The organism is Streptomyces sp. NPDC094032 (assembly GCF_040303965.1).
Taxonomy (GTDB): domain Bacteria; phylum Actinomycetota; class Actinomycetes; order Streptomycetales; family Streptomycetaceae; genus Streptomyces.
This window is the reverse complement of record NZ_JBEOUE010000016.1, coordinates 1-57,252: the sequence shown is the minus strand read 5'-3', so window position 1 is coordinate 57,252 and position 57,252 is coordinate 1. Positions and strand designations below refer to the sequence as shown.

Here is a 57,252-nt window from a genome sequence, read left to right as displayed (position 1 = left end):
CCGGCCACGCCGACCAACTGGCGAAGCTGGCCGACCTGAAGGACCGCGGCGCGATCACGCCCGAGGAGTACGCGCGGGCGAAGGAGAAGGTGCTGTCCGGCTGAGCAGGCCCCGGCACATGCACGGCGACGGAGAGGATACGCGGCCATGGACGTAGGACCGGTCGAATACGTCGTCATCGCCTTCCCCGGCAACCGCTTCCGCGGCGAGATCGCCCCGGAACTGAGAAACCTCGTGGCGAGCGGCACGGTACGGATCCTCGACCTGACCTTCATCAAGAAGGAGGCCGACGGATCGGTGGCGTACATGGAACTCGACGCACTGGACCCAACGGAGTCCTCGGTCTTCGACGACATAGACGGTGAAATATCCGGCCTGTTCAGCGACCAGGACCTGTCCCTGATCGCCGAAGAACTCCCCCCGGACTCCTCGGCCGCGGTGCTGCTGTGGGAGGACACCTGGGCGGCCGGGATCACGGGCGCGATACGCAGGGCGGGCGGGGAGCTCCTCGCCCACGAGCGCATCCCCGCCGAGGCGGTGGAGCACGCGTTCGAGGACGCCGCCTGACAAGAGGAAGGTGAGCACCATGCTGGGTCGTGGCGTCAGGCGCGCGGGCCGCCCCGGTCTGATCGGGGTCGCGGCCAGAACCGCGGTAGCGGCCGGCACGGCGACCGCGGTCTCCAACCGGGTGGCCCGCCGCCAGGCCGAACGCGCGGCACCCGAACAGCCGCCGGTGGCCCCGGAACCGGCCATGGCGGACCTGACCGACGAAGCGATCAGCAGCCTCGAACGCCTGGGAAAGCTCCACGACCAGGGCGTGCTGTCGGACGAGGAATTCGCCCTGGGAAAGGACCGGATCCTCCGGCGCTAGAAGGAGCAGGCCATGACCGAACAACCGAAGGCGACGAGGACGACCGCCGAGAAATGGGCCTCGGGGGGCACCCTCTTCGGCGGCGTGGTCCTGAGCGTCGTGGGCGTCCTGGACATCTTCCAGGGAATCGCGGCGATAGCGAAGGACGACGTCTACACCCGAGTCGGCGACTACGTCTTCAAGTTCGACCTGACCGCGTGGGGCTGGATCCACCTGATCCTCGGCATCCTCGCCGTCCTGGTAGGCCTGGGCCTCCTGAAAGGCATGAGCTGGGCCCGAGCCGCCGGCATCTTCATCGCCGCCCTCACCATCATCACCAACTTCATGTGGCTGCCCTACACCCCCTGGTGGGCCCTGATCCTGATAGGCGTCTCCACTTTCGTCATCTGGTCCTTGTGCAAGGACTGGGGGCATGAACACGGGTGACGCGGAGAGCTCCGCTGAAACAGGAAGCCCCAGGTCGGAGTGGATCCGACCTGGGGTTTGATCTGAACCGCCTTCGGGATTCGAACCCGAGACGTACGCATGGCATGCATCCACGAGTTCGCTCTGCGGAGGGAGCATCCGCCTGCAGCTCGGAATCCCGTCTCCTCAGACCAGAGACTCACGTCATCGACTTGCGCACACCACACGCTCCAAGCTGACCACCCTCGTGACTCGCACAAGGCTCACGCCCTCGACTGCCGAGTTCGACATGCCTTGGCTGGAACTGATGCTGGGGCGCTGCGGTCCTGCGAAACTGGCGGACCAGCCGATGCGAAGCGTGGAACAATCACCTCCCGCGGGCCGCACCCGAGCGAGATCACCCCATACGCCCTTGGAGACATCCTTGACGACGACCAGCCCCGGGGGGCTCGACGCGCAGCCCACCGCCACGACTTACGAGCTGGGAGACTTGATCCCGCTGGCCTGGGGCGGACGGATCCGCGTCCCTCATTTCCAGCGCGATTTCCGCTGGCAGAGCCAGGATGTGCTGCGTCTGTTCGACAGCATCGTCAAGGGCTACCCCATTGGCAACCTGCTGTTGTGGGTACGTAAGCAACAGGCAGAGGAATTCATGCTGGGCCGACTCCGGCTGACGGCGCCCGCGCACGACGAGTCACTTTGGGTCGTAGACGGTCAACAACGCCTGACGAGTCTAGCCAACGCGTTGAGCACCGACGGGCACCCCTACAAGCCTTTCAACGTCTACTACGACCTGGCTGTGAAGGAGTTCGTGGAGAGCCCACAGTCTCTGGAGCCTCACCACATCGCCCTTCCCGTCCTTTTCGATTTGAAGAAGCTGCTCAGCTGGTTCCGGACCGACGGTTTGACCGCTTCTGAGTACTTCGATGAAGCCGAGCGGGTGGCCACCACACTTCGGCAGTACAAGGTCCCCGCCTACCTTGTGCGCCAGGACGACAGGGCTGTACTCACCGACATCTTCGACCGGATGAACAACTTCGGTCGGAAGCTAAACCGCGGCGAGATCTTCTCCGCACTGTACTCAGGTGAGGAGGAGGGCTCCGACGAGCGTTTGACGCTGGCCAAGATTTCGGACAACGTCGCGGCCCGAACCGGCTTCGGCAGCATCGACATCGGCACCGTCCTCGCGTCGGTCCTGGCGCGCCGCGGCCCGGACCCCATGCGGGACATCCGTGTCGAGTTCTCCGTGACAGGACGCCGCACGCAGTCGGAGTTCCCCGACGAAGACGAGCCCACTGCGTTCTCACAGGGTGAGGAGGCGATGGTTCGGGCGGTCGACTTCCTGATCAAGGAAGCTGGCGTTCCTCATATCTCGCTGCTGCCCTATCGGGCCCTGCTCGTGACCCTTACTCGCTTCTACGCGCACTTCCCGCATCCCCAGCCCAATAACCTCCGGTTGCTTCGGAGGCTGTACTGGCGACTCTCGCTCGTCGGACCCATGGTCTTCAGAGGCAGTTTTACCCAGTTCAGCCGCACGCTGGGCGGGAAAATTCGGCCCGGCGACGAAGAAGGCTCTCTCCGCGCCATGCTGGACACCATCTCGGACGCGAAACCGGTGCTGCCCAGTGCCGATCGCTTCCGCACGAACGAGGCGACGACAAAGATCATCCTGAGCGCCTGGTGGTCCCTGAGCCCACGCTCGCTCACGACGGGAGAAATCCTGGACGCTCAGAGCCTCAATGCTCTGCTGGAGCAGGACAGGACCGCAGCCAACGCCGCCCCGATGATCTACCCTCGGATCAAGGATGCGCGGTCGAGACTGTCCCCTGCCAACCGCCTGTTCCTGCCCACAGGCGTTGATCCGGTGTCCGAGCTCCCAGCAGCCATCGCGAGGCAGCCACTGGACGTCGATGATCAGACCTGGGATGCCGTACTCACCTCGCACCAGCTCGATCGCGACGTCGCCGGGTTGGCCGATCGGGATCGCGACGCCTTCCTGGCAACGCGCCAGGAACGCATCCGCGAGCAGTTGAACGACTTCATCCACCGCATGGCGGAGTGGGCCTATGAGGACACTCCGTCGCTGGACACATTGGACTTGGACGACGAATTCGACGATCTTGAAGAGACCGAAGTCCCTACCGTTCCCGAAGGTTACTGACCCACCGCGTCGAAAGCCGTCACCAGCGAGAAGGACCACTCACCCGATGGGAACCCCATCCGAGATCTACTATGCGGTCATCCTCCACGGACAGCGCATCGGAACGCTGTGCCAGAAGGGCGACTACACGCGCTTCGTGATGAACAACCTCTACCTGGAGGACCCACAGCGACCCGTTCTGGGACTACGGTTCGAGGAGAACCTCAGAGCGCCGTACGCGTCTGCCCTACGGCTCCCCAAGTGGTTCTCCAATCTGCTCCCCGAGGGGCCGCTTCGCGAATGGATCGCCGACGCCCGGGGAGTGTCCCTGGATCGGGAGATGGAGCTTCTGGCGCAGGTCGGGCACGACCTGCCGGGGGCCGTCCAGGTTCTGCGCGCCGAAGGGCCAGAGGACGGCTGGGAGTGGCAGGATCCCTCAGCCCACGGAAAGCGACCTCCAGAGAGAGCTGGAAGCGACTCCCCCTGGCGTTTTTCCCTGGCAGGGGTAGCTCTGAAGTTCTCCATGCTTGCACACGGCGACCGGCTGACCGTTCCGGCTGTCGGGGAGCTTGGCGACTGGCTGGTCAAGTTCCCCGACTACAGACATACGGACGTGCCGCGCAACGAATTCGCGATGATGTCCCTAGCCAGGTCGGTCGGTATCGATGTTCCCGATGTTCGCCTGCTCCATCGCGACCAGCTCGAAGGGCTGCCCACTCGCATGTGGCCGAACTCCGAGGAGTGGGCGTATGCCGTACGGCGCTTCGATCGCGCCGAGGACGGCAGCCGGTCACGGATCCATATTGAGGACTTTGCGCAGGTACGGGACAAATATCCACAGGACAAATACCTGTCGACCTTCGAGACTGTCGCAGCGCTTGCGTATCGAGGTCAGGACATGAGCTCTCTCCGCGAGGCAGCACGCCGGATCGCGTTCTCAGTTGCCATCGGAAACGGCGACGCACACCTGAAGAACTGGTCCCTGATCTACCGCGATGGCCGCACACCCACATTGTCCCCGGTGTACGACTTGGTCTCGACAGTCCCTTATAGCCCTGACGACAAGCCTGAGGATCTAGGGCTGAAGTTCGGCGGCAGCAAGCGATTCAACGGTGTGACGTTCGCTGCCTTCACGCGACTGGAACGCGCATTGGACCAAAAGTTCGGCGCCTTTGGCGCTCATCTTGCGGCTACAGCGGAAGACACGATCCGGGCTGTCCGCGAGCGCTGGCCCGACCACGAAGAGGCTCTCGCAGGCAATCCGTCGCTCCGCAACGACGTGAGCACCTGGATCTCCCGAACAACCGGCCGCCTGCTCGGGGAGCGCTGATCAACGTGGGGTCGCCGAACTAGTCACGGACAGCTCGGGACCGACACCACAGGACCCGCAGGTCCCTATGTGTTGATGAGCCTGGCCGTAGACCCAGCAACACATAGGGATGCCATGTTGAGGCTGTACTCCAGTCCCACTTCCCGCAGTAAAGCAAAAGCCCCAGGTCACGGTGAGTGAGTCCTGGGGCTGATCCGAGCCGCCTTCGGGATTCGAACCCGAGACCTACGCATTACGAGTGCGTTGCTCTGGCCAACTGAGCTAAGGCGGCATGCCGTGCGGTCCCATGGTGGGTGCAGCAGCGTCGCCAAGTCTACACAGTTTCCGGGGGTGCCCTGACCACGGGCGGCGGTGGGGGCTGCGGGGGCTATGAGCAGCGCTTTCCGTTCTTCGGGGGGGTGCCCTCCAGGAGGTAGGTGTTGATCGCCGTGTCGATGCAGTCGCTGCCTCGGCCGTACGCCGTGTGGCCGTCGCCCTCGTAGGTGAGGAGGGTGCCCGAGGAGAGCTGGGCGGCCAGGGAGCGGGCCCACTTGTAGGGGGTGGCCGGGTCGCGGGTGGTGCCGACGACGACGATCGGGGGCGCGCCCGCCGCGGTGATGCGGTGGGGGCGGCCGGTGGCGGGGGTGGGCCAGTAGGCGCAGTTCAGGGCGGCCCAGGCGAGGCCGCGGCCGAAGACCGGCGAGGCCTGCTCGAAGGACGGCACCGCCTTCTCCGCCTCCGCCGGGCCCGCGAAGGCCGGCGGGAGGTCCAGGCAGTTCACCGCGGCGTTCGCCGACATCAGGTTCGCGTACGAGCCGTCCGCCTCCCGCTCGTAGTAGCTGTCCGCCAGCGCGAGCAGCCCCGAGCCCTCGCCGCCCATCGCCCGCGTCAGCGCCTCCCGCAGCTGCGGCCACGCCACCTCGTCGTACATCGCGGCGATCACGCCCGTCGTCGCCAGCGACTCGCCGAGCCGGCGGCTCTCCCCCGTCGGCACCGGCTTCGCGTCCGTCTCGCGGAAGAAGCGCTGGAGCGCGGCGGTGGCCGCCGGCACGGACTCCGTGCCCAGCGGGCAGTCCGGCTTACGGACGCAGTCCGCCGCGAAGGCCTTGAACGCCGTCTCGAAGCCGCCCGTCTGGTCCCGGTTCAGCTCCGCCGCCGACAGCGACGGATCCATCGCCCCGTCCAGGACGAGCCGCCCCGCCTTGCCCGGGAAGAGCTCCGCGTACGTCGCGCCCAGGAACGTCCCGTACGACGCCCCCACGTAGTTCAGCCTCCGGTCGCCGAGCACCTCCCGTACGACGTCCATGTCACGCGCCGCCGCCACCGTCGAGACATGCGGCAGCACCCGGCCCGAGCGCTTCTCGCAGGCCGTCGCGAACTCCTCGTACGCGGCCGTGAGCGCCCGCGTCTCCGCCGCGTCGTCGGGGGTCTGGTCCACCTGCGTGTACGCGTCCATCCGCGGGCCCGTCAGGCACTCCACCGGCTCGCTCCGGGCCACGCCCCTCGGGTCCACGCCCACCAGGTCGTACCTGGCCCGGACCTGCGCCGGGTAGCCGATGCCCGCGAACCCCTGGAGATAGCCCACCGCCGAGCCGCCCGGGCCGCCCGGGTTGACCAGCAGCGAGCCCAGCCGCTTCCCCGGGCCCGTGGCCCTGACCCGCGAGACCGCCAGCTTCACGTCACCCGCCTCGGGCTTCGCGTAGTCCAGCGGCACCAGCACGGTGCCGCACTGGAAGTTCGCCACACCGCAGTCGCGCCAGGCCACCTTCTGCCCGTAGTACTTCCCCAGCGCCGCCGCGCCCGCCGCCCTCGGCGCCGTACCCCCGGAGGCGGACGGCGCGGCGGCGTCGCTGCCGCCCGTACAGCCGGAGAGGATCAGCCCGGCGGCCGCTAGGGCCGTGGCGGAGATGCGGAACAGGCGCCTGGAGTCCATGACCGGAGCGTATCCGGACGAGTACGGACCGTGTCCAATCCCCGGATGTATCCGAAGGTGCCCGGACCCCCGTCAGTCCCGCAGCGCCATCGTCATCGCCTCCACCGCCAGCAGCGGCGCCACGTTCCGGTCCAGGGCCTCGCGGCAGGCGAGCACCGCCTCGATCCGGCGCAGGGTGCGCTCCGGCGTCGTGTCGCGGGCGATCGTCTCCAGCGCGTCCCGTACGTCCTCGTTGGCGAGCGGGCTCGCCGCGCGCAGCTGCACGGCCAGCACATCGCGGTAGAAGCCGGTCAGGTCCGTGAGCGCCAGGTCCAGGCTGTCGCGCTGCGTCCTCGTCCGCCGCCGCTTCTGCCGGTCCTCCAGCTCCTTCATCGCCCCCGCCGTGCCCCGCGGCATCCGGCCGCCCTGCACCGCGCCGAGGGCCGCCTTCAGCTCCTCGGTCTCCTTGACGTCGACCTCCTCCGCGACCTGCTTCGCGTCCTCCGCCGCCGCGTCGACCAGCTCCTGGGCCGCGCGCAGACCACCGCCCACGTCACCCACCCGCAGCGGCAGCCTCAGCACCACCGCGCGGCGGGCGCGGGCCCGCTCGTCGGTGGCGAGCCGCCGGGCCCGGTCGATGTGCCCCTGGGTGGCCCGCGCCGCGGCCTGCGCCACCTCCGGCTCGATGCCGTCCCTGCGGATCAGCAGATCGGCGACCGCCCGCACCGAAGGCGTGCTCAGCGTCAGGTGCCGGCAACGGGAACGGATCGTCGGCAGCACGTCCTCCAGGGACGGCGCGCACAGCATCCAGACCGTACGCGGCGCGGGCTCCTCGACCGCCTTCAGGAGCACGTTGGCCGCGCCCTCGGTCAGCCGGTCCGCGTCCTCGAGCACGATGACCTGCCAGCGCCGGCCCGCCGGCGACAGCTGGGCGCGCCGGACCAGGTCACGCGTCTCCTTCACACCGATGGAGAGCAGATCCGTACGGACCACCTCCACATCGGCGTGGGTGCCGATCAGGGCCGTGTGGCAGCCGTCGCAGAAGCCGCAGCCCGGCGCCCCGCCCAGCGCCCGGTCCGGGCTCACGCACTGCAGCGCCGCCGCGAACGCCCGGGCCGCCGTGTCCCTGCCGGATCCCGGCGGGCCCGTGAACAGCCAGGCGTGCGTCATCTTCGACGCGTCGGGAGCGGGCTCGCCGGCGGCCTGGGCGGTCACGAGCGCGTCGGCGTCCCGCGCGGCGGCCGCGAGCTGCTCCTCCACGCGCGCCTGTCCCACCAGGTCGTCCCATACGGCCATGTCTGCAGCCCCTCCTCAGCCCCTCCTCGCGTACGCCTCCCATTGTGGGGCACGGCACCGACAGTCCCGTCTGCCGTCACACCCGGCCCGCGGCCCGCCCACGGGTCAGCCACAGGCCGGCGCCCGCCCCGAGGGTGACGACGCCCGTGCCGACACTGGCGAGGATCCGGGTGCCCCCGGTGTAGCCGGAGAAGGTGGAGAGGAAGACGTTGGCGACGACGGCGACGGCGAGCAGGAGCCAGAGCAGGGGCCTCATGGGGAACCTCCGAGGGAAGGACGATGGGGAGGGCGGGGAGCCCCCACCCGTACGTCTTCGATGCTCCCCCTCCCCCACCCGCCCCCACAGCGGTACCCGCACCCGGACCCATGGTGGAGCCCGCTCCACCGGCCCGACCCGCCCCCGCCCGTCGCCTAGCCTGATCCCATGCGCGACGAGATCAAGGAAGCGGCGAGGGCGACGCTCCACCTCCTCCTCGGGGCGGCCGTCTCCCTCCTCTGCTACCTGATGATCGGCGTCGTCCTCTTCACCGGCTTCCTCACCCTCACCGCCATCGGCGCCGGCGTGCTCCCGGAGAGCGTCCTGCTGCTGCGCCGCCTCGCCGGCTGGGAGCGCCGCCGCACCGCCGCACGCTCCGGGGCGCCGGTCCCGGAGGCGTACCTGCCGCTCGAAGGCGCCCTCCCCGAGCGGGTGCGCACGGCCGTCGCCGACCCGTCCACCCTCGGGGACCTGCGCTGGATGGTGGCGCAGCTCCTGTACGGCATGGTCCTGATGTACGGCGCGCTCGTGCTGTGGGCCCCGGCCCTGCTCGTCGACGGCGTCTGGGCCGGGGTCGCGGGCCGCCGCCCGGTCCTGCTGCCGCTGATCGGCCGGCTCGCCGACCTGGAGGCCGACTGGTCGCGGAGCCTGCTCACCCCCGGGCCCTCCACCGCCCGGGACGCCGCGCTGGCCGCCCGTATCGAGCAACTGACCGCGACCCGGGCGGGCGCGGTCGCCGCGCACGGCGCGGAACTGCGCCGCATCGAACGCGACCTGCACGACGGCGCCCAGGCCCGGCTCGTGGCGCTCTCCATGCGCATCGGGCTCGCCCGCCGGGCGTACGACTCCGACCCGGCCACCGCCCGCAAGCTGCTCGACGACGCCCAGGACCAGGCCGAGGAGGCGCTGGCCGAACTGCGGCACGTGGTACGGGGCATCCACCCGCCGATCCTCACCGACCGCGGCCTGACCGGCGCCGTCCGCGCCCTCGCGGCGAGCAGCGGCCTGAAGGTCGAGGTGACGGTGACCGGAACGGCCGACTCTCCGGAGCCACCGAACGGCGGCGCGCCCGACACGTCCCGCGCCCGCGACACGTCCCGCGCCCCCGACACCTCCCGCGCCCCCGACACCCCCCGCGCCCCCGCCGCCGTCGAGGCCGCCGCCTACTTCGCCGTCGCCGAGGCCCTCACCAACGCCGCGAAGCACAGCGGCGCCACCCACGCCTCCGTCCTGCTCGCCCGCACCCCCACGGGTCTGCGTGCCGCCGTACGGGACGAGGGGCGCGGCGGCGCCGAGGCCCGCGAGAGCGCGGGTTCCGGGCTGCTCGGGCTGCGGCGCCGGGTCGCCGCGCTCGACGGGACCGTCCGTCTGACCAGCCCCGTCGGGGGCCCGACCCTGATCGAAGTGGAGCTTCCGTGCGTGTGGTGATAGCCGAGGACAACGCCCTCCTCCGGGAGGGGCTCGTCCTCCTGCTGACCTCGGCGGGACACGAGGTGGCGGGGGTGGCGGCGACCGGCCCCGAGATCCTTCCGCTGCTGCTTGAGCAGCGGCCCGACGTCGCCGTCCTCGACGTCCGTCTCCCGCCCGGCTTCCGCGACGAGGGCCTGCGCGCGGCGCTCGCCGCCCGCGCCGAACTCCCGGACCTGCCCGTCCTCGTCCTGTCGCAGTACGTGGAGGAGACCTACGCCGCCGAGCTGCTCGGCGCCGGTGCGCGGGGCGTCGGCTATCTGCTGAAGGACCGGGTCGGCCGGGTGGACGAGTTCCTCGACGCGCTGGACCGGGTGGCCGCGGGCGGGACGGCCCTCGACCCCGAGGTCGTCACCGAACTGATGGCCCGGCGCCGCGACGACCCGCTGGACTCGCTGACCCCGCGCGAACGCGAGTGCCTCGCGCTGATGGCCCAGGGCCACGACAACGCGACGATCGCCCGCTCGATGGTGGTGACCGAGCGGTCCGTCCACAAGCACGTCGGCAACGTCTTCGCGAAACTGGACCTGCCCCCGAGCGACAGCGGCCACCGCCGGGTCCTCGCCGTCCTGGCGTACCTCGACGCGTGACCGGAGGGGGCTGAGGAGCACCCTCCCCGTGTACGTCGTGGGGATCACCGTCCCCGCGATCAGCGCGGCCCGCACCGGCGGCAGGTAGGCCCGCCGGTCAGCGCCCGGCCGAACGCGGCCGGCGGGAGCGCGGCGACGACGCCGCCGCCCGCGCCGAGCAGCTCAGCGGCGCCCTCGGCGCCCCTTGCCCTCGCCGTCCTCGCCGTCGTGCGGGCCGAACAGCTCGTCCGCGAGGGTCGGGAGGTCGTCGAGCGGGGTCTCCTCGGCCCAGTCGGAGCGCCGCTTGGGCTGCCCGTTCTCGTCGAGCTGGGGCAGTTCGCGGGTGCGCTCGTTCGCGCCCTCCGGGGCGGTCCCGGCGCCGTCCCGGAAGAAGTCCTGCGGGACCCGGTCGGCGGGGGCAGCGTCGCTCACGGTCGGCAGCACTGCCGTCCGCTCGGCCTCGCTGTCGCCACCGGCGTCCCGCGTGTCCCGCGTGTCCCGGATCCGGGGCAGCACCGTGGTCTCGTCGTCGAGCCGCACGATGGGCGTGGGGACGGTGACCTCGTTGGGCGAGACGGGCGGCACGGTCGATCCTGCCGCCCCGGCCAGCCGCTCGTCCGGCTTCACGATCGGCGTGGCGACGGTGATCTCGTTCGCCGACTCCTCCACGGACTTCGAGGACTTCGTGGATGTCGCGGACTTCCCGGACTGAGCAGCCTGCCTGGCCTTCGCCGCCTCCGCGGCAGCCGTCGCCTCCGCCTGCTCGGCGGCACGCTTCTCCGCCGCCGCGCGGTCCGCAGCCGCCTTCCGCTGGGCCTCGGCCGCCAGCGCAGCCGCTGCGGCCTCCTCGGCGGCCTTGCGGGCGGAGTCCTCCGCCGCCCTGCGGGCAGCCTCCTCCGCCGCCCTCCGGGCAGTGTCCTCCGCCGCCTTCGCGGCAGCGGCCTCCGCCAAGAGGCGGGCCTCCTCCGCGCGGAGCAGGGCCTGCTCGGCCTTGCGCTGCTTCTCCAGGCGGCGCTCCTCGGCCTCGGCGCGCAGCCGGGCCTCCTCCTCGGCCTGCTTGCGGCGCCGCTCCTCCTCTTCGAGGCGGGCCTTCTCCTCGGCCTCGCGTCGCCTGCGCTCCTCCTCGGCCGCGATCCGGGCCTCCTCGGCACGCTGCCGGGCCTCCTCCGCCTGGCGCTCGGCCTCCAGGCGGCGGGCCTCTTCCTCCTCGGCCTTGCGGCGGGCCTCCTCCTCGGCGCGCAGCTTCGCGAGCTGCTCCTGGCGCTCGCGCTCCAGGCGCTCCTCCTCGGCCTTGCGGGCGGCCTCCTCCTCGGCGCGGCGCCTGGCGTCCTCCTCGGCCTTGCGGCGCGCCTCCTCCTGGGCCTTCACCTCGGCTTCGGAGAGCGGCAGCACGCGGTCGAGCCGGTGGCGTACGACGGTGGTGACGGCCTCCGGCTCCTGGCCGGCGTCGACGACGAGGTAGCGGCCGGGGTCACCGGCGGCGAGGGCCAGGAACCCGGCCCGTACGCGCGCGTGGAACTCCGGCGGCTCGGACTCCAGCCGGTCCGGCGCCTCGGTGAAGCGCTCGCGGGCGGTCTCCGGGGAGACGTCGAGGAGCACGGTGAGGTGCGGGACGAGCCCGCCGGTGGCCCAGCGGTTGATGTGGGCGATCTCGGTCGGCGACAGGTCGCGGCCCGCGCCCTGGTAGGCCACCGAGGAGTCGATGTAGCGGTCGGTGATGACGACGGCGCCGCGTTCCAGGGCGGGCCGGACCAGCGAGTCGACGTGCTCGGCGCGATCGGCTGCGTACAGCAGCGCCTCGGCGCGGTTGGAAAGGCCGGCGCTGGAGACGTCGAGCAGGATCGAGCGGAGCCGCTTGCCGATCGGGGTGGCGCCGGGCTCGCGGGTGACGACGACCTCGTGGCCCTTGGCCCTGATCCACTCGGCGAGCGCCTCGACCTGGGTGGACTTGCCGGCGCCGTCGCCGCCCTCCAGGGCGATGAAGAAGCCGGTCGGCGAGGGCGCCTGGGCCGGGTCGGCGCCGCGCAGCGCGTCGCCGAGGTCGCGGCGGAGCGGGACGCCCGCCCGGTCGTCGGTCTTGGCGAGGACGACGGCGGCGACGGGCAGCAGCAGCGCGCCGGCCAGCATCAGGGTGAAGGCGGCGCCCCCGTGGGCGAAGACGAAGCCGCCGGAGGCGAGCCGGTGCGGTCCGATCGCGGCGGCGACCAGCGGGGCGACGAGCGCGCCCGCGCCGATGGCGACCCGGGCGACGGCCTGGAGGTGCTCGGTGACACGCGGCCTGCGGGCCTCCTCGGTCTCCTGGTCGACGAGGCTGTGCCCGGTGCGGGCGGCGACACCGGCGGCGTACCCGGCGAGGGCGGCCAGCGCCAGCACGGTCGCCGTGTCCGGCACCAGGCCCATCGCGAGCAGCGCGACACCGGTGACGGCGACGGCGAGGGCGAGCAGGCGGCGCCGGGAGAGCACGGTGAGGACCGAGCCGGCCGTACGGATGCCGACGGCGGTGGCGCCGCTGAGCGCGAGGACCAGCAGGGCGTACGTGACGGGCCCGCCGCCCAGGTCGTAGGCGTGCAGCACGGCGACGGCCGCCGCGGCGGCGATGGCGCCCGCGACGGTGCCGCAGGCGAGCACGAAGAGCGGGAGCGCGCCGGTGCGACCCTTGTCGGCGGGGAGCCGCAGGCCCTCCAGGGGCGAGCGGGGCCGCGGGGTCTGGCCGCCGGGCAGCGTGAGCGGGGCCAGGACGGAGAGGGAGGCGGCGAAGAGCCCGGCGGCGACGTACGAGCCGAGGGCCGCCTGGTGCAGCGAGAACCAGTCGATGCCGCTGCCGAGCAGGTTGCCGACGAGGGTCGCGAGAAGCAGGACGCCGGCCGCGGCGGGCACCGTGAGGAACGAGGTGCGCAGGCTGAGCGTGCGCAGCGCGCCCAGGTGGTCCGGGAGCGGCCGGACGGCGGCGCCTTCGATCGGCGGGGCGGGCAGCAGCGCGGGGGCCGCGCCCTCCTTGGCGATCGTCCACAGGCGTTCGGCCGCTCCGGTGACGAAGACGGTGCCGAGCAGGAACCAGAGCGCCTTGTCGGGGGTCCAGTCGATCCACAGCGGGGCGACGACGAGCAGCGCGAGCCGCAGTCCGTCGGCGCCGATCATGGTCCAGCGGCGGTCGAGCGGGCCGTCGGGCGAGGTCAGCGCGGTGAGCGGGCCGAGCAGGACGGCGCCGAAGAGGATCGCGGCGAGGATCCGCGTACCGATGACGGCGGCCACGGCGAACGCCGCGCCCCGGTAGCCCCCGCCGAGGGCCCCGTCGGCCACGGCCGCCTGGAGCCCGAGCACGATGAGGACGAGGAGGGCGAGCGCGTCGCCCGTGCCACCGATCGCCTGGGCGCTCCACAGGCGCCGCAGCGGCTGATGGCGCAGCAGGGCCCGTACGGCACGCTCTCGGGAATCGGCGACGAGTGCGGCGTCGGTGTCTGGCTGCTCTGCTCGCGTCATCCGTCCACCCTATCCGGACGCTCTTGCTCCCCGCGGCCTTCGCCCGAACAAACGGACGGGGAGGGCGGGGGCCACGGCCCCTGCCCTCCCCGTCATGTCAGGAGAGTCACTCCGAGCAGAGTCACTCCGACCGGAATCACTCCGACTCCGCGGCCGCCGTCTTCTTCGCCGCCGCGGTCTTCGCCGCCGTCGCCGTCTTGGCCGTCGTCGTCTTCTTGGCCGTCGTCGTCTTCTTGGCCGCCGTCTTCTTCGCCGCGGCCGTCTTGGTCGCGGTGGTCTTCTTCGCGGCCGTCTTCTTCGCCGTGGCCTTCTTCGCGGGCGCCTTCTTGGCCGCCTTCTTCGCCGGGCCCTTGGCCCGCTTCTCGGCCAGCAGCTCGTAGCCGCGCTCGGGCGTGATCTCCTCGACGCTGTCGCCGGTGCGCAGGGTCGCGTTGGTCTCGCCGTCCGTCACGTACGGGCCGAAGCGCCCGTCCTTGACGACCACGGGCTTCTCGCTGACGGGGTCGGTGCCGAGCTCCTTCAGCGGGGGCTTGGCGGCGGCCCGGCCACGCTGCTTGGGCTGGGCGTAGATCGCCAGCGCCTCCTCCAGCGTGATCGTGAACAGCTGCTCCTCGTCGGTGAGCGACCGCGAGTCCGTGCCCTTCTTCAGGTACGGGCCGTAGCGGCCGTTCTGCGCCGTGATCTCGACGCCCTCGGCGTCGGCGCCGACGACGCGCGGCAGCGACATCAGCTTGAGCGCCTCGTCCAGCGTCACCGTGTCGACGGACATCGTCTTGAAGAGCGAGGCGGTACGCGGCTTGACCGCGTTCTTGCCGGTCTTCGGGGTGTTCTCGGGCAGGATCTCGGTGACGTACGGGCCGTAGCGGCCGTCCCGGGCGACGATCTGGTTGCCGCTGACGGGGTCCGCGCCCAGCTCGAAGTCGCCGCTCGGCTTGGCGAGCAGCTCCTCCGCGTAGGCGACGGTGAGCTCGTCGGGCGCGAGGTCCTCGGGGACGTCGGCGCGCTGGTGGCCCTCCGCGTCCTTCTCGCCGCGCTCGACGTAGGGGCCGTAGCGGCCGACGCGCAGCACGATGCCGTCGCCGACGGGGAAGGAGGAGATCTCCCGGGCGTCGATGGCGCCGAGGTCGGTGACCAGCTCCTTCAGTCCGCCGAGGTGGTCGCCGTCGCCGTTGCCGGCGTCGGCGGCTCCGGAGCCCTCGCCGCCGCCCTCGCCGAAGTAGAAACGCTTCAGCCACGGCACGGCCTGGGCCTCGCCGCGCGCGATGCGGTCGAGGTCGTCCTCCATGCGGGCGGTGAAGTCGTAGTCGACGAGCCGCCCGAAGTGCTTCTCCAGGAGGTTGACGACGGCGAAGGAGAGGAACGACGGCACGAGCGCCGTCCCCTTCTTGAAGACGTAGCCGCGGTCGAGGATGGTGCCGATGATCGAGGCGTACGTCGACGGGCGGCCGATCTCGCGCTCTTCCAGCTCCTTGACCAGGCTGGCCTCGGTGTAGCGGGCCGGCGGCTTGGTCGCGTGGCCGTCCGCGGTGATCTCCTCGGCGGCCAGCGCGTCGCCCTCGGCGACCTGCGGCAGGCGCCGCTCGCGGTCGTCGAGCTCGGCGTTCGGGTCGTCGGCCCCCTCCACGTACGCCTTCATGAAGCCGTGGAAGGTGATCGTCTTGCCGGAGGCGGAGAACTCGGCGTCCCGGCCGTCGGCGGCGGTGCCGCCGATCTTCACGGTGACGGAGTTGCCGGTCGCGTCCTTCATCTGGGAGGCGACGGTCCGCTTCCAGATGAGCTCGTAGAGCCGGAACTGGTCGCCGGTCAGGCCGGTCTCCGCCGGGGTGCGGAAACGATCACCCGAAGGACGAATCGCCTCGTGCGCCTCCTGCGCGTTCTTGACCTTGCCGGCGTAGACGCGCGGCTTCTCCGGCAGGTAGTCGGCGCCGTAGAGCTGCGTGACCTGGGCGCGGGCGGCGCCGACGGCCGTGTCGGACAGGATCGTGGAGTCCGTACGCATGTAGGTGATGAAGCCGTTCTCGTACAGCTTCTGCGCCACCTGCATGGTCGCCTTCGCGCCGAAGCCCAGCTTCCGGCTCGCCTCCTGCTGGAGGGTCGTGGTGCGGAAGGGGGCGTACGGGGAGCGGCGGTACGGCTTCGACTCGACCGAGCGGACCGCGAAGCGGGTGTCGGCGAGGGCGGCGGCGAGCGCGCGGGCGTTCGCCTCGTCGAGGTGGAGCACGGTGTCGCTCTTCAGCCGCCCGTCGGCGCCGAAGTCACGGCCCTGCGCGACCCGCCGTCCGTCGACCGACGCGAGGCGCGCGACCAGCGAGGACGGGTCGGAGGGGTCACCGGCGCGACCGGTGGAGAAGGTGCCGGTGAGGTCCCAGTACTCGGCCGAGCGGAAGGCGATCCGCTCGCGCTCGCGCTCGACGACGAGCCGGGTCGCGACGGACTGGACACGGCCGGCGGACAGGCCCCGCATGACCTTCTTCCACAGGACCGGCGAGACCTCGTAGCCGTACAGGCGGTCGAGGATGCGGCGGGTCTCCTGGGCGTCGACCATGCGCTTGTTCAGCTCGCGCGGGTTGGCGACGGCGGCCTGGATCGCGTCCTTGGTGATCTCGTGGAAGACCATCCGGTGGACCGGGACCTTGGGCTTCAGGACTTCCTGGAGGTGCCACGCGATGGCCTCGCCCTCGCGGTCCTCATCGGTGGCGAGGAAGAGCTCGTCGGACTCGGCGAGCAGCTCCTTGAGCTTCCTGACCTGGGCCTTCTTGTCGGCGTTGACGACATAGATGGGCTGGAAGTCATGGTCGACGTCGACGCCGAGGCGGCGCACCTCGCCGGTGTACTTCTCGGGCACCTCGGCGGCGCCGCTCGGGAGGTCGCGGATGTGCCCGACGCTCGCCTCGACGACGTAGCCGGGGCCGAGGTAGCCCTTGATCGTCTTCGCCTTGGCAGGCGACTCGACGATGACGAGTCGGCGGCCGCCCTGTGCGGTCTCGCTGGTCGGGGACAACTTCGCTCTTCTCTCCGGTCGACGCTCTCCGGCACGCACTGCGTACGTACGGTGCTGGCACGCACGGCAGCGGCACATACGGTGCACTGCCGTCGCTGCGGAGTGTGACGGTACAACCCGCCCCCGTGTCAAACGGCGAAAGCCCGCAACGGCCACTCGAACGGTAACCCGACTCCTGCCCTTCCTGCCGCCCGGACTGCCGGACCGGCGGGGCGGGGCTCCGCCCGGCCGGTCCTCAGGGACGCCCGAAGCACCAGATCCCGAGAAGGAGGAAGGCCGCGCCGGAGAGGCCCGCGAGGACGGCGGCGGGCCGCGGCGCGACGCCGAGCGCGACGGGCTCGCCCTGCGCCACCCGGACCCCCGTCCACACCAGCAGTGCGGCCCCGAACAGCGTGAACGCCCCTCCCGCGAAGATCGCCGGCCCGCTCTCCATGCCCGTACCCCGTTCCGTCACCGTGCCGTCTCCGGCTGCCGGAGCCGAGGCTGGCACCTCCCGGCGTCAGCGGAGCGAATTCGCGGTGAACGACGCGGAGGGCGATGAACGGTTTCACGAGGATGGCCGGTACTCCCCTGTCGTTCCGGCCTTCTTCGTCACCTCATCAGGCGGCGGCCCCTCACTCCTGTCCGGTCACCGGCAGCAGGAAGCCCTCCTCCACGAGCAGCCGGATCGCCTGCGGGGTGCGGTCCCGCAGCACGACCGGGTCCTCGCCGGTGAGCTGGCCGATGGCGTCGAGGATCCGTCCGGCGCTGAGCGTGCCGTCGCAGACGCCCGCGAAGCCGGCCGCCACGTGGTCCACCCGGGTGGCCCGGCGCATCCCCCGGTTCTGCCGCAGCAGTACGTGCTCGGGGTCCTCGGCGCCGGGCAGGCCGACCTGCTCCTGGACGACCTCGGGCGCGAGGGTGAAGCGGTCGGCGAGCAGGGCCGCGTCGTCCCGTCCGCGCAGGTAGTCCTGGCGTTCGAAGTGGGCCCGGACGGTGTCGCCGAGGGGCTGCTCGACGGGGTGCGGCCACTCCTCGATGACGAGCGACGGCTCGACCGCGCCGGAGGCGACGGCCGCGCTCTTGCGCAGGGTGATCCAGCCGAAGCCGATCGCCTTGGTCTTGCGCGCCTCGAACTCGTCCAGCCACCGCCCGTACGCCAGCCGGTACTCGGCCTGGTCGCCCCGGTGGTCGCCGCTGTCGCGCAGCCACAGCTCGGTGTACTGGGTGACGTCCTGGACCTCGCGCTGCACGATCCAGGCGTCGCAGCCGCGCGGCACCCAGGAGCGCAGCCGGTCCTGCCACTCCTCGCCCTCGACGTGCTGCCAGTTGGCGAGGAACTGGGCGTATCCGCCGTCGTTGAGCCGCTCCCCGGCCTCCTGCACGAGCGTGCGGCACAGGTCGTCGCCGCCCATGCCGCCGTCCCGGTAGGTGAGCCCGGCGCCCGGGGAGATCACGAACGGCGGGTTGGAGACGATCAGGTCGTACGTGTCGCCGTCGACCGGCTCGAAGAGCGAACCGGGCAGCAGCTCCGCGCCCCGGGCCCCGGAGAGGGCGAGGGTGAGCCGGGTGAAGTCGAGGGCCCGCGGGTTGAGATCGGTCGCGGTGACCAGGGTGGCGTGCTGCGCGGCGTGCAGCGCCTGGATGCCGGAGCCCGTGCCGAGGTCGAGGGCGGCGGCGACGGGGGTGCGGACGGTGATCCCGGCGAGGGTGGTGGAGGCCCCGCCGACACCGAGGACGACCCCTTCGTCCTTCGTGCCGATGCCACCGGCCCCGCCGACCGCGCAGCCGAGGTCGGAGACGATGAACCAGTCCTCGCCGTCCGGCCCGCCGTACGGCCGTACGTCCACGGTGGCGAGCACGGTGTCGTCCTCCCGGACGACCCAGCCGTCGGCGAGCGCCTCCTCCAGGGGCAGCGCGGCCGCGGCCCGCTCGTGCTCCACGGCCCGCTGGAGCAGGAAGAGCCGGACGAGGGTCTCCAGCGGGGAGTCCCCGCGGGTCGCCCGGAGGGCGGGCACGGTCTCGCTGCGGGCGAGCGCGGCGTAGGCCTGGGCGCCGAGCAGGTCGAGCAGACCGTCGGCGGTGAAGTCGGCGGCGAGCAGTGCCTCACGCAGTCGGACGGCGTGCGTGGGCACCGGGAGGCTGGGGGTCGTGCTGGTCGTACTCACGTGCCCCATTGTGACGGGCGCCACCGACAACGGCCGCCACCGACAGAGCGCGGGCCGGTCGGGCGTCTGCGCCCGACCGGCCCTTCGATGCCCCGGAGACCTACGGCTTGGCCGAGGCGGTCGACTTGGTGACCGGGGTGGAGCCCGCCTTCGGGGCGCCCGCCTTGGGGGAGGCCGAGGGGGTCTGGCAGCCGGGCTGCTTGGCCATGGCCGCGCCGAGTTCGCCGGCCTGCAGCTTGGCGACGGCGTCCTGGTCCATGTTCTGGATCTTGCCCAGGCCCTCGGAGACGGCCTTGAGGCCGTCCGCGAACTTCTGCTGGTTCGTCGTGTCCAGCGCGTCGACCTGCTTCTTCAGGCCCTCGTACGCCACGGCCGTGGCGTTGAACTGCTTGATCGCGTCCTGCTGGATCTTCTCGCCGTTGTCGACGGGCGGCGCTCCCGCGCTCTCGACGGCCTTGGCGAGGGCGCGGTCGGCGGCGGCGATGTCGGCGAAGGCCTTCGAGTCGGCGGCCTTGATCGTCTCGGGCTTGCTGTCCGCCGCCGTCGAGATGATCAGCTGGTTCGCGGCGGCCCGCTTCTGGATCTGGGGCTGCGCCTGGTCGCAGAACGTCTTCGCCCAGTCGTTCACCTTGGCGCCCTTGTCGTCACTGCTGCACCCCGACAGCGCGAGCACCAGTACCGCGCAGCCGGACAGCGCGGCCGCAAGATTCTTGTTCACCGGATCGGTCCCTTCCAAGGCTCTCGGCCCCGGAACATACACGCCGTACGGATGACATCCACCGATCGTGGGACCGATTCATCCGACATTGCAGCCGTTTGCACCAAGGAGGCAGGGGCGGACGTCACGTCAGAAGGTGTCATCCGCGCCTGCTTTGACGATGTGTTACGCGTCTCACGGCGGGGGCGCCGGAAAGAGCGGGCGCGTCGGGCACGCCGGGCGCGTCGCGCGGCACACCTGCCGGCTCACGGGCTCACGGGATCACCGTGGCGTCCCGCGAGGAACCGTTCCGCTCCGCCGAGCCGTCGTCCACCACCACCGAACGCCGCTTGGAGACCCGGACCGCGCCCACCACGACCGCCAGCGCGAGGACGGCGACCAGCGCCCGCAGCCCGCCGTTGGCGTCGTCCCCGTAGCTGAACTGCACCACCGCGGGCGCGATCAGCAGCGCGACCAGGTTCATCACCTTCAGCAGCGGGTTGATCGCCGGACCCGCGGTGTCCTTGAACGGGTCGCCGACCGTGTCCCCGATGACCGTCGCCGCGTGGGCCGCGCTGCCCTTGCCGCCGTGGTGGCCGTCCTCGACCAGCTTCTTCGCGTTGTCCCAGGCGCCACCGGAGTTGGCGAGGAAGACGGCCATCAGCGAGCCGGTCGCGATGGCCCCGGCGAGGTACGAGCCGAGCGCCCCGACCCCGAGCGAGAAGCCGACCGCGATCGGCGCGAGGACGGCGAGCAGTCCGGGCGTGGCGAGTTCGCGCAGCGCGTCCTTGGTGCAGATGTCGACGACCCGTCCGTACTCGGGCTGCTCCGTGTAGTTCATGATCCCGGGGTGTTCGCGGAACTGCCGCCGCACCTCGAAGACCACCGCGCCGGCCGACCGGGACACGGCGTTGATGGCGAGCCCGGAGAACAGGAAGACGACGGCGGCGCCGAGCACCATCCCGAACAGGTTGTTGGGCTGGGAGATGTCCATCGACAGGTTCGTCTCGGAGGCCTTCGCGCCCACTTCGGCGACCGAGGTGGCGATGGCGTCGCGGTAGGAGCCGAAGAGCGCCGCCGCGGCCAGGACGGCGGTGGCGATGGCGATGCCCTTGGTGATCGCCTTGGTGGTGTTGCCGACGGCGTCGAGCTCGGTGAGCACCTGCGCCCCGGCGCCCTGGACGTCGCCGGACATCTCGGCGATGCCCTGGGCGTTGTCGGAGACCGGCCCGAAGGTGTCCATAGCCACGATCACGCCGACCGTGGTGAGCAGCCCGGTGCCCGCGAGGGCGATGGCGAACAGCGCCAGCGTGATCGAGGCGCCGCCGAGCAGGAACGCCCCGTAGACGGCCAGGCCGATCAGCAGCGCCGTGTAGACGGCGGACTCCAGGCCGAGGGAGACACCGGCCAGGACGACGGTGGCGGGGCCGGTCAGCGAGGACTTCCCGACGTCCCTGACCGGGCGCCGGCGGGTCTCGGTGAAGTAGCCGGTGAGCTGCTGGATCAGCGCCGCCAGCACGATCCCGATGGCGACCGCGACGAGGGCGAGGACCCGCGGGTCGCCGCCGTGGGTGGGGATGCCGGGGTCGGTGACGCCCTGGAGGTCGGCGTAGGAGGACGGCAGGTAGACGAAGGCGGTGACGGCGACCAGGGCGAGCGAGATCAGCGCGGAGAGGAAGAAGCCGCGGTTGATCGCGGTCATGCCGCTGCGGTCGCTGCGCCGCGGGGCGACGGCGAAGATGCCGATCATCGCCGTCACGACGCCGATCGCGGGCACCATCAGCGGGAAGGTGAGGCCCAGGTCACCGAAGGCGGCCTTGCCGAGGATCAGGGCGGCGACGAGCGTCACGGCGTACGACTCGAAGAGGTCGGCCGCCATGCCCGCGCAGTCGCCGACGTTGTCGCCCACGTTGTCGGCGATGGTGGCGGCGTTGCGCGGGTCGTCCTCGGGGATGCCCTGCTCGACCTTGCCGACGAGGTCGGCGCCGACGTCGGCGGCCTTGGTGAAGATGCCGCCGCCCACCCTCATGAACATCGCGATGAGCGCGGCCCCGAGGCCGAAGCCCTCCAGCACCTTGGGCGCGTCGGCGGCGTAGACGAGCACGACACAGGAGGCACCGAGCAGACCGAGGCCGACGGTGCACATGCCGACCACGCCACCCGTACGAAACGCGATCTTCATCGCCCGGTGGGCGACATCCGTCAGGTCCTTCTCCGGTTCGCCCGGGGCGGGCGTGGCCTCCCTGGCCGCCGCCGCGACCCGCACGTTCGCGCGCACGGCGAGCCGCATGCCGAGATATCCGGTGAGCGCCGAGAAAAGCGCGCCCACCAGGAAGAACAGAGAGCGTCCGGCCCGCTGCGACCAGGTGTCGGCGGGCAGCAGAAAGAGCAGGAAGAACACGACGACGGCGAAGATTCCGATGGTGCGCAGCTGCCGGGCGAGATAGGCGTTGGCGCCCTCCTGCACGGCGGCCGCGATCTTCCGCATGGATTCCGTGCCCTCGCCGGCCGCCAGCACCTGACGGACGAGGAGCCGGGCCACGACCAGCGCCGCGACCGCGACCGCCGCGACGACGCCCACGATGACGCGGTTCTCCTGGGTGAGCACCGCGGCTGCAAGACCCGCCATTCGTCCTCCTTGACGTTGCGAGGTCGAGGTCAAGACAGGCGGATTCTAAGGAGCGAAACCCGAAGAAAAGGGACAGCCGCAACGATAATTCCCGAATACCACACAAGTACCGCCGAATGCGGCAATGCGACCGCAGTACGTGTGGGAGCTCTCCGTTCCGGAAAACGCGAAGAGGCCCTGCGGGGCAGGGCCTCTCGGCTCGGTCTCGGTCTCGGAGTCGGCCGGGGTCGTCCGGTCCTGGCGCTCCGGCCGGATCAGGTGAACGCGGCGTCCGGGTTGGCCGGCCAGCTCATGCGGATGGTGCCGCCGTCCTCGCCGGCGCTCACCTCCACGTCGTCGACGAGCCCGCGGATCACCGCGAGACCCATCTCGTCCTCGCCGTCGGCGTCGTCGAAGTCCTCGGCTGGGGCCGCGTCCCTCGCCCCGGGCACGCCGGCGGCGTCGGCCGCCGCCACGCCCGCGCCGGGCACCTCGTCGCCGACCTCGATGGAGAAGGTCTTCTCCTCCTCGGTCAGCACGACCCGGACGGGAGTGGTGACACCGTTGCTCCGGTGCAGCCCGACCGCGCGGGAACACGCCTCGCCGACGGCGAGTCTGACCTCGTCGAGGACCGCCTCGTCGACCCCGGCCCGGCGGGCGACCGCGGCGGCCACGAGACGGGCCGTGCGGACGTGCTCGGGCTGAGCGCTGAAGAGGAGTTCAACGGTGGCCATGCGATCCCCCTGGGGTCCTGGACGGCTACACGGGAACGACGCGTCGTCGCGCCGGCCTCAGTCGGCCGCGTTGACGGCCTCTTCGACCGACGTGTGGATCGGGAACACCTTGGTGAGTCCGGTGATCCGGAAGATCTTCAGAATGCGCTCCTGGTTGCAGACGAGACGCAGCGACCCCTCATGCGCGCGCACGCGCTTCAGACCGCCCACCAGCACGCCGAGGCCGGTCGAGTCGAGGAAGTCCACGCCTTCCATGTCGACAACCAGGTGGTAGCTGCCGTCGTTCACCAACTCGACCAACTGCTCGCGCAGCTTGGGCGCGGTATACACATCAATCTCGCCACCGACCTCGACGACCGTGCGGTCGCCGGCCGGGCCGGGCACAGTGCGAGTCGACAGAGACAGGTCCACGGGTCCTCCAGCACCTAGCTATCGAGCGGCCGTCCCTCGAGACCCCCGTGCGGAGTCACAGGACGGAACGCCGGCCGCGATGGCATTCAATCACTTACCGACTGCCATGCACGACGCCTTGGAAGCATTGTCCGTCACGCCGGTGACACACTCGATGCCGATGGCCAAGAATCACCGCCCCCGCCGACCCGCCGGGGAGACGGGCAACCGCCCCTCTCCAGGTCAGGTCCTCGACCGGCTCTCCACAGGCGAGAGCCGGGCCGCGCGCATCACCCATACGGAGCATCTGCCCGCCCGGGAGGGCCGTCATGCCGTCTGGCCGCACCGCATCCGCGCGGAGGTGATCGGCGCCATCCAGAGCGCCGGGATCGAGCACCCCTGGGCCCACCAGGCCGAGGCCGCCGAGCACGCCCTGGACGGCACTTCTGTGGTGATCGCCACGGGAACAGCCTCGGGCAAGTCGCTCGCCTACCTCACTCCCGTCCTGTCCACCCTCCTGGACGGCGCCGAGGCCGCCAACGGACGCGGCACCACCGCCCTGTACCTGGCTCCCACCAAGGCTCTCGCCGCCGACCAGCGCCGCGCCGTACGCGAGCTCGCCGCGCCGCTCGGCAACCGGATCCGGCCCGCCGTCTACGACGGCGACACGCCGGTCGAGGAGCGCGAGTGGGTCCGCCAGTACGCGAACTACGTGCTCACCAACCCCGACATGCTGCACCGGGGCATACTCCCCTCCCACCCCAGGTGGTCCTCCTTCCTGCGCTCCCTGCGCTATGTCGTCATCGACGAGTGCCACACCTACCGGGGCGTCTTCGGCTCCCACGTCGCCCAGGTGCTGCGCCGGCTGCGCCGCGTCTGCGCCCGGTACGGCGCCGACCCCGTCTTCCTCCTCGCCTCGGCCACCTCCGCCGACCCGGCCCGCGCCGCCGCCCGCCTCACCGGCCTGCCGGTCACCGAGGTCTCCGACGACGCCTCCCCGCGCGGCGAGATGGTCTTCGCCCTGTGGGAGCCGCCGCTGACCGAGCTCCAGGGCGAGCACGGCGCCCCCGTCCGCCGCACCGCCACCGCCGAGACCGCCGACCTGCTGACCGACCTCACGGTCCAGGGCGTGCGCTCGGTCGCCTTCGTCCGCTCCCGGCGCGGCGCCGAGCTGATCTCGGTGATCGCCCAGGAACGCCTCGCCGAGGTCGACCGCTCCCTGGCCCGCCGGGTCGCCGCCTACCGGGGCGGCTATCTGCCCGAGGAGCGCCGCGCCCTGGAACGCGCCCTGCACTCGGGCGAACTCCTCGGCCTCGCCGCCACCACCGCCCTGGAACTCGGCGTGGACGTGTCCGGCCTGGACGCCGTCCTGATCTCCGGCTACCCCGGCACCCGTGCCTCCCTGTGGCAGCAGGCGGGCCGCGCCGGCCGCTCGGGTGAGGGCTCACTCGCCATCCTGGTCGCCCGCGACGACCCACTGGACACCTTCCTGGTCCACCACCCGGAGGCGATCTTCCAGCGCCCGGTGGAGTCGACGGTCCTGGACCCTGACAACCCCTACGTCCTCGCCCCCCATCTGTGCGCCGCCGCCGCGGAACTCCCCCTGACCGACTCCGACCTCTCCCTCTTCGGCCCCGCCGTACCCGAACTGCTCCCCCAACTGGAGTCGGCCGGCCTGCTGCGCCGCCGCTCCACCGGCTGGTACTGGACCCGCCGGGAACGGGCCGCCGACCTCACCGACATCCGGGGCGGCGGCGGCAGCCCCGTACGGATCGTCGAGGCCGGCACCGGCCGACTGCTCGGCACCGTCGACGAGGCCGCCTCCCACGCCTCCGTCCACGAGGGCGCCGTCCATCTCCACCAGGGCCGCACCTACCTGGTCCGCGAGCTCGACCTGAAGGACTCCGTGGCCCTCGTCGAAGAGGCGAACCCGCCCTACTCGACCACCGCCCGCGACACCACCTCCGTCTCCGTCCTGTCCACCGACACCGAGATCCCCTGGGGAGCCGGCCGCCTCTGCTACGGCTCCGTCGAGGTCACCAACCAGGTCGTCTCCTTCCTGCGCCGCCGCCTGATCACCGGCGAGGTCCTCGGCGAGACCAAGCTGGACCTGCCGCCCCGCACCCTGCGTACCCGGGCCGTGTGGTGGACGGTCACCGAGGACCAGCTCGACGCGGCCCGGATCAACCCGGAGATCCTCGGCGGCGCCCTGCACGCCGCCGAACACGCCTCCATCGGCATGCTGCCGCTCTTCGCCACCTGCGACCGCTGGGACATCGGCGGCGTCTCCGTCCCGCTCCACCCCGACACCCTGCTGCCGACCGTCTTCGTCTACGACGGCCACCCCGGCGGCGCCGGCTTCGCCGAACGCGCCTTCCACACCGCCCACACCTGGCTCACCGCGACCCGCGAAGCCATCGCCTCCTGCGAATGCGACTCCGGCTGCCCGTCCTGCATCCAGTCCCCCAAATGCGGCAACGGCAACGACCCCCTCCACAAACGAGGCGCGGTCCGGCTGCTTACGGAGCTTTTGAGGGGGGCGGAGGGGGTGGAGGACGCGCTGGGGGAGGCCCGGGAGGCCCAGGACCCGGAGGCGCCCGGGGCGCTGGGGGCGGCGGAGGCCCGGGACCCGGAGGCGCCGGTGGAGCGGGGCCCGGGGGCCTCTCAGGCCCGGTAGGGCCGGGAGGCGTCCCAGGGAGGCCCGGGAGGCCTGCGGGGAGGTCCTGAGGCTTCCCCGTGAAGCCTGGAGGACCCGCCGGGAGGCCGGGAGGCTCCCCCGTGAGGCCCGGAGGCGTCCCCCTGAGGCCCGGGAGGCCTGCCGGCCCCGGTGGGCCGGCTCTGGAGGTGACCTCGGGGGACCAGGGGCCGAGCGACACGCGGGCGGTGACGTCCGCGATGTCTTCGCGCACCCGGCACCGGACCACGGCGGCGCCCTGCGCGGCCGCCACCCGCGCCGCGGCCGCGCAGGCGTCCGCTTCCCCCCACAGTGCCCGGTCGGCCGCCGCGAGGGCCGCCAGGTCGGCCGCTCCGCCCGCGCGGTGCCGCGCGGCCACCGCCTGGCCCAGTGCGAGCACGGCGCCGAACACCACGCACAGGGCGCAGGCGGCGAACGCCGTCCATACGGTCGCCGCGCCCCGGTCGCCGCCCCTCACGGCGCCACCACCCCCACCGTGTCCTCGGCGAGCGCCGCCGCACCGGCCCGCAGCGTCAGCCCCAGGCCGCCGGGACCGGGCGCCGGCGCCTCCACCGTCACCCGCCACAGCTCGCCCGACCGCGCCACGGTGACCCTGGCGCCGTCCGGGGCCGCTGCCCGCGCCGCCGCCTCCGCCGCCGCCACCGGCTCCGAACGGGCCACCGCCCGCGCTCCGGCCCGTGCCGCGTCCACGCATCGGATCTGCGCCCCGGCCGCCCCCAGGGCCCACAGCAGGGCTGCCGTGAACAACACCAGGGCGGGCAGTGCCACCGCGGTCTCGGCGGTGACCGAACCCCGGTCGGAACGACGCTCAGAACGGCACATCGAGGGCCTTCCCGATCACCGATTCCAACGCCTTCGTGACCGCCCCACTGGTGAGCACCTTGTAGAGCACCGCCGCGAACGCCGCCGCGGCGATCGTGCCCATCGCGTACTCCGTGGTGCTCATGCCCGCGTCCCTGCGCGCCGCCACCCGCCTGACCCGCCACCAGCCGTGCAGCACCGTCCTGAACGTGCCGACCTTCACCAGGTCCACCGCCCGCCTCGTCGCCATCCCCGTCATCGTCTTCGTCTCCGTCCACATCACGTGCGCCTCCTTCTCCTTCATCGCGTTCATCGCGTTCATCGCGTTCATCGCGTTCATCGCGTTCATCGCGTTCCGTCCCCTCGTCCGCTCACCCGCCGCCCAGAAGCCCGGTCGCCAGGCCGATGACCACCGGGGCCACCCCCACCGCCAGGAAGGCGGGCAGGAAGCAGAGGCCCACCGGCGCGGTGATCAGCACCTGCGCCCGCTGCGCCCGGGTCGCCGCCGCGCGGGCGCGGGCCGCCCTCAGGGCGTCGGCGTGCCGGGCCACCGCCTCCGCCGCGGGAGCCCCGGAGGAGGCGGCCCGCTCCATGCATCTGGCCAGCCCCTCCGCGCCCGGTATCGCGCCGAACCTCCGCCACACCTCCGCCGGTTCGCCGCCGAGCCGCAGCTCGGCCGCCGTACGGATCAGGCGTTCGCCGACCGGCCCGCCCAACGACCGCCCCACCGCCTCCGCCGACTCCCCGGGCCCCGCCCCGGCCGAGGCGCAGGCCGCCAACAGGTCTGCGGCCAGCGGGAGCTGACGGACGGCCTCCGCGTCCTCCGGCGTCGCGGCCGCCGGACGCCTCGCCCGCAGCCACCGCACCACCCAGGCCGCGCCGATCCCGGTCGCCAGGCCGGCAACCCCGCCGACCAGCACGTACCCGCCTACACCTGCCGCGCAGGGCACGGCCCAGACCCGCAGCCAGGGCGTAAGGGAGGCCCGGGGTGGCCGCGACGGAGCCGGCTCCGTCGCGAGCAGGCCCTCGATCCGGCGGCGCAGCCGCCCCTCGCGGCGCCGGTCGGCCACCGCACCCGCCGCCCACAACATGGCGCAGAGCGCCACCAGCACCGTCGTCACGGGCGCTCCCCTCGCCGCACGATCCGGGCCGCCCACCACAGCCCCACGGCTTCGAGAGCGCCACCGACGGCCAGACAGCCGAGGCCGGCCGGTGTGTGCAGCAGCACCCGCAGCGGGTGCGCGCCGAGCGCGGCCCCGAGGCCCAGTCCGGCGACCGGCAGCACCGCGAGGACCGCGACCGTCGCCCACGCCCCGGCCAACTGGGCGCGCAGCCGCTCCCGCTGGTCCCGATGGGCCCGGAGCGCCGCCTCCAGGCGGTCGAGTCCGGCGGCCAGGCCCACGCCGCCGTCCACCGCCACCTGCCAGCAGGCCGCCGTCCCGGCGAGCCCTTCGGCGCCGTCCTGCCGCGCCGCCCGCCGCAGCGCCTCGGGCACGTCCCCGCCGAACCGGGCCGCCGCCAGGACCGCCGCCTCCTGCCCGCCGAGCGCCCCCGTCGTCCGGGCGGCGAACGCGAGCGCCTGCGCGGGCTGCCACCCGGCTCTCAGCTCACCCGCGACCGCCCCGCACAGCGCCACCACTCCGTCGCCGCGCGCCTCCCGCTCCCGCCTGCTCCGGGCCGCCCGCAGCCGGCACCCCACCAGCGGCACCGCAGCAGCCCCCGCGAGCAGCGGCAGGAACGAGGCCCCGATCAGGGCGAGAACCGCCGCCACGGGCAGACTCAGCCACTCCGGCCGCCCCCGGGCGGCGTCCAGCCACCGCCGGAAGGCCACCGGCCAGGACACCGTGCCGCCGCCCGGCACCGCGAGGACCACCCGTGCCCTGCGGAGCGCCCGCTCCCGCTCGGCCGTCCACCACAGCGCACCTCCCGCGCAGAGCACCGCGGCCCCCTGCGCCGCCCCTCCGCCGCCGATCCCAGCGATCCCCACCGCGACCCCCGTCATCCCCGTCATCCCCGCACCTCCTCGCCCGTCATCGCTCCCCCGATCAGCGACCGCAGCCGCTCCCAGCCCCGCTCCCGCTGGAACCCGTCCGCCGCCCACCGCAGCGCGGGCACGGTCACCACCAGCCCCTCCCGGTCCCGGGCGAGGACGTGGACCTCGGCGATGCGCCGCTGCCCCGCCCGGTCCCGCACCACGTGCAGCACCGCCGAGAGGCCGGCGCCCAACTGGCTGTGCAGTGCGGCCCGGTCGAGCCCCGCCGCCGTGCCCAGGGCCTCCAGCCGGGCGGGGACGTCGGCCGCCGTGTTGGCGTGGACGGTCCCGCAGCCGCCCTCGTGGCCCGTGTTGAGGGCGGCCAGCAGGTCGACCGCTTCCGGGCCTCTGACCTCACCGACCACCAGCCGGTCCGGCCGCATCCGCAGCGCCTGCCGCACCAGGTCCCGCAGGGTCACGGACCCGGCGCCCTCCTGGTTGGGCGGGCGGGCCTCCAGGCGCACCACGTGCGGGTGATCGGGGCGCAGTTCGGCCGAGTCCTCGGCGATGACGATCCGCTCCCGGTCGCCCACCAGGCCGAGGAGCGTGGACAGCAGGGTGGTCTTGCCCGATCCGGTGCCTCCGCTGACCAGGAAGGAGACCCGGGCCTCGACCAGCGCCCGCAGCAGCGGCGCGCCGCCCGGCGGGACCGTGCCGGCCTCCGCGAGCTCCACCACGGAGAAGGCCCTCGGCCGCACCACCCGCAGCGACAGACAGGTGGAACCGACCGCGACCGGCGGCAGGACGGCGTGCATCCGGGTGCCGTCCGGCAGCCGGGCGTCCACCCAGGGCCTGGCGTCGTCGAGGCGGCGCCCGGCCACCGCCGCGAGCCGCTGCGCGAGGCGCCGTACGGCCGCCGCGTCCGGGAAGGTCACCCCCGTCGCCTCCAGGCCCGCGCCCCGGTCCACCCAGACCCGGTCGGGCGCCGAGACCAGCACGTCGGTGACGCGCGGGTCGGCGAGCAGCGGCTCCAGCGGCCCCGTGCCGACCAGCTCGCTCCGCAACTCCTCCGCCGCGCCGAGCACTTCGGCGTCACCGAGCAGCCGCCCCTGGGCCCGCAGCGCCGCCGCGACCCGCGCCGGGGTCGGCTCGGCGCCGCTCTCGGCGAGCCGCTGCCGCACGGCGTCGAGCAGCCCCGCCCCGCTCATGCCGCCCGCTCCGGCACGAGGACCCGCTCCCAGAACGCGGTGCAGAAGCGAGCGAGCCCGCCCCGGGCGTCGGCACCGGGCGGCGGGTCGCCGTCCCGGGCCGCCGAAAGCCCAGGGTCGTACGGGAGTTCACCGGCGAGGGGCAGCCGCAGGGCGTCGGCGATCCACCGCTCGTCGAGCCCGGGCGCGTACGGCCCGCGGACCACCGCGCGCAGGTCGCGCAGCACCATCCCCACCGTCGTGGCCACCCGGTGCGCGGCGGCGACCGCCCGCAACTCGCCGGGCACCAGCAGCAGTCCGAGGTCGAGCTGAGCGAGGGCCTCGGCGACCGCCCCGTCGATCCGGCGGGGCAGGTCGACCACGACCACTCCCCCGCGCCGGCGGGCCGCGGCGAGCACCGCGCGCATGGCCGCGGGCGGTACGGCCACCGAGTCGCCCCGGTCCCAGCTCAGTACCCGGAGCCCCCGCACCGAGGGCAGCGACTCCTCCAGGGCCCCGCCGGCCACCCGCCCCTTCGAGGCGGCGAAGTCGGGCCAGCGCCGCCCCTCGGCCCGCTCCCCGCCGAGCAGCACGTCGAGTCCGCCGCCGAGCGGGTCGCCGTCGACGAGCAGGGTGCGCCGGCCGGCCCTCGCGGCGGCGAGCGCGAGGGCGCAGGCGAGGGTCGAGGCGCCCGCGCCGCCGCGTCCGCCGATGACGCCGACGGTCAGCGCCTGCCTGCCGACGCCCTCGGCCGCGTCGGCGATCCGGTCCACGAGCCGGGTCTCGTCGCCGGGCAGGGTCAGCACGTCGTCCGCGCCCAGCTCGACGGCGCGCCGCCACACGCCCTGGTCGTCGCGGTCCCGGCCGACGAGCAGCACACCCGGCCGGCGGGTGGCCCCACGGCACCGGGCCGCGGCGTCGTCGCCGACGAGGACGAGCGGCGGATCGGTCCAGCCGCCGCCTCGCTCGGGCACGGTGTGGTGCACCTCCGCCTCGGCCCCCGCCGCGGCGCACAGCCGCAGCAGGTCGTCGAGGAGTGCGAGGTCCTCGGTCACGATCAGCGGCCTGGGCGGCCGGACCGCGCCGCCACCCGCACTTCCCCTCTCACTCCTGCTCGCCGGCGTTCCGGAAGCCTTCGATCCCTCCACGGCACACACCCCTCACGTGATTCCTGCGGTCCGCGAACTTCGCGACCGGAATCACCGTGACGCGGACTCGGAAATCGTGGGGATCTTGCTCGAGAACTGTGGATAACCCGGCTCTTGTGAATAACTTCGCCACCCGAACCGGGACTGCCCGGAGCGCAGCGCGGCGACTACGCTGAGTAGCGAAATGAGGGTGCGCATGCCCGCCCGGCCCTCGCCGGGACACAGGCCGAGGGGAGGTGCGGAAGTAGTGGAACATCGGACGAAAACGTGTCCGGACATGCGACGACCCCCGCCGGGGGGGAGAGCGGGGGTCGTCTCTCCGGCCGACTCGGGGGGGGAGGAGCCGGTCCGGGTTAGCACGGTCGCGAACGATCCGTGACTTCCATGGTGTACCCGAGAGCCTTCTCAGGCAAACCCACGCGCCCCAGCGTACGCCGAATGGCGGGCACCTATGCTCGGGCTCGTGGAAAACCACTCGATGCCGCGCGCGGCCGCCTTCTTTGACCTGGACAAGACGGTCATTGCGAAGTCCTCGACGCTGACCTTCAGCAAGTCCTTCTACCGGGGCGGACTGATCAGTCGCCGGGCCGCGCTGCGGACGGCGTACATCCAGTTCGTGTTCCTGGTGGGCGGAGCCGACCACGACCAGATGGAGCGGATGCGCGAATACCTTTCCGCGCTCTGCAAAGGCTGGAACGTCGCACAGGTGAAGGAGCTCGTCGCCGAGACCCTGCACGATCTGATCGACCCGATCATCTACGACGAGGCGGCCTCGCTCATCGAGGGCCACCACGCCGCCGGGCGCGATGTCGTGATCGTCTCGACCTCGGGCGCCGAGGTGGTCGAGCCGATCGGCGAGATGCTGGGCGCCGACCGGGTGGTCGCCACCCGGATGGTCGTCGGCGAGGACGGCTGCTTCACCGGCGAGGTGGAGTACTACGCCTACGGCCCGACCAAGGCCGACGCGGTCCGGGAGCTCGCGGAGTCCGAGGGCTACGACCTCGCGCGCTGCTACGCCTACAGCGACTCGGCGACCGACCTGCCGATGCTGGAGTCGGTCGGCCACCCGTACGCCGTGAATCCCGACCGGACCCTGCGGCGCGAGGCGACCGCCCGGGACTGGCCGGTGCTCGTCTTCGACAAGCCGGTCCGGCTCAAGCAGCGGCTGCCCGAGTTCCGCCTGCCGCCCCGCCCGGCCCTGGTCGCCGCGGCGGCCGTGGGAGCGGCCGCCGCCACCGCCGGCCTCGTCTGGTACGCCAGCCGCCGCAGACAGGCCGCACTCGCTCAGGCGGCCGGTGCCGCCAAGGCCGCCAAGGCAGCCGCACTTGCCGATCGCTTTGCCCGGATTTGAGACGAAAGCAAAGAAGCGGAGCCAGGACTTTCGCTTCCTCCCGGACAGGAGTAGAAAGGAATCAGGCCCGCGAGACCTAGGACATCCGAGAGGATCACCTGTTGAGCATCACGGCCCCACGGACCTGAGTACGGAAACCTGGCACCCACGCGACGTCGACCCTTCGATTAAGGGCCAGCCGCACCAGGCGACGGGCAAAGTTCCCCGCCTGATGGGCACATATCGAGGACGCTTGGTAACTGGGTAGACGTGCCAGCGGCGGTACCGCTCCTTGGTACCGCCGCAACCCATGTCCCGGGCCGGAGCGGACCGTTCAGGCCGCGCCGCGCTGCAGCGCCTCGCAGACGGCCGTCGACTCCCGGACCCCCAGCTCCACCGCGCGCCCGCAGTGCGCGATCCAGGCGCCCACACCCTCCGGGGTGCCGGACAGATACCCCTCGAAGGCGGCGACGTAGGCCGCTCGTCCCAGCTCCGCGTGGCCGACCTCGGCCGGGCAGATCGACTTCGGGTCGAGCCCACTGCCGATCAGCACGATCCGCTCGGCGGCCCGCGCGATCAGGCCGTTGCGCGAGGTGAAGGGACGCAGGGCCAGCAGCTCGCCGTGCACCACGGCCGCCGTGACCAGGGCCGGGGCTTCGCCGCCCGCGATGATCAGGTCCGCGAGGCCGTCCAGCCGGCCCGAGACCTCGGCCGGGTCCGGCAGCGGCGCCTCGATCAGCGGTTCGTCGACCACCTCTCCCGCCTGGCGCGGCCGGCCCGTCGTGTCGCGCGGGTCGCCCTCGGCGACGAGGTGCAGCCGGGCGAGCACCCGCAGCGGGGACTGGCGCCAGATGGACAGGAGCTGTCCGCTCTCGGCGCCGAGCCGCAGGGCGGCGCCGACCGTGCGGGCCTCCTCGTCGCCGCGGAAGTCGGTCCTGCGGCGGACCTCCTCCAGGGCCCAGTCGGCACCCGCGAGGGCGGCCGAGCCGCGCGCGCCGCGCAGGGCCGCCTCGGAGGTGATCTCGTTGCTGCGGCGGCGCATCACACGGTGGCCGTAGACCCGGTCGACGGCCTTGCGTACGGAGTCCACCGAGTCGGCGACGCCCGGCAGGGAGCCGAGGGCGGCCAGGGGGTCAGAGGCGTGCGTACTCATAAGTAGGGAGGCTACGCGCCCCGGGGCGCCGCCCCACCTTGGAGTGGTCTTCTTCACGCACTTCGACCACGGGGCGCAAGCGAGCCACTACCCTAGGTGAACATGAAGATCGCTTTCGTGGGGAAGGGCGGCAGCGGCAAGACCACGCTGTCCTCGCTCTTCATCCGACACCTCGCCGCCGCCGGGGCCCCGGTCGTCGCGGTGGACGCCGACATCAACCAGCATCTCGGAGCGGCGCTCGGCCTCTCCGACGAGGAGGCCGCCGCGCTGCCCGCGATGGGCGCGCACCTGCCGCTGATCAAGGAGTATCTGCGGGGCTCCAACCCGCGGATCACCTCCTCCGACACCATGATCAAGACCACCCCTCCCGGGGAGGGCTCGCGGCTGCTGCGGGTCCGCGAGGAGAACCCCGTCTACGAGGCCTGCGCCCGCTCCGTGACGCTCGACGACGGCGGGATCCGGCTGATGGCCACGGGTCCGTTCACGGAGTCGGACCTCGGTGTGGCCTGCTACCACTCGAAGGTCGGCGCCGTGGAGCTGTGCCTGAACCACCTGGTGGACGGGGCCGACGAGTACGTGGTCGTCGACATGACCGCGGGCTCGGACTCGTTCGCCTCGGGGATGTTCACCCGCTTCGACATGACCTTCCTGGTCGCCGAGCCGACCCGCAAGGGCGTCTCCGTCTACCGCCAGTACAAGGAGTACGCACGGGACTTCGGCGTCGCGCTCCGGGTGATCGGCAACAAGGTGCAGGGCGCGGACGACGTGGAGTTCCTGCGCGCCGAGGTCGGCGACGACCTGCTGGTGACGGTCGGCCACTCCGACTGGGTCCGCTCCATGGAGAAGGGCCGCCCGCCCCGCTTCGAGCTCCTGGAGGCCAACAACCGCATGGCCCTGCAGGCTCTCCAGAACGCGGCGGACGACTCGTACGCCCACCGCGACTGGGAGCGCTACACGCGCCAGATGGTGCACTTCCACCTGAAGAACGCGGAGAGCTGGGGCAACGCCAAGACAGGGGCCGACCTGGCGGCGCAGGTCGACCCCGGGTTCGTACTCGCGGAAGGGCTCAGTGCCGTGCAGCCGGCTTGACCGGCGCCGGGGCGCCCGCGGGGGCGGCCGGCTGGGGGGCCAGGAAGGCCTGCCAGCCGGCCGGCGGGGCCTCGCCCACCTTCAGGGTGCGCATCTTGGCGACGACGTCCGGGTCCTGGGCGTCGAGCCAGTCGGCGAGCTGGCGGAAGGAGACGCACTTGACGTCCTTCTGCACACAGACCGTGGAGATCGTGTCCTCGATGGCGCGCATGTACGTGCCGCCGTTCCAGGACTCGAAGTGGTTGCCGATGATCAGCGGCGCGCGGTTGCCCCGGTACGAGCGCTCGAAGGCCTGCACGAGGCCGTCCCGCATCTGGTTGCCCCAGAACTCGTGCTGGGACGGGTCGCCCTGGGTCGTGCCGGACTGGTTCACGAGGAAGTTGTAGTCCATCGAGAGCGTCTGGAAGGCGCGGCCCGGGACCGGCACGAGCTGCATCGACAGATCCCACAGGCCCGTGTCCTTCTTGGGCCAGATCTGGTCGTTGACGCCGCTGGTGTCATAGCGGAAGCCCATCTGCGCCGCCGCCTGCACGAAGTTCTTGCGCCCCTCCAGGCAGGGGGTGCGGGCGCCGACGAGCTCCTTGTCGTAGTCGAACGGGAGCGGCTTCTCGCCCTTCAGTCCGGCGTTCGTCTTCCAGTTCTTGACGAAGGACTTGGCCTGGTTGATCTCGCTCTTCCACTCCTCGACCGACCAGGTGCCCACGCCCCCGTCCGCGCCGCAGAAGTGCCCGTTGAAGTGGGTGCCGACCTCGTTGCCCTCCTCCCACGCCCCGCGCAGCTCGCGCACGGTGTCGCGGATGCCCTGGACGTCGTTGAAGCCGATGTCGGAGCGGCCCGGGGAGTGCTGCGGCGGGTCGTACAGCTCGCGCTTGGACTCCGGCAGGAGGTACACGCCGCTGAGGAAGTACGTCATCGCCGCGCCGTACCGCTTGCCCACCTTGCGGAAGTGGGAGAAGAGCTTCTGGCTGTCCTCGCCGGCGCCGTCCCAGGAGAACACCACGAACTGCGGCGGCGCCTGACCCGGCTTCAGCCGCTGCCACACCGGCTGGTTCGGCTGGTTGCCGGTGAAGGCGGTGGAGCCGTCGCCGATCAGCCGCGTCGCACTCTGCGGGGCCGCGGCCGGCACCTTCTTGGCGCCCGGACCGGCCGGCCCGCCCTGATGGGCCGCGTCGCCGGAGCCCGAACAGCCGGCGAGACCGGCGGTCAGGGCGACGGCGAGGGCGCCGACGGCGAGCGTCCTCCTGGGCGTACGGACAGGGTCTCTTCTCCCGGCGGCTGTCATCCGCCCACCTCTCCTCGGATCCTCGGATTTCCGTACAAGCGGCGTCAACGTCGCACCAGAGCGGCCGAGGAGCGTCAACGACAAGCGGCGTTACTACGTTCTGTCACTAGATCCAGTGATTCATTGCCCTGTTTGCCCTGAAAATAATGCCGGAGTCTTTACTCTCCATTACCATTCATTTACTGAGTGTGATCCGATGCCCCACGGTGCCCCTATGCGCCCCTCGGTTCCACTCGGTGTCCCCGCCGCTGCACCCCGCACGAGCCGCGACCGCGCTGCCCCCGGAGGAGACGGGAACATGACCCTCTGCCCCCCTGCCCGTACGACCACCACCTCGACCACCGCCTCGACCGCCAGGCCCCGCGTCCGGGGGCCGCACGGCCCGCCGGACGGACCGCCGGACGGACCGCCCCGTCGTTTCCGCGTCGCGGGCGCGGACGTGTCCGCCTCGATCGCCGTCTTCCTCATCGCCCTGCCGCTCTCCCTCGGCATCGCCCTCGCCACCGGGGCGCCGCTCCAGGCAGGCCTGGTGGCCGCCGCCGTCGGCGGCATCGTCGCCGGCCGCCTCGGCGGCTCCCCGCTCCAGGTCAGCGGACCCGCCGCCGGTCTGACCGTGGTCACCGCCGAGCTGATCCAGCGCTACGGCTGGCGCACCACCTGCGCCATCACCGTCCTCGCCGGACTCGCCCAACTCGGCCTCGCCGCCCTGCGGGTGGCCCGGTCCGCGCTCGCCGTCTCCCCCGCCATCGTGCACGGGATGCTCGCGGGCATCGGCGTCACCATCGCCCTCGCGCAACTGCACATCGTGCTCGGCGGCACCCCCCAGAGCTCCACCGTGGACAACGCCCTGGGCCTGCCCTCCCAGCTGGCGGACGCGTCCGCCGCCGCGCTCGTCGTCAGCGGTCTCACCGTCACGCTGCTGCTGGTCTGGCCCCGTCTGCCCGGCCGTACGGGACGGATCCTGCGCACGGTGCCCGCCGCGCTCGCCGCGGTGGCCGCCGCCACGGCGGTCGCCTCGCTCACCGGACTCGGCGTGCCCCGGGTCGACCTGCCGTCCTGGAGCAGCCACGCGCTGCCCGGTCTGCCGGAGGGCCCGGTGCTCGGGATCGCGGCCGGAGTGCTCACCGTCACGCTGGTCACCAGCGTGCAGTCGCTGCTGTCCGCGGTCGCCGTCGACAAGCTGGCGGCGAAGCGCGCCACCGGCACCGGCACCACCGCCCCGCGCTCCCGCCTCGACCGCGAACTCGCGGGCCAGGGCGCGGCGAACATGGTCTCGGGCGCGCTCGGCGGCCTGCCGGTCGCCGGGGTCGCGGTCCGCAGCGTGGCGAACGTGTCGGCGGGCGCGGTCAGCCGCAACTCCTCGATACTGCACGGCCTGTGGATCGTGTTCGCCGCCCTGCTGCTCGCCCCCGTCCTCGACCTCATCCCGCTGCCCGCGCTCGCGGCGCTGGTGATGGTCGTCGGCGTCCAGATGGTCAGCATCACGCACATCCGCACGGTCACCCGTCACCGTGAAGTCCTGGTGTACGTGGTGACGGTGGCCGGAGTCGTCTTCGTCGGCATCCTCGAAGGCGTGGCGCTCGGCATCGCGGTGGCGGTCGCCGTCGCCATGCACCGTCTCGCCCGGACCAGGATCACCCGGGAGGAGCGGGACGGGCGCCAGGTGGTCCGTATCCGGGGCCAGTTGACCTTCCTCGCCGTGCCGCGGCTGAGCCGGGCCCTGCACCAGATCCCGCCGGGCGCCGACGCGGTGGTGGAGCTGGACGGCTCGTTCATGGACCACGCGGCGTTCGAGACGCTGCACGACTGGCAGTCGGCCCATCTCGCCCACGGCGGCACGGTGGAGACGACCGGCCCCGGTGGCGGCCGGATCGCCGAGCCGGCGCCGCCCGGCCGGTCCGCCACGGGCCCCGGTGCCGAGGCGGCCGACGCGCCCCACACCAAGGGCTCCGGCTCGCACGCGGTGACCGGCCACTCCTGCTGCCACCCCTGGACGCCCTGGCGCAACCACCAGTGCGGGGAGCAGCCGCCGGACGACGAGACCGGCGGCACCACGGGGCGGCGACTGGCCAGCGGCATCGGCGCGTTCCAGCGGAACACGGCCCCGCTGGTCCGGGACGAGCTGGCCCGGCTGGCCCGGGAGGGCCAGCGCCCCTCGCAGCTCTTCCTGACCTGCGCCGACTCCCGCCTGGTCACCAGCATGATCACCTCCAGCGGCCCGGGCGACCTGTTCACCGTGCGCAATGTGGGCAACCTGGTGCCGCTGCCGGGCGAGGAGAGCGGGGACGACTCCGTGGCGGCGGCGATCGAGTACGCGGTGGAGGTGCTGCGGGTCGAGTCGATCACGGTCTGCGGCCACTCCGGCTGCGGCGCGATGCAGGCGCTGCTGAACAGCCGCGCCGACGATCCGCCGAGCCCGCTGCGCCGTTGGCTGCGGCACGGCCGGCCGAGCCTGGAGCGGATGGCGAGCCGCCGGCACGCCTGGGCGCGGATCTCCGGGCGGCTGCCGGCCGACGCGGTCGAGCAGCTGTGCCTGACCAACGTGGTCCAGCAGTTGGAGCATCTGCGGGCGTACGAGCCGGTGGCGCGGCGGCTCGCCGACGGGACGCTGACCCTGCACGGGATGTACTTCCACGTGGGCGAGGCCCAGGCGTATCTGCTGGCCGGCACGGACGAGGTGCACAGCTACGACGACGTGTTCAACCAGGTGCCGCCGGGGGCCGCTTCGGAGGCGGGTCCGCTGGAGGCCGCCCGCGCGTCCTGAACCATTCGTTCCGTTCCTGCGTGAAAGTGGGTGGCCCCCGCTCTCCTCCGCTCGGGGGAGCGGGGGCCATCTCCGCGTATCGCCTCACAGGTCTAAACCAATTGCCCGGATGCTCTTGTCACCCGGGCATCCGCCTGATGAGCTATGACTCGGGACACACAGGCACATAGGGACGCCCTGGGAAAGGGAGATGTCGTGAGCAACGAATCCTTGGCCAATCTGCTCAAGGAAGAGCGCCGCTTCGCGCCGCCGGCCGCACTGGCCGCGGACGCCAACGTGACGGCGGAGGCCTACGAGCAGGCCAAGGCGGACAGGCTGGGCTTCTGGGCCGAGCAGGCCAAGCGGCTCTCCTGGGCCACCGAGCCGACCGAGACCCTCGACTGGTCGAATCCGCCGTTCGCCAAGTGGTTCGCCGACGGCGAGCTCAACGTCGCGTACAACTGCGTCGACCGCCATGTCGAGGCCGGCAACGGCGACCGTGTCGCCATCCACTTCGAGGGCGAGCCCGGCGACAGCCGGTCCATCACCTACGCCGAGCTGAAGGACGAGGTCTCCAGGGCCGCCAACGCCCTGACCGAGCTGGGCGTCCGCAAGGGCGACCGGGTCGCCGTCTACCTGCCGATGATCCCCGAGGCGGCCGTCACCATGCTGGCCTGCGCCCGCATCGGCGCCGCCCACTCGGTCGTCTTCGGCGGCTTCTCGGCCGACGCCGTCGCCTCCCGCATCCAGGACGCCGACGCCAAGCTGGTCGTCACCGCCGACGGCGGCTACCGCCGCGGCAAGCCCTCCGCGCTCAAGCCGGCCATCGACGAGGCCGTCGCCCGCTGCCCGCAGGTCGAGCACGTCCTCGTGGTCCGCCGCACCGGCCAGGAGACCGCCTTCACCGAGGGCCGGGACGTCTGGTGGGACGACATCGTCGCCCGCCAGTCCGCCGAGCACACCCCGGAGGCCTTCGAGGCGGAGCACCCGCTCTTCATCCTCTACACCTCCGGCACGACCGGTAAGCCGAAGGGCATCCTGCACACCTCCGGCGGCTACCTCACCCAGGCCGCGTACACCCACCACGCCGTCTTCGACCTCAAGCCGGAGACCGACGTCTACTGGTGCACGGCCGACATCGGCTGGGTCACCGGCCACTCGTACATCGTGTACGGCCCGCTGGCCAACGGAGCCACCCAGGTCATGTACGAGGGCACCCCGGACACCCCGCACCAGGGGCGCTTCTGGGAGATCATCCAGAAGTACAAGGTCAGCATCTTCTACACGGCGCCGACCGCGATCCGGATGTTCATGAAGTGGGGAGACGACATCCCCGCCAAGTACGACCTGTCGTCGCTGCGCGTCCTCGGCTCCGTCGGCGAGCCGATCAACCCCGAGGCGTGGATGTGGTACCGCAAGCAGATCGGTGCCGACAACTGCCCGATCGTGGACACCTGGTGGCAGACCGAGACCGGCGCGATGATGATCGCGCCGCTGCCCGGCGTCACGGAGACCAAGCCCGGCTCCGCCCAGCGCGCGCTCCCCGGCATCTCCGCCACCGTCGTCGACGACGAGGCCAACGAGGTCCCGAACGGGGGCGGCGGCTACCTGGTCCTCACCGAGCCGTGGCCGTCGATGCTCCGCACCATCTGGGGCGACGACCAGCGGTTCATCGACACCTACTGGTCCCGCTTCGAGGGCAAGTACTTCGCGGGCGACGGCGCGAAGAAGGACGAGGACGGCGACATCTGGCTGCTCGGCCGGGTCGACGACGTCATGCTCGTCTCGGGCCACAACATCTCGACCACCGAGGTCGAGTCCGCGCTGGTCTCCCACCCGGCCGTCGCCGAGGCCGCCGTGGTCGGCGCCGCCGACGAGACGACCGGCCAGGCCATCGTCGCCTTCGTGATCCTGCGCGGTACGGCGAGCGAGGACGACGCCCTCGTCGCCGACCTGCGCAACCACGTCGGCAAGACCCTCGGCCCGATCGCCAAGCCGAAGCGGGTGCTGCCGGTGGCCGAGCTGCCGAAGACCCGCTCCGGCAAGATCATGCGCCGTCTGCTGCGGGACGTCGCCGAGAACCGCGAGCTGGGCGACGTCACCACCCTGACGGACTCCTCGGTCATGGACCTCATCCAGACCAAGCTGCCGGCCGCCTCCAGCGAGGACTGAGCCCCGGCAACGCCCCAAGGCGCCCGCCCCGTATCACACGGGGCGGGCGCCTTCGCGTTGTCCACAGGCCGGAAGGGGCCTGGAGAGCGGGACGAAGCGGTTGTCCACAGATCCGGATGCTCACATGCCCGCGTCCGGTTATGCACCTAAAGTGAAGATCGCCGGACACCACCGCGCGTCGTTAGGTAAAGTAAGGATCGCGTCAGTGACGCGACAAGAAAACCTAGGTGCGCCGGGAAGTCTGGTCGGCATGTGCTTCGTCCTGCCCACCGACCGGAGGTTCTCATCGTGCCCGCGCCCGAGCCCACCACCACCGACCGCAAATTGCTCGGCCGGCTGTCGCTCCCCGAGCGCACCTACATCGCCGACGCGCTGCGCACCGAGACCGTCGGTGGCGTGCTGCTGCTGCTCGCCGCCATCGCCGCGCTCATCTGGGCCAACACACCGCTGAAGGCCAGCTACGAGACCATCAGCGACTTCCACATAGGCCCGGCCGCCCTCGGGCTCAACCTGTCGATCCAGCACTGGGCCGCCGACGGTCTGCTCGCGATCTTCTTCTTCGTCGCCGGCATCGAGCTCAAGCGCGAGCTCGTCGCGGGCGAGCTGCGCGACCCCAAGGCCGCCGCGCTCCCCGTGATCGCCGCCATCTGCGGTATGGCCGTGCCCGCGCTGGTCTACACGCTGGTCAACGTGGTCGGCAACGGCAGCTTCGACGGCTGGGCGGTGCCCACCGCCACGGACATCGCCTTCGCGCTCGCCGTCCTCGCCGTGATCGGCACCTCGCTGCCCTCGGCGCTGCGCGCCTTCCTGCTCACCCTCGCCGTCGTCGACGACCTGTTCGCCATCCTGATCATCGCGGTCTTCTTCACCGACGAGCTGAACTTCGCCGCCCTCGGCGGCGCCTTCGCCGGGCTCGTCGTCTTCTGGCTGCTGCTGCGCAAGGGCGTCCGCGGCTGGTACGTCTACGTCCCGCTCGCCCTGGTCATCTGGGGCCTGATGTACAACAGCGGCGTCCACGCCACCATCGCCGGTGTCGCCATGGGCCTCATGCTGCGCTGCACCACAAAGGAAGGCGAGGAGCACTCCCCCGGAGAGCACATCGAGCACCTTGTCCGGCCGATCTCCGCAGGCCTCGCCGTGCCGCTGTTCGCCCTGTTCTCGGCCGGCGTCACGATCTCCGGCGGCGCCCTGCGCGACGTCTTCACCCAGCCCGTCACCCTCGGCGTGCTCCTCGGTCTCGTCGTCGGCAAGGCCCTCGGCATCTTCGGCGGCACCTGGCTCGCCGCCCGCTTCACCAAAGCGGAGCTCAACCCCGAGCTGGCCTGGCCGGACGTCTTCGCCGTCGCCTCCCTCGCCGGCATCGGCTTCACCGTCTCGCTGCTCATCGGCGAGCTGGCCTTCGAGGACGACCCCGCGCTGATGAAGGAGGTGAAGGCCGCCGTCCTGGTCGGCTCCTTGATAGCCGCCGTGATCGCCTCCGTGCTGCTGAAGCTGCGGGTCCGCAAGTACCAGACGCTGATCGCGGACGAGGAGCGCGACGAGGACCACGACGGCATCCCGGACATGTACGAGGAGCACAACCCCGAGTTCCATCTGCGGATGGCGGAGATCTACGAGAAGAAGGCCGCCGAACACCGGCAGCGCGCCCAACTGGCGGGGGCATCGCGCGACGAGGCCGACCGTCCGGCATGATCTGAGGTCGGACCGTTACAGGAGAAGAGGGAGCCGCGATGAGCGACCCGTTCGACGGAGCCGAGCGCAGCCTCGGTCAACTGGTCGCCTCGGCGACCGCCGAGATGTCCGCCCTGGTGCACGACGAGATCGCCCTGGCCAAGGCGGAGATCAAGCAGGACGTCAAGCGCGGCGCCATGGGCAGCGTGGCCGGCCTGGTGGCCGTCGTCGTGCTGCTCTTCTCGCTGCCGCTGCTGAGCTTCGCGCTCGCGTACGGGATCCAGGCCTGGAGCCACTGGCACATCTCGGTCTGCTTCCTGCTCTCCTTCGCGGCGAACGTGCTGCTCGCCACGCTGCTCGGGCTCGTGGCGTACGCGAAGTTCCGCAAGATGAAGCCGCCGGAGAAGTCCATCGCCTCCGCCAAGCAGACCGCGGCGGTCATCCAGAACGTCAAGCCGCACCCCCGCGCCGTCGACGCCGCGGCGCGGGACAAGGCCGCGGTTGTGGCACGCTCGTCTGCATGACCGTCCCTGAGAGCAGCAACGGCAGCGGCACCGGAAACGGGCCCGGCACCGGAGGTCCGGTGCGGATCGAGGGACCGTGGACCCACCGCGACGTGGCGGCCAACGGCGCCCGTTTCCACATCGCCGAGATGGGTGACGGCCCGCTGGTGCTGTTGCTGCACGGATTCCCGCAGTTCTGGTGGACCTGGCGCCACCAGCTGCCCGTGCTCGCCGAGGCCGGTTTCCGGGCCGTGGCGATGGACCTGCGGGGCGTCGGCGGCAGCGACCGTACGCCGCGGGGTTACGACCCGGCCAACCTGGCCCTCGACATCACCGGCGTGATCCGCTCGCTCGGCGAGCCCGACGCGGCGCTCGTCGGCCACGACCTGGGCGGCTATCTCGCCTGGACGGCGGCCGTGATGCGGCCGAAGCTGGTGCGCCGGCTCGTGGTGTCCTCGATGCCGCACCCGCGCCGCTGGCGCTCGGCGATGCTCTCCGACTTCGGGCAGACACGTGCCGGGTCCCATGTGTGGGGCTTCCAGCGCCCGTGGCTGCCGGAGCGTCAGCTCGTCGCGGACGACGCCGCTCTGGTGGGGCGTCTGATCGAGGACTGGTCCGGGCCGCACCCCCGCTCGGCGGCGGACGACGAGGCGATCGAGGTCTACCGGCGGGCGATGCGCATCCCGTCGACGGCGCACTGCTCGATCGAGCCGTACCGCTGGATGGTGCGCTCCCTGGCCCGCCCTGACGGGGTGCAGTTCAACCGGCGCATGAAGCGGCCCGTGCGGGTGCCCACGCTGCATCTGCACGGCTCGCTCGACCCGGTGATGCGGACGCGTAGCGCGGCCGGTTCCGGGCAGTATGTGGAGGCGCCGTACCGCTGGCGGCTCTTCGACGGCCTCGGGCACTTCCCCCACGAGGAGGACCCGGCGGCGTTCTCCACGGAGCTCGTCAACTGGCTGAAGGACCCCGAGCCGGACCGCTGACGCCCGGGTGTTCCTCGAACTGCCATGTGCCCCGCGCATACGCCAATTGGCGGGCCCCCGGGCGGTTACCGACCTTGGGCCCCGGGCAGACGTCCCGGTATGGGCTGGACGCACGACTACGGTGACACCGCACGCGACCGCCGCTCGATCGGCGGCCCCCAGGCCCCGGAGGGGGGCGGCACGCGAGAGCACGGCCACGCGCACCCCGCGCGGGACGTGGGCATCTCGCGCATCCTCAGGCGCAGGGCCCGCTGGGTCTCGGCCCGGCTCCGCCACCCCCGTACCTAGGGCGCCTAGAGGGCGCATCCCTGGGTGTCGACCTGCTGGTTGGCGGCGCGGCCCCGGGCGATGTCGTCCTTGATCTCGTCGACGGTCAGCGCGTAGCCGGTGTCGGCGTCGTCGAGGGAGCGGGCGAAGATCACGCCGTACACCTCGCCCTCCGGGGTGAGCAGCGGGCCGCCGGAGTTGCCCTGACGGACCGTCGCGTACAGCGAGTACACGTCCCTGCGCACCTCGCCGCGGTGGTAGATGTCGGGGCCCTTGGCGCTGATCCGGCCGCGGACGCGGGCCGAACGCACGTCGTAGGAGCCGTTCTCCGGGAAGCCGGCCACGATGGCGCCGTCGCCGCTGTGGGCGTCCTCGCCGGTGAAGCTGAGCGGCTTGGCGTCGAGGGCGGGCACGTCGAGCACGGCGATGTCGCGCTTCCAGTCGTAGAGCACGACCTTGGCGTCGTAGAGCTTGCCCTCGCCGCCTATCTGCACGGTCGGCTCGTCGACCCCGCCGACGACATGGGCGTTGGTCATGACCCGGCGGTCGGCGAAGACGAAGCCGGTGCCTTCGAGGACCTTGCCGCAGCTCGGGGCGGTGCCGACGACCTTGACGATCGAGCGCTGCGCGCGGGCGGCGACCGGGCTGCCGGCGAGCGCCGGGTCGGGCGGCCGGACCTCGGTGATGGGCTCGTTCGCGAACGGGCTGAAGACCTGCGGGAAGCCGTTCTGGGCCAGGGTCGAGGTGAAGTTCGTGAACCAGGTCGACGCCTGATCGGGCATCAACCGCTCCACCCCGAGCAGCACCCGGGAGTTGCGCACCTCCTTGCCCACCGTGGGCATCGCGGTGCGGGCGAGCGCGGAGCCGAGCAGCCAGGCCACGAGCAGCATCGCCACCACGTTGACCAGCGCGCCGCCGGTGGCGTCCAGGGCGCGCATCGGCGACCAGGTGATGTGCCGGCGCAGCTTGTTGCCGAGGTGGGTGGTGAAGGCCTGGCCGACGGAGGCGCAGACGATGACCACGACCACGAAGATCACGGTCGCGGTGGTGGTGACCTGACTGTGGTCGGTCAGCGCGTTCCAGGCGACCGGGAGCAGCAGGACGGCGACGAGACCGCCGCCGAGGAACCCGATCACCGACAGGATGCCGACCACGAATCCCTGGCGGTAACCGATGATCGCGAACCACACGGCGGCGAGCAGCAAGATGATGTCCAGCACGTTCACCGTCAATAGCCTCGCAGATTCGTCTTCGGTCGACCGGGGGTCAGCCTGTCATGAGCGCCAGTCGAGCGGGACCTGCTTGGACCGGTCCCAGGGGCGCTCCCAGCCCGAGTAGTGCAGGATCCGGTCGATCACTCCGGCGGTGAAACCCCAGACCAGAGCCGATTCGACGAGGAAGGCCGGGCCCGAGTGGCCGCTCGGGTGGAGCGAGGTCGCGCGGTTCGCGGGATCCGTGAGATCCGCCACGGGGACGGTGAAGACCCGGGCGGTCTCGGCGGGGTCCACGGCCCCGACCGGGCTGGGGGTGCGCCACCAGCCGAGCACGGGGGTGACCACGAAGCCGCTCACCGGGATGTAGAGCCGGGGCAGCACGGCGAAGAGCTGGACGCCGGAGGGGTCGAGTCCGGTCTCCTCCCGCGCCTCGCGCAGCGCGGCGCGCAGCAGGCCGCCGTCGGCGGGGTCGCCGTCCTCGGGGTCGAGGGCGCCGCCCGGGAAGGAGGGCTGCCCGGCGTGCGAGCGGAGGGTGCCGGCGCGCTCCATGAGCAGCAGCTCGGGGCCGTGCTCGCCCTCGCCGAAGAGGATGAGCACCGCGGACTGCCGGCCCGCGCCGTTCTCGGGCGGCAGGAAGCGGCTCAGCTGCTCGGGCGCCACCGTGCGCGCGGCCCGCTCGACCGGCGCCAGCCAGTCGGGCAGGCCCTCGCCGCTGATCAGCCCGCCCGTGCCGTGGATCTCTTCACCAGTGCGCGTCATAGGCACCCCCGTGGTTCACAACGCGATCGGAGTGTGGGTTCGTTCCCCGGGGCGGCCGCCCCGGGCGGGCGGCCGGGCGGTCACGAGCTCGCGCCCAGTGGCGGGGCCGGGCGGCCGGGGTAGTCCGGGGGCGGGTTGAGCCGTTGGCCCGGGAAGCCGCCCTTCTCGTACTTCAGCAGCTTCCTCGCCTTCTCGGGGTCCGTCTCGCCCTCCCCGTACGCGGGGCAGAGGTGGGTGATCGGGCAGGCGCCGCAGGCGGGCTTGCGGGCGTGGCAGATGCGGCGGCCGTGGAAGATCACCCGGTGCGAGAGCATCGTCCACTCGCTCTTCGGGAAGATCTCGGCGACTTCCGCCTCGATCTTCACCGGGTCCTCCTGCTCGGTCCACTTCCAGCGGCGGGCGAGCCGCATGAAGTGGGTGTCGACGGTGATGCCGGGGACCCCGAAGGCGTTGCCGAGGACGACGAAGGCGGTCTTGCGGCCGACGCCGGGCAGCTTGACCAGGTCCTCCAGGCGGCCGGGGACCTCGCCCCCGAAGTCGTCGCGGAGGGCGGCGGCCAGGCCCATGATCGACTTGGTCTTGGCGCGGAAGAACCCGGTCGGCCGGATCAGCTCCTCGACCTCCTCGGGGACGGCGGCGGCCAGGTCCTCGGGGGTCGGGTACTTCGCGAAGAGCGCCGGGGTGGTCTGGTTGACCCGCAGGTCGGTGGTCTGGGCCGACATGACCGTGGCGACCAGGAGCTCGAAGGGGTTGCGGAAGTCGAGCTCCGGATGGGCGTACGGGTAGACCTCGGCCAGCTCCCGGTTGATCTTCCTGGCTCTTCGCACCATGGCCAGGTGTGACTCGGGCTTGGCCGCGGCCTTCTTCACGGTGACCTTGGCCGCCGTGGCCTTGGTCGCCGCCGTCTTCTTCACGGTCGCCGTCTTCTTCACGGCTGCCTTCTTCACAGCCGCCTTCTTCACCGTGGACTCCGTCGCTCCGGACCGCTCCGCCGGTGCGCGTTTCGTCGCTTTCGTCTGTTTCGACACGCCGTGTTCGCCCACAGCGGAATTACCTTCGTCCCGCACTCTTCCAGCCCCCTTGGCCTGTGCTCTCACCGGCGAGTTGGACACCCGGCCAGCCTAGGCGTCGCCACCGACATCCGCCCCGTGCGGTCCCGATCACGACCCAATCGGGCCCCTGACGTACGGAAAGGCCGTCCGGTGAGTCAAACTTGTTGTGATTGATCGCACTGAGGTCGACATAGGAGAGAACACGTGGACGACGTTCTGCGACGCGCCCCGCTGTTCGCGGCGCTCGACGACGAGCAGGCCGCCGAGCTGCGCGCCTCGATGAGTGAGGCGACCCTCGCCCGTGGCGATGCGCTGTTCCACGAGGGCGACCCGGGCGACCGGCTCTACGTGGTCACCGAGGGCAAGGTGAAGCTGCACCGCACGTCGCCGGACGGGCGCGAGAACATGCTGGCGGTCCTCGGCCCCGGCGAGCTCATCGGAGAGCTGTCCCTGTTCGACCCGGGCCCGCGCACCGCCACCGCGACCGCGCTCACCGAGGTCAAGCTGCTCGGCCTCGGCCACGGCGACCTCCAGCCCTGGCTGAACGCCCGCCCCGAGGTGGCCAGCGCCCTGCTGCGCGCGGTCGCCCGCCGGCTGCGCAAGACCAACGACCAGATGTCCGACCTGGTCTTCTCCGACGTGCCGGGTCGTGTCGCCCGCGCGCTCCTCGACCTGTCGCGCCGCTTCGGCGTGCAGTCGGAGGAGGGCATCCACGTCGTCCACGACCTCACCCAGGAGGAGCTGGCCCAGCTGGTCGGCGCCTCCCGCGAGACGGTCAACAAGGCGCTCGCCGACTTCGCCCAGCGCGGCTGGCTGCGCCTGGAGGCCCGCGCCGTGATCCTGCTGGACGTCGAGCGCCTCGCGAAGCGCTCGCGCTAGTCGCGGCAGCGCACCCGTACGCGGGAGGGGGCCGCCCGGTTCGACCGGGCGGCCCCCTCTTCGTATGCCTGCGTGCGGCGTACGGGTCCTAGCGCTTCGTGCCGTCCACGATCAGCGGGTTCGAGGCGCCCGCGCCGCAGGGCACCGCGTAGACCGGGTTCTTGGCCGAGGCCTCCCGGTAGGCGTCGATGCACTGGTTCATGAGGACCTTGTCGGTCAGCGAGTCGTTGAGGATCTTGTTGGCGCGGGCGATGCCCTCGGCCTCGATGCGGCGCCGGTCGGACTCCGCCTTCGCCGTACGGGCGGCCTCAAGGGCCCGCTCGGTGGCCTGCTGCTGCTGAATCTTGCGGTCGATCTGGCCCTGGAGGGCGTTCGAGGGCTTCACGTTGCGCAGGTTGACCGTGGTGACGTCGATGCCGCGCGGGGCGAGGCGCTCCTTGATGAGGCGGGCGAGCTCCGCGTTGATCTTCTCGCGGTCGGAGGCGTACCCCTGCTCGCTCGTGTAGCGGGCGAAGACGTTGCGGACGATCTCGCGGCTGTCCGGGTAGACGAGACGCTGCTGGATCGCGTCCTCGCTGCCGGCCAGCTTGTAGAGCTCGACCGCCTTGGAGGGGTGCACCGCCCACTTCACGGTGACCTCGGCGTACATCACGCCGCCCTGCGAGGAGCGGACCTCGACCACGTCCTTGTCGGAGAGGTTGAGGTCCACCGGCCGCGTGGAGAAGGTCGTGACATCGGTGAACGGCGACTTCACGTGCATGCCGGACGACATCGGCGAACCCACCTTGCCGAAGGCGACCGGGACGCCGACCTCGTACGCGCTGATCACGTACGTCATGCTCACGATCACCGAGAACAGCCCGGCGATGAGCGCGCCGAGGCCGCCCAGCTTGAGGCCGTTGGAGTCGTTCACGCGGCCGATGATGTAGAGCACCACCGCGGTTATCACCAACAGGATGGCGAGGACGAACACGGGCTTCCCCCCAGGAGCTAAGGCCAGATCTAAACGGAGCGTAAGACATGCGCCGAAGCCGCCCGGTTGCGGGGCCGTCGCGGATCCCGTTCCCCGCCGGAATCCGGGATCCGGGATCCGCGACCCGGGATCAGATCAGCCCGCGCTCCTTCAGATAGTCCAGCTGCGCCCGTACGGACAGCTCGGCGGCCGGCCACAGGGAGCAGTCCACCGCCGCGTACACCGTGGCGACGATCTCCGGGGCCGTCCGGGCGCCGCCCTCGACGGCCGCCTCCACCTGCGCGAGCCGGCTCGCCCGGTGCGCGAGATAGAACTCCACGGCCCCCTGGGCGTCCTCCAGGACCGGGCCGTGCCCCGGCAGGACCGTGTGCACCCCGTCGTCGATGGTGAGGGAGCGCAGCCGCCGCAGCGAGTCCAGGTACTCCCCGAGCCGCCCGTCCGGGTGGGCCACCATCGTCGTGCCGCGCCCCAGGACGGTGTCCCCCGTCAGGACCGCCCCGTCGGCCGGGAGGTGGAAGCAGAGCGAGTCGGAGGTGTGGCCGGGCGTCGGCACGACCCGCAGTTCGAGTCCGCCGGTCGTGATCACGTCGCCCTCGGCGAGGCCCTCGTCGCCGAGCCGCAGCGCGGGGTCGAGCGCCCGCACCGCGCTCCGGGTCAGCTCGGCGAAGCGCGCGGCGCCCTCGGCGTGGTCCGGGTGCCCGTGGGTGAGCAGGGTGAGCCCGATCCGCTTGCCCATCCTCTCGGCGGTCTCCACCACCCGCCGCAGGTGCCCCTCGTCGAGCGGGCCGGGGTCGATGACGACGGCGAGGTCGGAGTCCGGCTCGGCGACGATCCAGGTGTTGGTGCCGTCCAGGGTCATCGCCGAGGCGTTCGGCGCGAGGACGTTCACCGCGCGGGCGGTCGCGGGACCGGAGACGACGGCGCCGCGCGGCTGCCCGGGCAGGTCGGCGGCGGCGCTCACGAGCCACCGCCCGCCGGGATGTGCTTGGTGAACTCGTCGTGCCCCGGCCAGCTCAGGACCAGCTCGTCGCCGTCCAGGCGCGCCTGCGCGAGGACCGGCGTCAGATCCTGGGCCCCGGCCGCCGCGAGCGCCTCGCCCGCCGTGCCGAACCGCTCCAGGCCGCGCAGGGTCGAGATGGTCGGCGGCATCATCGTCAGCTCGCCCCGGTCGTAGCCGGCCGCCGCGTCCGCCGGGCGGATCCAGACGGTGCGGTCCGCCTCGGTCGACGCGTTGCGGGTGCGCTGGCCTTCCGGGAGGGCGGCCACGAAGAACCAGGTGTCGTAGCGCCGGGGCTCGAACTCGGGCGTGATCCAGCGGGCCCAGGCGCCGAGGAGGTCGGAGCGCAGCACGAGCCCGCGCCGGTCGAGGAAGTCGGCGAAGGAGAGCTCGCGGGCGACCAGCGCCGCCCGGTCCTTCTCCCAGGCGTCCCCGGTCGTGTCGCCGACCACGCTGTCCGGCGTCTCCCCGGCGAGCAGCACGCCCGCCTCCTCGTACGTCTCGCGCACGGCGGCGCAGACGACGGCCTGGGCCTGCGCGGGGTCGCTGAGGCCGAGCCGGTCCGCCCACTCCTCGCGGGAGGGTCCGGCCCAGCGCACGGGGTGCTCGTCGCGGGGGTCGACGCCGCCGCCGGGATACGCGTACGCCCCGCCCGCGAAGGCCATGGAGGCGCGCCGCCGCAGCATGTGCACGGAGGGGCCCTCGGCGCCGTCCTTCAGGAGGAGCACGGTGGCGGCCCGCCGGGGTGTGGCGGGGACCAGCTCACCGGCGGCGAGGGCGCGGATCCGGTCGGGCCATTCCGGCGGGTACCACTGACCATTCGACTGATGACCATGCGACTGACCATTCGACATGGCCGGATGCTATGCGCAAGCATCGAAATGCACGAGAGCCGATCCTCCGCCTGTGGATAACCACCTGTGGAGAACCGGCTCTTCGAACGCCCGCGGGCGCGGGCGGGATGCGTGGGGGGCGTCAGTCCTGGACGAGCTCGACCTGGACCTCGACCTCGACCGGCGCGTCCAGCGGCAGCACCGCGACGCCGACGGCGCTGCGCGCGTGCACGCCCTTCTCGCCGAGGACGGCGCCGAGCAGCTCGCTGGCTCCGTTGATGACACCGGGCTGGCCGGTGAAGTCGGCGGCGGAGGCGACGAAGCCGACGACCTTCACGACGCGCTTGACGCGGTCGAGGTCACCGGCGACCGACTTCACGGCCGCGAGCGCGTTCAGCGCGCAGGTGGCCGCGAGCTCCTTGGCCTCCTCGGCCGTGACCTCGGCGCCGACCTTGCCGGTGACCGGCAGCTTGCCCGCCACCATCGGGAGCTGGCCCGAGGTGTAGACGTACACGCCGGACTGCACGGCCGGCTGGTAGGCGGCCAGCGGCGGCACGACCTCCGGCAGCGTCAGGCCCAGCTCGGCCAGCTTCGCCTCGACGGCCCCGCTCACGACTTGGCCCGCTTCAGGTAGGCCACGAGCTGCTCGGGGTTCGGCCCGGGCACGACCTGGACGAGCTCCCAGCCGTCCTCGCCCCAGGTGTCCAGAATCTGCTTCGTCGCGTGCACCAGCAGCGGCACAGTCGCGTACTCCCACTTGGTCATGAGCCGACTGTAGCCGCTGCCGGAGGGCGGTCCCGCCGCGGCGGCCCCCCGACGGGACCCGGGAAGGCCCCTCGGGGTCGGGTCGGGGACGGGTGGGGGTCTTCTCCGGGGCGGCCCTCTGATTGGGCCGGGCCGGCAGTGGTTAGGCTCGAAGGCGTGAGCAGGCTCCAGGTCGTCAGCGGCAAGGGCGGTACCGGTAAGACCACGGTCGCCGCCGCACTCGCGCTCGCCCTCGCGACCGAGGGCAAGCGCACCCTTCTCGTGGAGGTCGAGGGCAGACAGGGCATCGCGCAGATCTTCGAGACGGAGCCGCTGCCGTACGAGGAGCGCAAGATCGCCGTCGCGCCGGGCGGCGGCGAGGTGTTCGCCCTGGCCATCGACGCCGAGCGGGCCCTCCTCGACTACCTCCAGATGTTCTACAAACTGGGCGGCGCGGGGCGGGCGCTGAAGAAGCTGGGCGCGATCGACTTCGCGACGACCATAGCCCCGGGCGTCCGGGACGTGCTGCTCACCGGGAAGGCCTGCGAGGCGGTGCGCCGCCGCGAGAAGCAGGGCGGCTTCAGCTACGACTACGTGGTCATGGACGCCCCGCCGACCGGCCGCATCACCCGCTTCCTCAATGTGAACGATGAGGTGGCGGGGCTCGCCCGGATCGGCCCGATACACAACCAGGCCCAGGCGGTCATGCGCTTCCTGAAGTCCCCGGACACGGCCGTGCACCTGGTGACGCTCCTGGAGGAGATGCCCGTCCAGGAGACCGCGGACGGCATCGCGGAGCTGCGCGCGGCCGAACTGCCGGTGGGCCGCGCCGTCGTGAACATGGTCCGCCCGCACGTCCTCGACGAGGCGGCGGTACGGGCCGCCTCCGGCGACCACCGCGCCGCCATCGCCGCCACCCTGGCGGCGGCCGGCGTCCAGGGCGGGACGACGCTGGTCGAGCCGCTGCTCGACCAGGCCGCGGAGCACGCCCAGCGGGTGGAGCTGGAGCGGGCCCAGCGCGAGGTGCTGGACGGCATCGGGGTGCCGACGTACGAACTCCCCTTCCTGGGGGACGGGGCGGACATCGCCGGTCTCTACCGGCTGGCGAAGGAACTGCGGAGGCAAGGGGTGGGCGCGTGACGGAGACGCAGAAGGCCGCGGCGTCGAACGGTCTCGACGCGGTCCCCGTCCTGGAGCTCGACCCGCTGATCGACGACCCGGCCACCCGCATCATCGTGTGCTGCGGCGCGGGCGGCGTCGGCAAGACGACGACCGCGGCGGCGCTCGGCGTGCGGGCGGCGGAGCGCGGCCGGCGGGTCGTGGTGCTCACCATCGACCCGGCGCGCCGGCTGGCCCAGTCGATGGGCATCGACTCGCTGGACAACGTGCCGCGCAAGGTGGAGGGCATCAAGGGCTCCGACGGCGGTGAGCTGCACGCGATGATGCTCGACATGAAGCGGACCTTCGACGAGATCGTCGAGGCGCACGCGGACGCCGACCGGGCCCGGGCGATCCTGGAGAACCCCTTCTACCAGTCCCTGTCGGCCGGTTTCGCCGGTACGCAGGAGTACATGGCGATGGAGAAGCTGGGGCAGCTGCGGGCCAGGGACGAGTGGGACCTGATCGTGGTCGACACGCCGCCGTCCCGGTCGGCGCTGGACTTCCTGGACGCGCCGAAGCGGCTCGGTTCGTTCCTGGACGGCAAGTTCATCAAGTTGTTGATGGCTCCGGCGAAGGTCGGCGGCCGGGCCGGGATGAAGTTCCTCAACGTCGGCATGTCGATGATGACGGGGACCCTGGGGAAGCTGCTCGGCGGTCAGTTCCTGAAGGACGTGCAGACCTTCGTGGCCGCGATGGACACGATGTTCGGCGGTTTCCGCACCCGCGCGGACGCCACGTACCGGCTGCTCCAGGCGCCCGGGACGGCCTTCCTCGTGGTCGCGACCCCCGAGCGGGACGCGCTACGCGAGGCGGCGTACTTCGTGGAGCGGCTGGCCGCGGAGGAGATGCCGCTGGCCGGTCTCGTCATCAACCGCGTCCACGCCAGCGGCGCCGCCCGGCTGTCGGCCGAGCGGGCGCGGGCCGCCGCGGAAAATCTTGACGAGGGGCGCATTGTGGATCAGGGAGGCGGGAAGACTGCTGGGCGTGGCCCCCGAGCCACCTCGCCCGAGACCGCCGCCGTACCCCCCATGTCCGAGGCTGCCCCCACAGCCGAAGCGGACACGGATGTCCAACAGCTCACCGCAGGACTGCTCCGTCTCCACGCCGAGCGGATGCAGGTGCTCGCGCGCGAACAGCGCACGCGGGATCGCTTCACCGCGCTCCACCCCGAGGTGGCGGTCGCCGAAGTGGCCGCTCTGCCCGGCGATGTGCACGACCTCGCCGGTCTGCGGGCCATCGGTGACCGTCTGACGATGGGTCGCATGCCGTCGTAGCGGCAGGCCCCAGGGCGTCCGGTCTAGCCGGCCGCCGCGTAGGTCTCGTACGTCGCGTCGTCGTCCATGGCGACGGGCAGCAGGCCCGCGCCGCGCTCGTACTCCGTGCGCGCGGTCTCCAGGAGCCGGCGCCACGAGGTGACCGTCGGCCGGCGGCGCAGCAGGGCGCGGCGCTCGCGCTCCGTCATGCCGCCCCACACGCCGAATTCCACACGGTTGTCGAGGGCGTCGGCGAGGCATTCGGTCCGCACCGGGCATCCGGTGCACACCGCCTTTGCCCTGTTCTGCGCCGCTCCCTGCACGAAAAGTTCATCCGGATCGGTAGTGCGGCAGGCCGCCTGCGCACTCCAGTCAGCTACCCAGCCCATACCGGCGCCGTCCTCTCCCGAATCGAGGCTCCCCCACGGCGGTAGCGGCATATTCACCGCTGCCAGTTGGGACGTTACGGAAGGTGGGCACAGCGCAACACCCCCTTCGGGCCCAATCTTGAATGGTCCGAACGGACTATGCGTACGCGTCAGATCACCCAGGGGAGTGATCGAGGGACATAACACCCCTACCGGACATGGGCCGAATTCAGGCATGAACTTCCCGCGTTTCGGGTACACGGAATTTCACGCCGACGTCACGCACGGGTCTTGATGCGAGACCACACTGCTGTGACAGTTGAGAGCAGCTTAGGCCAAGGCATATACGTGTGTCCGGCGAATGAGAACGTAGGCTGCCCCCATGGCAAAGAAGCGCTCGGGCGGAGGTCTGACCGGGACCCAGCAGGCCGCCAAGTTCCTCGGTGTCAGTGTGCTCTCCGGAGCCGTGCTGGCGGGCATCGCCCTGCCCGCGGCCGGAGCGCTCGGACTGGCGGCCAAGGGCACGGTCGAGGGATTCGACGAGATCCCGTCCAACCTGAAGACGCCGCCGCTGAGTCAGCGCACCAACATCCTTGACTCACAGGGCGGCCACATCGCCACCGTGTACTCGCGGGACCGCAAGGTCGTACCGATCGAGAAGATCTCGCCGTACATGCAGAAGGCGATCGTCGCGATCGAGGACTCGCGCTTCTACGAGCACGGCGCGATCGACCTCAAGGGCGTGCTGCGCGCGATCAACCGCAACGCGCAGTCGGGCGGCGTGTCGCAGGGTGCGTCCACGCTGACCCAGCAGTACGTGAAGAACGTCTTCGTCGAGGAGGCGGGCGACGACCCCGAGAAGGTCGCGCAGGCCACCCAGCAGACCATGGGCCGCAAGGTGCGCGAGCTGAAGTTCGCGATCCAGGTCGAGGAGGAGCTCGGCAAGAAGAAGATCCTGGAGAACTACCTCAACATCACGTTCTTCGGGCAGCAGGCGTACGGCATCGAGGCCGCCTCGCAGCGCTACTTCTCGAAGCCGGCCGCGAACCTGACGCTCGCCGAGTCCGCCATGATGGCCGGCCTCGTGCAGTCGCCGAGCCGCTACGACCCGGTCAACGACATCCAGGAGGCGACCAAGCGGCGCAACATCGTCCTCCAGCGCATGGCCGACGTGAAGGACGTCAGCCAGGCGGAGGCCGACAAGGCGAAGGCCACCCCGATCAAGCTGAAGGTGAAGACGCCGAAGAACGGCTGCATCACCGCCGTGGACGGCGCCGGCTTCTTCTGCGACTACGTCCGCAAGACGATCCTCAACGACCCGGTCTTCGGCAAGACCGCCGAGGAGCGCCAGAAGCTGTGGAACCTGGGTGGCCTCACCATCCGCACCACGCTCGACCCGCGCGCCCAGGCCGCCGCCAACGAGGCCGCCGTCGCCAAGATCGACAAGGACGACAAGGTCGCCGCGTCGGTGGTCCAGGTCCAGCCCAACAGCGGCAAGATCCTTTCGATGGGTCAGTCCCGCCCGTACGGCCTCGACCAGAAGCTGCACCAGACGACGCTCAACCTCGCCGTCGGCAAGAAGATGGGCGGCACGACGTACGGCTTCCAGGTCGGTTCGACCTTCAAGCCGATCACGGCCGCGGCGGCCCTGGAGAAGGGGCTGAGCCCGGCGCAGTCGTTCGCGACGCCGTGGAAGATCTCGGTGCCGATGAGCTCGTACACCACCTGCAAGGGCGGCCCGTCGGGCGGCGGCAACTGGGACCTGCAGAACGAGATGCAGTCCGAGGCCGGCAGCTGGGACATGACCAGCGCGCTCGGCAAGTCCATCAACACGTACTTCGCGCAGCTGGAGCAGATGACCGGCCTCTGCGAGACGGTCCAGATGGCGAAGAAGATGGGGTACGAGAAGGAGCTCGGCAAGTCGCTGAAGGAGCTCCCCTCGATCACCCTCGGCGGCCAGGAGTCCACCCCGCTCGACATGGCGGCGGTGTACGCGACCTTCGCCAACCGCGGCACGTACTGCACGCCCGTCGCCATCGAGTCGATCACGACGGCCAACGGCACGAAGCTGAAGGTCCCGCAGACCGCGTGCTCGCGGGCGATGACCGAGAAGACCGCGGACACCGTCAACCAGATGCTCAAGGGCGTCGTCGAGGACGGCACGGGTACCCGGGCCGGTCTGAGCGACCGCGACAACGCGGGCAAGACGGGTACGACCAACGACCGCAAGGACGCCTGGTTCGTCGGCTACACGCCGAACCTGTCCACGGCGGTGTGGGTCGGTGACGACGTCGGCGAGAAGACCTCGATGTACGACATCACCATCGGCGGCCAGTACTACGACAAGGTCTGCGGCGGCTGCCTCCCGGGCCCGATCTGGAAGATCGCGATGACCGGGGCGCTCGACGCCTCCGAGACGCCGGGCTTCGTCCCGATCACCGTGCCTCGCGGCGCCCAGCCGGAGGACAAGGAGAAGGACAAGAACAAGCGCCCCGGCGACGACAACAAGCCGGGCGACCAGCGCCCCGGCGGCACCACCCTGCCGGGCGGCATCACGCTCCCGCCGGACCTGATCGGCGGTACGAACGGGCGCGGCGGCAATGGGAACGGCGGCGGTCGTAACGGATAGCGGCGCTATCCGGGCCGAGGCCCAGGTGTGAGAACCGCGTTGAACGCGATCACCGACAGCGCGCCGAGCAGCAGCGACCAGCCGGTCGAGCGCAGCGACCACAGCTTGA

The 57,252-nt window shown here is 71.9% G+C and carries 49 protein-coding genes, 1 tRNA gene and 1 pseudogene (1 of these 51 only partly in view); 21 read left to right on the top strand and 30 right to left on the bottom strand.

Annotation, left to right across the window (positions count from 1 at the left end; translation table 11 throughout):
* The 6 genes from ABTZ54_RS22400 to ABTZ54_RS22375 all read left to right on the top strand — a co-directional run.
* Positions 1-104: the final stretch of an SHOCT domain-containing protein gene (locus tag ABTZ54_RS22400; RefSeq protein ID WP_351666168.1), read on the top strand. Its footprint begins 298 nt before the window's first position; only the last 104 of its 402 coding nucleotides appear in the window; the start codon falls outside the window, past its left edge; it ends in the stop codon at positions 102-104.
* Between the two features lie 43 nt (positions 105-147).
* Positions 148-567: a DUF6325 family protein gene (locus tag ABTZ54_RS22395; RefSeq protein WP_351665907.1), complete on the top strand. Its 420-nt coding sequence runs from the start codon at positions 148-150 to the stop codon at positions 565-567.
* Between the two features lie 19 nt (positions 568-586).
* Entirely contained in the window at positions 587-871 is a 285-nt protein-coding gene (locus ABTZ54_RS22390) for an SHOCT domain-containing protein (RefSeq protein ID WP_351665905.1), read from the top strand.
* A 12-nt stretch (positions 872-883) separates the two neighbouring features.
* On the top strand, positions 884-1,297 hold the full coding sequence (locus tag ABTZ54_RS22385; RefSeq protein ID WP_351665903.1) for a DUF7144 family membrane protein: 414 nt from the start codon (positions 884-886) through the stop codon (positions 1,295-1,297).
* A gap of 403 nt (positions 1,298-1,700) precedes the next feature.
* Positions 1,701-3,437, top strand: a complete 1,737-nt coding sequence (locus ABTZ54_RS22380; RefSeq protein WP_351665901.1) for a GmrSD restriction endonuclease domain-containing protein — start codon at positions 1,701-1,703, stop codon at positions 3,435-3,437.
* 46 nt (positions 3,438-3,483) lie between these two features.
* Complete coding sequence (locus tag ABTZ54_RS22375) at positions 3,484-4,746, top strand: type II toxin-antitoxin system HipA family toxin (protein ID WP_351665899.1); 1,263 nt, start codon at positions 3,484-3,486, stop codon at positions 4,744-4,746.
* A 197-nt stretch (positions 4,747-4,943) separates the two neighbouring features.
* On the opposite strand, the gene ABTZ54_RS22370 is transcribed toward ABTZ54_RS22375, so the two are convergent.
* The 4 genes from ABTZ54_RS22370 to ABTZ54_RS22355 form a co-directional block, all read right to left on the bottom strand.
* Positions 4,944-5,017: transfer RNA gene (locus tag ABTZ54_RS22370), tRNA-Thr, on the bottom strand.
* Positions 5,018-5,113: 96 nt separating this feature from the next.
* Positions 5,114-6,658, bottom strand: coding sequence for an alpha/beta hydrolase (locus ABTZ54_RS22365; protein ID WP_351665897.1), 1,545 nt, complete (start codon positions 6,656-6,658; stop codon positions 5,114-5,116).
* A 72-nt stretch (positions 6,659-6,730) separates the two neighbouring features.
* On the bottom strand, positions 6,731-7,933 hold the full coding sequence (locus tag ABTZ54_RS22360; RefSeq protein ID WP_351665895.1) for a DNA polymerase III subunit delta': 1,203 nt from the start codon (positions 7,931-7,933) through the stop codon (positions 6,731-6,733).
* Positions 7,934-8,009: 76 nt separating this feature from the next.
* A complete protein-coding gene (locus ABTZ54_RS22355) occupies positions 8,010-8,189 on the bottom strand; it encodes a hypothetical protein (RefSeq protein ID WP_351665893.1) in 180 nt (59 codons plus the stop codon).
* A 168-nt stretch (positions 8,190-8,357) separates the two neighbouring features.
* On the opposite strand from ABTZ54_RS22355, the gene ABTZ54_RS22350 reads away from it, so the two are divergent.
* Positions 8,358-9,617: a sensor histidine kinase gene (locus ABTZ54_RS22350; RefSeq protein WP_351665891.1), complete on the top strand. Its 1,260-nt coding sequence runs from the start codon at positions 8,358-8,360 to the stop codon at positions 9,615-9,617.
* On the top strand, positions 9,605-10,246 hold the full coding sequence (locus ABTZ54_RS22345; protein ID WP_351665890.1) for a response regulator: 642 nt from the start codon (positions 9,605-9,607) through the stop codon (positions 10,244-10,246). The genes ABTZ54_RS22350 and ABTZ54_RS22345 overlap by 13 nt, the downstream gene beginning before the upstream one ends.
* Positions 10,247-10,408: 162 nt before the next feature.
* Here ABTZ54_RS22345 and tmk read toward each other — a convergent pair whose 3' ends face one another.
* The 8 genes from tmk to bldG form a co-directional block, all read right to left on the bottom strand.
* Complete coding sequence (tmk, locus tag ABTZ54_RS22340) at positions 10,409-13,705, bottom strand: dTMP kinase (RefSeq protein WP_351665888.1); 3,297 nt, start codon at positions 13,703-13,705, stop codon at positions 10,409-10,411.
* A gap of 136 nt (positions 13,706-13,841) precedes the next feature.
* A complete protein-coding gene (topA, locus tag ABTZ54_RS22335) occupies positions 13,842-16,706 on the bottom strand; it encodes a type I DNA topoisomerase (RefSeq protein ID WP_351665887.1) in 2,865 nt (954 codons plus the stop codon).
* Between the two features lie 235 nt (positions 16,707-16,941).
* Positions 16,942-17,139, bottom strand: coding sequence for a hypothetical protein (locus ABTZ54_RS22330; protein ID WP_351665885.1), 198 nt, complete (start codon positions 17,137-17,139; stop codon positions 16,942-16,944).
* 181 nt (positions 17,140-17,320) lie between these two features.
* Positions 17,321-18,862, bottom strand: coding sequence for a DUF7059 domain-containing protein (locus ABTZ54_RS22325; protein ID WP_351665883.1), 1,542 nt, complete (start codon positions 18,860-18,862; stop codon positions 17,321-17,323).
* Between the two features lie 91 nt (positions 18,863-18,953).
* Positions 18,954-19,571, bottom strand: a complete 618-nt coding sequence (locus tag ABTZ54_RS22320) for a small secreted protein (RefSeq protein ID WP_351665881.1) — start codon at positions 19,569-19,571, stop codon at positions 18,954-18,956.
* Positions 19,572-19,824: 253 nt separating this feature from the next.
* On the bottom strand, positions 19,825-22,179 hold the full coding sequence (locus ABTZ54_RS22315; protein ID WP_351665879.1) for a sodium-translocating pyrophosphatase: 2,355 nt from the start codon (positions 22,177-22,179) through the stop codon (positions 19,825-19,827).
* A gap of 254 nt (positions 22,180-22,433) precedes the next feature.
* On the bottom strand, positions 22,434-22,892 hold the full coding sequence (locus ABTZ54_RS22310; protein WP_351665877.1) for an ATP-binding protein: 459 nt from the start codon (positions 22,890-22,892) through the stop codon (positions 22,434-22,436).
* Positions 22,893-22,949: 57 nt separating this feature from the next.
* Positions 22,950-23,303, bottom strand: a complete 354-nt coding sequence (bldG, locus tag ABTZ54_RS22305; protein WP_132917650.1) for an anti-sigma factor antagonist BldG — start codon at positions 23,301-23,303, stop codon at positions 22,950-22,952.
* 79 nt (positions 23,304-23,382) lie between these two features.
* Between bldG and ABTZ54_RS22300 the strand changes: the two genes are divergently transcribed.
* Positions 23,383-25,959 carry a DEAD/DEAH box helicase gene (locus ABTZ54_RS22300; protein WP_351665875.1) on the top strand — a complete coding sequence of 859 codons (2,577 nt, stop codon included), beginning with the start codon at positions 23,383-23,385 and terminating at the stop codon, positions 25,957-25,959.
* Between the two features lie 163 nt (positions 25,960-26,122).
* On the opposite strand, the pseudogene ABTZ54_RS22295 reads toward ABTZ54_RS22300, so the two are convergent.
* The 7 genes and pseudogenes from ABTZ54_RS22295 to ssd all read right to left on the bottom strand — a co-directional run.
* A pseudogene (locus ABTZ54_RS22295) lies at positions 26,123-26,434 on the bottom strand (Rv3654c family TadE-like protein); the annotation flags it as partial.
* Entirely contained in the window at positions 26,431-26,799 is a 369-nt protein-coding gene (locus ABTZ54_RS22290) for a TadE family type IV pilus minor pilin (protein WP_351665873.1), read from the bottom strand. The gene ABTZ54_RS22290 and the pseudogene ABTZ54_RS22295, both read right to left, overlap by 4 nt.
* The gene (locus ABTZ54_RS35725) at positions 26,786-27,127 is read right to left on the bottom strand and encodes a DUF4244 domain-containing protein (protein ID WP_502997294.1); all 342 of its coding nucleotides are present in this window, start codon (positions 27,125-27,127) and stop codon (positions 26,786-26,788) included. The genes ABTZ54_RS22290 and ABTZ54_RS35725 overlap by 14 nt, the downstream gene beginning before the upstream one ends.
* A gap of 22 nt (positions 27,128-27,149) precedes the next feature.
* Positions 27,150-27,869, bottom strand: coding sequence for a type II secretion system F family protein (locus tag ABTZ54_RS22280; RefSeq protein ID WP_502997297.1), 720 nt, complete (start codon positions 27,867-27,869; stop codon positions 27,150-27,152).
* A gap of 26 nt (positions 27,870-27,895) precedes the next feature.
* Positions 27,896-28,780, bottom strand: coding sequence for a type II secretion system F family protein (locus ABTZ54_RS22275; RefSeq protein ID WP_351666164.1), 885 nt, complete (start codon positions 28,778-28,780; stop codon positions 27,896-27,898).
* A gap of 5 nt (positions 28,781-28,785) precedes the next feature.
* Entirely contained in the window at positions 28,786-29,958 is a 1,173-nt protein-coding gene (locus ABTZ54_RS22270; protein WP_351665869.1) for a TadA family conjugal transfer-associated ATPase, read from the bottom strand.
* Positions 29,955-30,998, bottom strand: coding sequence for a septum site-determining protein Ssd (ssd, locus tag ABTZ54_RS22265; protein ID WP_351666162.1), 1,044 nt, complete (start codon positions 30,996-30,998; stop codon positions 29,955-29,957). Before ssd ends, ABTZ54_RS22270 begins: the two co-directional genes overlap by 4 nt.
* Before the next feature lie 538 nt (positions 30,999-31,536).
* Here ssd and ABTZ54_RS22260 point away from each other — a divergent pair.
* On the top strand, positions 31,537-32,436 hold the full coding sequence (locus tag ABTZ54_RS22260) for an HAD family hydrolase (RefSeq protein WP_351665867.1): 900 nt from the start codon (positions 31,537-31,539) through the stop codon (positions 32,434-32,436).
* Between the two features lie 313 nt (positions 32,437-32,749).
* On the opposite strand, the gene ABTZ54_RS22255 is transcribed toward ABTZ54_RS22260, so the two are convergent.
* Complete coding sequence (locus ABTZ54_RS22255) at positions 32,750-33,568, bottom strand: Fic family protein (protein ID WP_351665865.1); 819 nt, start codon at positions 33,566-33,568, stop codon at positions 32,750-32,752.
* 102 nt (positions 33,569-33,670) lie between these two features.
* Here ABTZ54_RS22255 and ABTZ54_RS22250 point away from each other — a divergent pair, with 102 nt between their 5' ends.
* On the top strand, positions 33,671-34,657 hold the full coding sequence (locus tag ABTZ54_RS22250; protein ID WP_351665863.1) for an ATP-binding protein: 987 nt from the start codon (positions 33,671-33,673) through the stop codon (positions 34,655-34,657).
* Here the strand turns inward: ABTZ54_RS22250 and ABTZ54_RS22245 are convergent.
* Entirely contained in the window at positions 34,635-35,939 is a 1,305-nt protein-coding gene (locus ABTZ54_RS22245) for a polysaccharide deacetylase family protein (RefSeq protein ID WP_351665861.1), read from the bottom strand. The two genes, ABTZ54_RS22250 and ABTZ54_RS22245, sit on opposite strands and share 23 nt — an antisense overlap.
* Positions 35,940-36,237: 298 nt before the next feature.
* Here ABTZ54_RS22245 and ABTZ54_RS22240 point away from each other — a divergent pair, with 298 nt between their 5' ends.
* The 6 genes from ABTZ54_RS22240 (at position 36,238) to ABTZ54_RS22215 (ending at position 44,302) form a co-directional block, all read left to right on the top strand.
* The gene (locus ABTZ54_RS22240) at positions 36,238-38,703 is read left to right on the top strand and encodes a SulP family inorganic anion transporter (RefSeq protein WP_351665859.1); all 2,466 of its coding nucleotides are present in this window, start codon (positions 36,238-36,240) and stop codon (positions 38,701-38,703) included.
* A gap of 144 nt (positions 38,704-38,847) precedes the next feature.
* The gene (acs, locus tag ABTZ54_RS22235) at positions 38,848-40,854 is read left to right on the top strand and encodes an acetate--CoA ligase (protein WP_351665857.1); all 2,007 of its coding nucleotides are present in this window, start codon (positions 38,848-38,850) and stop codon (positions 40,852-40,854) included.
* A 288-nt stretch (positions 40,855-41,142) separates the two neighbouring features.
* Positions 41,143-42,546: a Na+/H+ antiporter NhaA gene (gene nhaA, locus ABTZ54_RS22230; protein ID WP_351665855.1), complete on the top strand. Its 1,404-nt coding sequence runs from the start codon at positions 41,143-41,145 to the stop codon at positions 42,544-42,546.
* A gap of 38 nt (positions 42,547-42,584) precedes the next feature.
* Positions 42,585-43,049, top strand: coding sequence for a phage holin family protein (locus ABTZ54_RS22225; protein WP_351665853.1), 465 nt, complete (start codon positions 42,585-42,587; stop codon positions 43,047-43,049).
* A complete protein-coding gene (locus ABTZ54_RS22220) occupies positions 43,046-44,014 on the top strand; it encodes an alpha/beta fold hydrolase (RefSeq protein WP_351665851.1) in 969 nt (322 codons plus the stop codon). The genes ABTZ54_RS22225 and ABTZ54_RS22220 overlap by 4 nt, the downstream gene beginning before the upstream one ends.
* A gap of 99 nt (positions 44,015-44,113) precedes the next feature.
* Positions 44,114-44,302 carry a hypothetical protein gene (locus tag ABTZ54_RS22215; RefSeq protein ID WP_351665849.1) on the top strand — a complete coding sequence of 63 codons (189 nt, stop codon included), beginning with the start codon at positions 44,114-44,116 and terminating at the stop codon, positions 44,300-44,302.
* Positions 44,303-44,307: 5 nt separating this feature from the next.
* On the opposite strand, the gene ABTZ54_RS22210 is transcribed toward ABTZ54_RS22215, so the two are convergent.
* From ABTZ54_RS22210 to nth, 3 genes are all read right to left on the bottom strand, one after another.
* Entirely contained in the window at positions 44,308-45,507 is a 1,200-nt protein-coding gene (locus tag ABTZ54_RS22210; protein ID WP_351665847.1) for a MarP family serine protease, read from the bottom strand.
* 48 nt (positions 45,508-45,555) lie between these two features.
* Complete coding sequence (locus ABTZ54_RS22205; protein ID WP_351665845.1) at positions 45,556-46,254, bottom strand: NUDIX hydrolase; 699 nt, start codon at positions 46,252-46,254, stop codon at positions 45,556-45,558.
* 80 nt (positions 46,255-46,334) lie between these two features.
* Positions 46,335-47,321 (bottom strand): endonuclease III, encoded by a 987-nt coding sequence (gene nth / locus ABTZ54_RS22200; RefSeq protein WP_502997293.1) that lies wholly within the window; start codon positions 47,319-47,321, stop codon positions 46,335-46,337.
* A gap of 189 nt (positions 47,322-47,510) precedes the next feature.
* Between nth and ABTZ54_RS22195 the strand changes: the two genes are divergently transcribed.
* Positions 47,511-48,185: a Crp/Fnr family transcriptional regulator gene (locus ABTZ54_RS22195; RefSeq protein WP_046910193.1), complete on the top strand. Its 675-nt coding sequence runs from the start codon at positions 47,511-47,513 to the stop codon at positions 48,183-48,185.
* 88 nt (positions 48,186-48,273) lie between these two features.
* Here the strand turns inward: ABTZ54_RS22195 and ABTZ54_RS22190 are convergent, their stop codons facing one another.
* From ABTZ54_RS22190 to sp36, 5 genes are all read right to left on the bottom strand, one after another.
* Positions 48,274-49,158 (bottom strand): prohibitin family protein, encoded by an 885-nt coding sequence (locus ABTZ54_RS22190; RefSeq protein WP_351665840.1) that lies wholly within the window; start codon positions 49,156-49,158, stop codon positions 48,274-48,276.
* A gap of 130 nt (positions 49,159-49,288) precedes the next feature.
* Positions 49,289-50,119 (bottom strand): MBL fold metallo-hydrolase, encoded by an 831-nt coding sequence (locus tag ABTZ54_RS22185; protein ID WP_351665838.1) that lies wholly within the window; start codon positions 50,117-50,119, stop codon positions 49,289-49,291.
* On the bottom strand, positions 50,116-51,009 hold the full coding sequence (locus ABTZ54_RS22180) for an NUDIX hydrolase (protein WP_351665836.1): 894 nt from the start codon (positions 51,007-51,009) through the stop codon (positions 50,116-50,118). Before ABTZ54_RS22180 ends, ABTZ54_RS22185 begins: the two co-directional genes overlap by 4 nt.
* 121 nt (positions 51,010-51,130) lie before the next feature.
* Positions 51,131-51,601 carry a RidA family protein gene (locus ABTZ54_RS22175; RefSeq protein WP_351665834.1) on the bottom strand — a complete coding sequence of 157 codons (471 nt, stop codon included), beginning with the start codon at positions 51,599-51,601 and terminating at the stop codon, positions 51,131-51,133.
* Positions 51,598-51,753: a Sp36 family protein gene (sp36, locus tag ABTZ54_RS22170; protein WP_128984345.1), complete on the bottom strand. Its 156-nt coding sequence runs from the start codon at positions 51,751-51,753 to the stop codon at positions 51,598-51,600. The genes ABTZ54_RS22175 and sp36 overlap by 4 nt, the downstream gene beginning before the upstream one ends.
* Before the next feature lie 156 nt (positions 51,754-51,909).
* Here sp36 and bagA point away from each other — a divergent pair, with 156 nt between their 5' ends.
* Together bagA and bagB are read left to right on the top strand one after the other, a co-directional pair.
* Positions 51,910-52,872, top strand: coding sequence for an ATPase BagA (gene bagA, locus ABTZ54_RS22165; RefSeq protein WP_351665832.1), 963 nt, complete (start codon positions 51,910-51,912; stop codon positions 52,870-52,872).
* The gene (gene bagB / locus ABTZ54_RS22160) at positions 52,869-54,167 is read left to right on the top strand and encodes an ATPase BagB (RefSeq protein WP_351665830.1); all 1,299 of its coding nucleotides are present in this window, start codon (positions 52,869-52,871) and stop codon (positions 54,165-54,167) included. The genes bagA and bagB overlap by 4 nt, the downstream gene beginning before the upstream one ends.
* A 23-nt stretch (positions 54,168-54,190) precedes the next feature.
* Here bagB and ABTZ54_RS22155 read toward each other — a convergent pair whose 3' ends face one another.
* Positions 54,191-54,535, bottom strand: coding sequence for a WhiB family transcriptional regulator (locus ABTZ54_RS22155; protein WP_207926774.1), 345 nt, complete (start codon positions 54,533-54,535; stop codon positions 54,191-54,193).
* Between the two features lie 361 nt (positions 54,536-54,896).
* Between ABTZ54_RS22155 and ABTZ54_RS22150 the strand changes: the two genes are divergently transcribed.
* Positions 54,897-57,143, top strand: a complete 2,247-nt coding sequence (locus tag ABTZ54_RS22150) for a transglycosylase domain-containing protein (protein ID WP_351665827.1) — start codon at positions 54,897-54,899, stop codon at positions 57,141-57,143.
* The last annotated feature ends 109 nt before the right edge of the window (positions 57,144-57,252 follow it).

Excerpts from the sequence above, each read along its gene's own strand:
- ABTZ54_RS22220 (WP_351665851.1), top strand. The coding sequence starts at position 43,046 with ATGACCGTCCCTGAGAGCAGCAACGGCAGCGGCACCGGAAACGGGCCC.
- ABTZ54_RS22360 (WP_351665895.1), bottom strand. The coding sequence starts at position 7,933 with ATGGCCGTATGGGACGACCTGGTGGGACAGGCGCGCGTGGAGGAGCAG.
- ABTZ54_RS22255 (WP_351665865.1), bottom strand. The coding sequence starts at position 33,568 with ATGAGTACGCACGCCTCTGACCCCCTGGCCGCCCTCGGCTCCCTGCCG.
- ABTZ54_RS22315 (WP_351665879.1), bottom strand. The coding sequence starts at position 22,179 with ATGGCGGGTCTTGCAGCCGCGGTGCTCACCCAGGAGAACCGCGTCATC.
- ABTZ54_RS22155 (WP_207926774.1), bottom strand. The coding sequence starts at position 54,535 with ATGGGCTGGGTAGCTGACTGGAGTGCGCAGGCGGCCTGCCGCACTACC.
- ABTZ54_RS22180 (WP_351665836.1), bottom strand. The coding sequence starts at position 51,009 with ATGTCGAATGGTCAGTCGCATGGTCATCAGTCGAATGGTCAGTGGTAC.
- ABTZ54_RS22215 (WP_351665849.1), top strand. The coding sequence starts at position 44,114 with ATGGGCTGGACGCACGACTACGGTGACACCGCACGCGACCGCCGCTCG.
- acs (WP_351665857.1), top strand. The coding sequence starts at position 38,848 with ATGACTCGGGACACACAGGCACATAGGGACGCCCTGGGAAAGGGAGAT.
- ABTZ54_RS22390 (WP_351665905.1), top strand. The coding sequence starts at position 587 with ATGCTGGGTCGTGGCGTCAGGCGCGCGGGCCGCCCCGGTCTGATCGGG.
- sp36 (WP_128984345.1), bottom strand. The coding sequence starts at position 51,753 with ATGACCAAGTGGGAGTACGCGACTGTGCCGCTGCTGGTGCACGCGACG.
- ABTZ54_RS22395 (WP_351665907.1), top strand. The coding sequence starts at position 148 with ATGGACGTAGGACCGGTCGAATACGTCGTCATCGCCTTCCCCGGCAAC.
- ABTZ54_RS22300 (WP_351665875.1), top strand. The coding sequence starts at position 23,383 with ATGGCATTCAATCACTTACCGACTGCCATGCACGACGCCTTGGAAGCA.
- ABTZ54_RS22325 (WP_351665883.1), bottom strand. The coding sequence starts at position 18,862 with ATGGGGCACGTGAGTACGACCAGCACGACCCCCAGCCTCCCGGTGCCC.
- ABTZ54_RS22350 (WP_351665891.1), top strand. The coding sequence starts at position 8,358 with ATGCGCGACGAGATCAAGGAAGCGGCGAGGGCGACGCTCCACCTCCTC.
- ABTZ54_RS22205 (WP_351665845.1), bottom strand. The coding sequence starts at position 46,254 with ATGACGCGCACTGGTGAAGAGATCCACGGCACGGGCGGGCTGATCAGC.
- ABTZ54_RS22225 (WP_351665853.1), top strand. The coding sequence starts at position 42,585 with ATGAGCGACCCGTTCGACGGAGCCGAGCGCAGCCTCGGTCAACTGGTC.
- ABTZ54_RS22245 (WP_351665861.1), bottom strand. The coding sequence starts at position 35,939 with ATGACAGCCGCCGGGAGAAGAGACCCTGTCCGTACGCCCAGGAGGACG.
- ABTZ54_RS22240 (WP_351665859.1), top strand. The coding sequence starts at position 36,238 with ATGACCCTCTGCCCCCCTGCCCGTACGACCACCACCTCGACCACCGCC.
- ABTZ54_RS22385 (WP_351665903.1), top strand. The coding sequence starts at position 884 with ATGACCGAACAACCGAAGGCGACGAGGACGACCGCCGAGAAATGGGCC.
- ABTZ54_RS22280 (WP_502997297.1), bottom strand. The coding sequence starts at position 27,869 with ATGTTGTGGGCGGCGGGTGCGGTGGCCGACCGGCGCCGCGAGGGGCGG.
- ABTZ54_RS22250 (WP_351665863.1), top strand. The coding sequence starts at position 33,671 with ATGAAGATCGCTTTCGTGGGGAAGGGCGGCAGCGGCAAGACCACGCTG.
- ABTZ54_RS35725 (WP_502997294.1), bottom strand. The coding sequence starts at position 27,127 with ATGAACGCGATGAACGCGATGAACGCGATGAACGCGATGAACGCGATG.
- tmk (WP_351665888.1), bottom strand. The coding sequence starts at position 13,705 with ATGACGCGAGCAGAGCAGCCAGACACCGACGCCGCACTCGTCGCCGAT.
- ABTZ54_RS22150 (WP_351665827.1), top strand. The coding sequence starts at position 54,897 with ATGGCAAAGAAGCGCTCGGGCGGAGGTCTGACCGGGACCCAGCAGGCC.
- ABTZ54_RS22330 (WP_351665885.1), bottom strand. The coding sequence starts at position 17,139 with ATGGAGAGCGGGCCGGCGATCTTCGCGGGAGGGGCGTTCACGCTGTTC.
- ABTZ54_RS22275 (WP_351666164.1), bottom strand. The coding sequence starts at position 28,780 with ATGACGGGGGTCGCGGTGGGGATCGCTGGGATCGGCGGCGGAGGGGCG.
- ABTZ54_RS22290 (WP_351665873.1), bottom strand. The coding sequence starts at position 26,799 with ATGTGCCGTTCTGAGCGTCGTTCCGACCGGGGTTCGGTCACCGCCGAG.
- ABTZ54_RS22270 (WP_351665869.1), bottom strand. The coding sequence starts at position 29,958 with ATGAGCGGGGCGGGGCTGCTCGACGCCGTGCGGCAGCGGCTCGCCGAG.
- ABTZ54_RS22310 (WP_351665877.1), bottom strand. The coding sequence starts at position 22,892 with ATGGCCACCGTTGAACTCCTCTTCAGCGCTCAGCCCGAGCACGTCCGC.
- ABTZ54_RS22375 (WP_351665899.1), top strand. The coding sequence starts at position 3,484 with ATGGGAACCCCATCCGAGATCTACTATGCGGTCATCCTCCACGGACAG.
- ABTZ54_RS22365 (WP_351665897.1), bottom strand. The coding sequence starts at position 6,658 with ATGGACTCCAGGCGCCTGTTCCGCATCTCCGCCACGGCCCTAGCGGCC.
- ABTZ54_RS22355 (WP_351665893.1), bottom strand. The coding sequence starts at position 8,189 with ATGAGGCCCCTGCTCTGGCTCCTGCTCGCCGTCGCCGTCGTCGCCAAC.
- ABTZ54_RS22260 (WP_351665867.1), top strand. The coding sequence starts at position 31,537 with ATGCTCGGGCTCGTGGAAAACCACTCGATGCCGCGCGCGGCCGCCTTC.